Origin of the sequence: Bacillus sp. KS1, assembly GCF_020075515.1 — a bacterium.
Taxonomy (GTDB): domain Bacteria; phylum Bacillota; class Bacilli; order Bacillales; family Bacillaceae; genus Bacillus; species Bacillus velezensis.
The window spans coordinates 172,066-216,827 of the sequence record NZ_JACAWW010000022.1 but is presented as its reverse complement, the minus strand read 5'-3'; the positions used below and the strand labels follow the sequence as shown (position 1 = coordinate 216,827).

General features: G+C 43.7%; 52 protein-coding genes, 3 pseudogenes and 1 riboswitch (1 of these 56 running past the window's edge). Of the genes and pseudogenes, 18 read left to right on the top strand and 37 right to left on the bottom strand.

From position 1 onward, the window contains the following. Window positions 1-527, bottom strand: a 527-nt coding sequence (locus HWY38_RS17820) for a T7SS effector LXG polymorphic toxin (protein ID WP_263433381.1), incomplete at its 3' end; no start/stop codon positions are given. A gap of 36 nt (window positions 528-563) precedes the next feature. Continuing rightward, window positions 564-998, bottom strand: coding sequence for an SMI1/KNR4 family protein (locus HWY38_RS17815; protein ID WP_224182301.1), 435 nt, complete (start codon window positions 996-998; stop codon window positions 564-566). Between the two features lie 264 nt (window positions 999-1,262). On the opposite strand from HWY38_RS17815, the gene HWY38_RS17810 reads away from it, so the two are divergent. Next, on the top strand, window positions 1,263-2,213 hold the full coding sequence (locus tag HWY38_RS17810; RefSeq protein ID WP_224182296.1) for a thermonuclease family protein: 951 nt from the start codon (window positions 1,263-1,265) through the stop codon (window positions 2,211-2,213). Between the two features lie 133 nt (window positions 2,214-2,346). Here the strand turns inward: HWY38_RS17810 and HWY38_RS17805 are convergent, their stop codons facing one another. Both HWY38_RS17805 and HWY38_RS17800 read right to left on the bottom strand, forming a co-directional pair. Then, window positions 2,347-2,667 (bottom strand): hypothetical protein, encoded by a 321-nt coding sequence (locus tag HWY38_RS17805; protein WP_021493967.1) that lies wholly within the window; start codon window positions 2,665-2,667, stop codon window positions 2,347-2,349. Window positions 2,668-2,690: 23 nt separating this feature from the next. Then, entirely contained in the window at window positions 2,691-3,254 is a 564-nt protein-coding gene (locus tag HWY38_RS17800; protein ID WP_224182295.1) for a hypothetical protein, read from the bottom strand. 797 nt (window positions 3,255-4,051) lie between these two features. Here HWY38_RS17800 and HWY38_RS17795 point away from each other — a divergent pair. After that, window positions 4,052-5,737 (top strand): recombinase family protein, encoded by a 1,686-nt coding sequence (locus tag HWY38_RS17795; protein ID WP_224182294.1) that lies wholly within the window; start codon window positions 4,052-4,054, stop codon window positions 5,735-5,737. Next, window positions 5,713-6,333 (top strand): annotated as a pseudogene (locus tag HWY38_RS17790) (polysaccharide biosynthesis protein); the annotation flags it as partial. The gene HWY38_RS17795 and the pseudogene HWY38_RS17790, both read left to right, overlap by 25 nt. A 40-nt stretch (window positions 6,334-6,373) precedes the next feature. On the opposite strand, the gene msrB reads toward HWY38_RS17790, so the two are convergent. Both msrB and msrA read right to left on the bottom strand, forming a co-directional pair. Then, on the bottom strand, window positions 6,374-6,808 hold the full coding sequence (msrB, locus tag HWY38_RS17785; protein ID WP_224182293.1) for a peptide-methionine (R)-S-oxide reductase MsrB: 435 nt from the start codon (window positions 6,806-6,808) through the stop codon (window positions 6,374-6,376). A 1-nt stretch (window position 6,809) separates the two neighbouring features. Next, on the bottom strand, window positions 6,810-7,343 hold the full coding sequence (gene msrA, locus HWY38_RS17780) for a peptide-methionine (S)-S-oxide reductase MsrA (protein WP_003153641.1): 534 nt from the start codon (window positions 7,341-7,343) through the stop codon (window positions 6,810-6,812). A 128-nt stretch (window positions 7,344-7,471) separates the two neighbouring features. Between msrA and HWY38_RS17775 the strand changes: the two genes are divergently transcribed. Next, on the top strand, window positions 7,472-7,897 hold the full coding sequence (locus tag HWY38_RS17775; protein WP_003153639.1) for a MarR family transcriptional regulator: 426 nt from the start codon (window positions 7,472-7,474) through the stop codon (window positions 7,895-7,897). Between the two features lie 49 nt (window positions 7,898-7,946). On the opposite strand, the gene HWY38_RS17770 is transcribed toward HWY38_RS17775, so the two are convergent. The 5 genes from HWY38_RS17770 to ilvA all read right to left on the bottom strand — a co-directional run bounded on the left by HWY38_RS17770 (window position 7,947) and on the right by ilvA (window position 11,645). Beyond that, the gene (locus HWY38_RS17770) at window positions 7,947-8,510 is read right to left on the bottom strand and encodes a YpmS family protein (RefSeq protein ID WP_029326139.1); all 564 of its coding nucleotides are present in this window, start codon (window positions 8,508-8,510) and stop codon (window positions 7,947-7,949) included. 9 nt (window positions 8,511-8,519) lie between these two features. Beyond that, a complete protein-coding gene (locus tag HWY38_RS17765; protein ID WP_105937601.1) occupies window positions 8,520-9,275 on the bottom strand; it encodes an SGNH/GDSL hydrolase family protein in 756 nt (251 codons plus the stop codon). A 77-nt stretch (window positions 9,276-9,352) separates the two neighbouring features. Then, the gene (locus tag HWY38_RS17760) at window positions 9,353-9,934 is read right to left on the bottom strand and encodes an SCO family protein (RefSeq protein ID WP_029326138.1); all 582 of its coding nucleotides are present in this window, start codon (window positions 9,932-9,934) and stop codon (window positions 9,353-9,355) included. A 98-nt stretch (window positions 9,935-10,032) separates the two neighbouring features. Further along, window positions 10,033-10,284: a DUF2535 family protein gene (locus HWY38_RS17755; RefSeq protein WP_007409532.1), complete on the bottom strand. Its 252-nt coding sequence runs from the start codon at window positions 10,282-10,284 to the stop codon at window positions 10,033-10,035. A gap of 92 nt (window positions 10,285-10,376) precedes the next feature. Continuing rightward, the gene (gene ilvA, locus HWY38_RS17750; protein WP_007612085.1) at window positions 10,377-11,645 is read right to left on the bottom strand and encodes a threonine ammonia-lyase IlvA; all 1,269 of its coding nucleotides are present in this window, start codon (window positions 11,643-11,645) and stop codon (window positions 10,377-10,379) included. A gap of 184 nt (window positions 11,646-11,829) precedes the next feature. Here ilvA and HWY38_RS17745 point away from each other — a divergent pair, with 184 nt between their 5' ends. Together HWY38_RS17745 and trhA are read left to right on the top strand one after the other, a co-directional pair. Beyond that, entirely contained in the window at window positions 11,830-12,822 is a 993-nt protein-coding gene (locus tag HWY38_RS17745; protein ID WP_101669916.1) for a sigma-54-dependent transcriptional regulator, read from the top strand. A gap of 16 nt (window positions 12,823-12,838) precedes the next feature. Next, window positions 12,839-13,477, top strand: coding sequence for a PAQR family membrane homeostasis protein TrhA (trhA, locus tag HWY38_RS17740; RefSeq protein WP_007612091.1), 639 nt, complete (start codon window positions 12,839-12,841; stop codon window positions 13,475-13,477). Between the two features lie 40 nt (window positions 13,478-13,517). On the opposite strand, the gene HWY38_RS17735 is transcribed toward trhA, so the two are convergent. From HWY38_RS17735 to HWY38_RS17690, 10 genes and pseudogenes are all read right to left on the bottom strand, one after another. Continuing rightward, window positions 13,518-14,141, bottom strand: coding sequence for a lysophospholipid acyltransferase family protein (locus HWY38_RS17735; protein WP_021494209.1), 624 nt, complete (start codon window positions 14,139-14,141; stop codon window positions 13,518-13,520). A 21-nt stretch (window positions 14,142-14,162) separates the two neighbouring features. Further along, window positions 14,163-14,648: a dihydrofolate reductase gene (locus tag HWY38_RS17730; protein WP_032873320.1), complete on the bottom strand. Its 486-nt coding sequence runs from the start codon at window positions 14,646-14,648 to the stop codon at window positions 14,163-14,165. Then, window positions 14,645-15,439: a thymidylate synthase gene (locus HWY38_RS17725; protein ID WP_007612094.1), complete on the bottom strand. Its 795-nt coding sequence runs from the start codon at window positions 15,437-15,439 to the stop codon at window positions 14,645-14,647. Before HWY38_RS17725 ends, HWY38_RS17730 begins: the two co-directional genes overlap by 4 nt. Window positions 15,440-15,538: 99 nt before the next feature. Further along, window positions 15,539-16,147, bottom strand: coding sequence for a YpjP family protein (locus HWY38_RS17720; RefSeq protein ID WP_007409526.1), 609 nt, complete (start codon window positions 16,145-16,147; stop codon window positions 15,539-15,541). A 262-nt stretch (window positions 16,148-16,409) separates the two neighbouring features. After that, the gene (locus tag HWY38_RS17715) at window positions 16,410-17,180 is read right to left on the bottom strand and encodes a class I SAM-dependent methyltransferase (RefSeq protein ID WP_224182292.1); all 771 of its coding nucleotides are present in this window, start codon (window positions 17,178-17,180) and stop codon (window positions 16,410-16,412) included. Window positions 17,181-17,219: 39 nt separating this feature from the next. Next, window positions 17,220-17,654 carry a BrxA/BrxB family bacilliredoxin gene (locus HWY38_RS17710; RefSeq protein WP_003153619.1) on the bottom strand — a complete coding sequence of 145 codons (435 nt, stop codon included), beginning with the start codon at window positions 17,652-17,654 and terminating at the stop codon, window positions 17,220-17,222. A gap of 81 nt (window positions 17,655-17,735) precedes the next feature. Next, a complete protein-coding gene (ilvD, locus tag HWY38_RS17705; protein WP_224182291.1) occupies window positions 17,736-19,412 on the bottom strand; it encodes a dihydroxy-acid dehydratase in 1,677 nt (558 codons plus the stop codon). Window positions 19,413-19,665: 253 nt separating this feature from the next. Next, window positions 19,666-20,799: a conserved virulence factor C family protein gene (locus HWY38_RS17700; protein ID WP_224182290.1), complete on the bottom strand. Its 1,134-nt coding sequence runs from the start codon at window positions 20,797-20,799 to the stop codon at window positions 19,666-19,668. 68 nt (window positions 20,800-20,867) lie between these two features. Then, window positions 20,868-21,476 (bottom strand): annotated as a pseudogene (locus HWY38_RS17695) (HD domain-containing protein). A gap of 11 nt (window positions 21,477-21,487) precedes the next feature. After that, complete coding sequence (locus HWY38_RS17690) at window positions 21,488-21,970, bottom strand: glutathione peroxidase (protein ID WP_033574699.1); 483 nt, start codon at window positions 21,968-21,970, stop codon at window positions 21,488-21,490. Between the two features lie 283 nt (window positions 21,971-22,253). On the opposite strand from HWY38_RS17690, the gene metA reads away from it, so the two are divergent. From metA to cspD, 4 genes and pseudogenes are all read left to right on the top strand, one after another. Continuing rightward, the gene (gene metA / locus HWY38_RS17685; protein ID WP_003153608.1) at window positions 22,254-23,159 is read left to right on the top strand and encodes a homoserine O-acetyltransferase MetA; all 906 of its coding nucleotides are present in this window, start codon (window positions 22,254-22,256) and stop codon (window positions 23,157-23,159) included. A 224-nt stretch (window positions 23,160-23,383) separates the two neighbouring features. Further along, window positions 23,384-24,526, top strand: a complete 1,143-nt coding sequence (locus HWY38_RS17680) for a diglucosyl diacylglycerol synthase (RefSeq protein WP_032873307.1) — start codon at window positions 23,384-23,386, stop codon at window positions 24,524-24,526. 94 nt (window positions 24,527-24,620) lie between these two features. Further along, window positions 24,621-24,732, top strand: a pseudogene (locus HWY38_RS17675) (hypothetical protein); the annotation flags it as partial. 15 nt (window positions 24,733-24,747) lie between these two features. After that, window positions 24,748-24,948, top strand: coding sequence for a cold-shock protein CspD (gene cspD, locus HWY38_RS17670; protein ID WP_003230776.1), 201 nt, complete (start codon window positions 24,748-24,750; stop codon window positions 24,946-24,948). Window positions 24,949-25,001: 53 nt separating this feature from the next. Here the strand turns inward: cspD and HWY38_RS17665 are convergent, their stop codons facing one another. Next, a complete protein-coding gene (locus HWY38_RS17665; RefSeq protein ID WP_012117812.1) occupies window positions 25,002-25,184 on the bottom strand; it encodes a hypothetical protein in 183 nt (60 codons plus the stop codon). A 160-nt stretch (window positions 25,185-25,344) separates the two neighbouring features. Between HWY38_RS17665 and HWY38_RS17660 the strand changes: the two genes are divergently transcribed. Continuing rightward, window positions 25,345-25,602: a DUF2564 family protein gene (locus HWY38_RS17660; protein WP_007409519.1), complete on the top strand. Its 258-nt coding sequence runs from the start codon at window positions 25,345-25,347 to the stop codon at window positions 25,600-25,602. 26 nt (window positions 25,603-25,628) lie between these two features. Here the strand turns inward: HWY38_RS17660 and HWY38_RS17655 are convergent, their stop codons facing one another. Continuing rightward, a complete protein-coding gene (locus tag HWY38_RS17655; protein WP_040238014.1) occupies window positions 25,629-25,811 on the bottom strand; it encodes a zinc-finger domain-containing protein in 183 nt (60 codons plus the stop codon). Between the two features lie 2 nt (window positions 25,812-25,813). After that, window positions 25,814-26,485 carry a ribonuclease H family protein gene (locus HWY38_RS17650; RefSeq protein WP_014418166.1) on the bottom strand — a complete coding sequence of 224 codons (672 nt, stop codon included), beginning with the start codon at window positions 26,483-26,485 and terminating at the stop codon, window positions 25,814-25,816. Window positions 26,486-26,566: 81 nt separating this feature from the next. On the opposite strand from HWY38_RS17650, the gene HWY38_RS17645 reads away from it, so the two are divergent. The 3 genes from HWY38_RS17645 to sspL are packed head-to-tail and all read left to right on the top strand — an operon-like array spanning window position 26,567 to window position 27,826. Then, window positions 26,567-27,247 (top strand): queuosine precursor transporter, encoded by a 681-nt coding sequence (locus HWY38_RS17645; RefSeq protein WP_012117815.1) that lies wholly within the window; start codon window positions 26,567-26,569, stop codon window positions 27,245-27,247. Window positions 27,248-27,253: 6 nt separating this feature from the next. Next, the gene (locus HWY38_RS17640) at window positions 27,254-27,646 is read left to right on the top strand and encodes a reverse transcriptase-like protein (RefSeq protein ID WP_025649782.1); all 393 of its coding nucleotides are present in this window, start codon (window positions 27,254-27,256) and stop codon (window positions 27,644-27,646) included. A 51-nt stretch (window positions 27,647-27,697) separates the two neighbouring features. Continuing rightward, the gene (gene sspL, locus HWY38_RS17635) at window positions 27,698-27,826 is read left to right on the top strand and encodes a small, acid-soluble spore protein L (protein ID WP_003153575.1); all 129 of its coding nucleotides are present in this window, start codon (window positions 27,698-27,700) and stop codon (window positions 27,824-27,826) included. Window positions 27,827-27,831: 5 nt separating this feature from the next. Here the strand turns inward: sspL and HWY38_RS17630 are convergent, their stop codons facing one another. The 7 genes from HWY38_RS17630 to HWY38_RS17600 all read right to left on the bottom strand — a co-directional run bounded on the left by HWY38_RS17630 (window position 27,832) and on the right by HWY38_RS17600 (window position 34,891). After that, window positions 27,832-28,719 (bottom strand): 5'-3' exonuclease, encoded by an 888-nt coding sequence (locus HWY38_RS17630; protein WP_224182289.1) that lies wholly within the window; start codon window positions 28,717-28,719, stop codon window positions 27,832-27,834. Between the two features lie 93 nt (window positions 28,720-28,812). After that, on the bottom strand, window positions 28,813-28,959 hold the full coding sequence (locus tag HWY38_RS17625; protein ID WP_224182300.1) for a hypothetical protein: 147 nt from the start codon (window positions 28,957-28,959) through the stop codon (window positions 28,813-28,815). 73 nt (window positions 28,960-29,032) lie between these two features. Continuing rightward, complete coding sequence (locus HWY38_RS17620; protein WP_224182288.1) at window positions 29,033-29,290, bottom strand: YpbS family protein; 258 nt, start codon at window positions 29,288-29,290, stop codon at window positions 29,033-29,035. A 67-nt stretch (window positions 29,291-29,357) separates the two neighbouring features. After that, the gene (locus tag HWY38_RS17615; protein WP_224182287.1) at window positions 29,358-32,933 is read right to left on the bottom strand and encodes a dynamin family protein; all 3,576 of its coding nucleotides are present in this window, start codon (window positions 32,931-32,933) and stop codon (window positions 29,358-29,360) included. Between the two features lie 183 nt (window positions 32,934-33,116). Beyond that, window positions 33,117-33,212 (bottom strand): Fur-regulated basic protein FbpC, encoded by a 96-nt coding sequence (fbpC, locus tag HWY38_RS17610; protein WP_025284905.1) that lies wholly within the window; start codon window positions 33,210-33,212, stop codon window positions 33,117-33,119. Between the two features lie 72 nt (window positions 33,213-33,284). Next, window positions 33,285-33,791: an isoprenylcysteine carboxyl methyltransferase family protein gene (locus HWY38_RS17605; RefSeq protein WP_003153565.1), complete on the bottom strand. Its 507-nt coding sequence runs from the start codon at window positions 33,789-33,791 to the stop codon at window positions 33,285-33,287. Continuing rightward, on the bottom strand, window positions 33,791-34,891 hold the full coding sequence (locus HWY38_RS17600) for a type III polyketide synthase (RefSeq protein ID WP_224182286.1): 1,101 nt from the start codon (window positions 34,889-34,891) through the stop codon (window positions 33,791-33,793). Before HWY38_RS17600 ends, HWY38_RS17605 begins: the two co-directional genes overlap by 1 nt. A 164-nt stretch (window positions 34,892-35,055) precedes the next feature. Between HWY38_RS17600 and HWY38_RS17595 the strand changes: the two genes are divergently transcribed. Beyond that, the gene (locus HWY38_RS17595) at window positions 35,056-35,664 is read left to right on the top strand and encodes a GNAT family N-acetyltransferase (RefSeq protein WP_224182285.1); all 609 of its coding nucleotides are present in this window, start codon (window positions 35,056-35,058) and stop codon (window positions 35,662-35,664) included. A gap of 28 nt (window positions 35,665-35,692) precedes the next feature. Here the strand turns inward: HWY38_RS17595 and HWY38_RS17590 are convergent, their stop codons facing one another. Next, window positions 35,693-36,001, bottom strand: a complete 309-nt coding sequence (locus HWY38_RS17590) for an MGMT family protein (RefSeq protein ID WP_014305272.1) — start codon at window positions 35,999-36,001, stop codon at window positions 35,693-35,695. Window positions 36,002-36,232: 231 nt separating this feature from the next. Between HWY38_RS17590 and HWY38_RS17585 the strand changes: the two genes are divergently transcribed. Together HWY38_RS17585 and HWY38_RS17580 are read left to right on the top strand one after the other, a co-directional pair. Next, entirely contained in the window at window positions 36,233-36,502 is a 270-nt protein-coding gene (locus HWY38_RS17585) for a hypothetical protein (RefSeq protein ID WP_007409508.1), read from the top strand. A gap of 519 nt (window positions 36,503-37,021) precedes the next feature. Further along, the gene (locus HWY38_RS17580; RefSeq protein ID WP_082998659.1) at window positions 37,022-37,606 is read left to right on the top strand and encodes a DUF421 domain-containing protein; all 585 of its coding nucleotides are present in this window, start codon (window positions 37,022-37,024) and stop codon (window positions 37,604-37,606) included. A 229-nt stretch (window positions 37,607-37,835) separates the two neighbouring features. On the opposite strand, the gene HWY38_RS17575 is transcribed toward HWY38_RS17580, so the two are convergent. Beyond that, on the bottom strand, window positions 37,836-38,402 hold the full coding sequence (locus HWY38_RS17575; RefSeq protein WP_224182284.1) for a cysteine hydrolase family protein: 567 nt from the start codon (window positions 38,400-38,402) through the stop codon (window positions 37,836-37,838). 316 nt (window positions 38,403-38,718) lie between these two features. Between HWY38_RS17575 and HWY38_RS17570 the strand changes: the two genes are divergently transcribed. Further along, a complete protein-coding gene (locus HWY38_RS17570) occupies window positions 38,719-38,994 on the top strand; it encodes a hypothetical protein (RefSeq protein ID WP_007612144.1) in 276 nt (91 codons plus the stop codon). A 243-nt stretch (window positions 38,995-39,237) separates the two neighbouring features. On the opposite strand, the gene pbuX is transcribed toward HWY38_RS17570, so the two are convergent. From pbuX to HWY38_RS17550, 4 genes are all read right to left on the bottom strand, one after another. Beyond that, a complete protein-coding gene (gene pbuX, locus HWY38_RS17565) occupies window positions 39,238-40,542 on the bottom strand; it encodes a xanthine permease PbuX (protein ID WP_021494222.1) in 1,305 nt (434 codons plus the stop codon). After that, window positions 40,539-41,123, bottom strand: coding sequence for a xanthine phosphoribosyltransferase (gene xpt / locus HWY38_RS17560; protein WP_224182283.1), 585 nt, complete (start codon window positions 41,121-41,123; stop codon window positions 40,539-40,541). Before xpt ends, pbuX begins: the two co-directional genes overlap by 4 nt. Before the next feature lie 100 nt (window positions 41,124-41,223). Then, window positions 41,224-41,323: riboswitch (purine riboswitch) on the bottom strand. A 132-nt stretch (window positions 41,324-41,455) separates the two neighbouring features. After that, the gene (locus HWY38_RS17555) at window positions 41,456-42,958 is read right to left on the bottom strand and encodes a carboxypeptidase M32 (protein WP_224182282.1); all 1,503 of its coding nucleotides are present in this window, start codon (window positions 42,956-42,958) and stop codon (window positions 41,456-41,458) included. A 110-nt stretch (window positions 42,959-43,068) separates the two neighbouring features. Further along, on the bottom strand, window positions 43,069-44,762 hold the 3' portion of the coding sequence (locus tag HWY38_RS17550) for an ATP-dependent DNA helicase (RefSeq protein ID WP_224182281.1). Its footprint extends 226 nt past the window's final position; only the last 1,694 of its 1,920 coding nucleotides appear in the window; the start codon falls outside the window, past its right edge — the gene reads right to left on this strand; its stop codon occupies window positions 43,069-43,071.

Sequence of the window (44,762 nt, the reverse complement as noted above, 5' to 3'; positions counted from 1 at the left end):
TCGGTTTCTGCGTATTCTTTCGTTAGATCGTGATCAAGCTTTCCGAGTTTATGTATGGTCTTATCCCGTTTTTTGTCTGCTGAATCCAGCTTTTGATCGACATCTTCTGTGGAGAAAACATCAAGATGAATGATATCGCTGATTTCATCAAGGATACCTTTCATTTCATTGCGCTGCTCCTGCATGATGGCTTTTGATTTATTCTTCGCATGAATCAGCTCATGTTCTAAAAAGGACTCTTCCACAAACGAATCGGCCAATCCGGCATCAGCTACTTTTCCAGAAATACTGTTAAGAAAAGCAATTTTCATATCGATCAGATCAAGCCAGCTGTCTGTGACACCGGCGTGATCTTGAAAGAATGCTTTAATGTTGTCTGCGCCTTTGCCTGAAAACTCACTGTCGTCTAAGTCAGCCATTCCCTGAAACGCTTTTCTGAGATTGATAAATTGTTCTCTAATCTGATCGTATTGTTTTGCCCGCTTTTCTGCGGCTGAGATTAACGAGGATGCTTCAAATACCTTCATATCTGTCTCCTTTCCACTTGGTCTTATCTAAACTCTCTATTCTGAAACATATTTATAATATTCTTTAATTTTAGGCTTTACTTCCCAATATTTAGTTCCGTTTGATGACACCAACATGTCAAACCATATCTCAAAGTTAGAGTCTAAATATACCGTATCTTCAATATTATCAATTGAATCCAGATACAACATATATCCTAATCCCTTATTTGATCTGTTTACATCAATAACATACCTGCCATCATAATGGTACCCAATTAGGACATATCCCTTAGGGAAGTCTTGAACTTCATTAAATTCAATTATCCCTTCTGTACTAAGAAGCTCAATACCATTAAACATTTCCATTCCATTGTGATTGAAAAGGAACTCTTTATAATCATTGGGCAAAGTTACCCCTAACATCTTTTCTAAACTATTAATTTCTTGAGGACTGGCTGGGTCTCTGAATTGAAAAGCAGCATCTTCCATGACATGCCCTCCATGTTGGAGCATAGGAAAAGTTCCGTATTTAGAAACAGCTTCCTTTATCCCATCAAGAGTCATGCGAATTAACTTTCCTTCTTCCATTTAAATTTCCCTCCTCTAAGGTGTTTAGGTCACTAAATTTTACCACATAACTGTATTTGAGTGTCCTAAAATACCAAAACACAATTTACAATCTTTGGTTTTATATTTATAATTAGGAAGGTTTGTCCGATATAGAGACAGAACAAACAAATTGGGGGAATTACATTGAAGAAATGGTTATTAGGCATTGGCGCATTATCTCTAAGCTTTTCTTTGGCTGCGTGTGGATCTGATTCTGCTTCTACAGATAAAACAGATTCAGATAAAGCTAAAACAACGCAGCAAGAAGAAAAGGATGCAAAAGAGACAAAGGCAGACACTCAATCAAATGACAAAAATGAAAAAGCCGAAAATGCTTCAAAGAAGGATTCGTCGGATAAAAAGGCGTCTGACAAAAAGAAAAAGCTGGTCGATGTAACACTTAACAGAACAGTTGATGGGAATACGATTAAAGTTAACTATAAAGGCGAAGTCAAAACTGTTCGTTATTTACTTGTTGACACGCCTAAAACTAAGAAGCCAAACTCTTGCATACAACCATATGGTGAGGATGCTTCAGCAAGAAACAAACAGCTGGTTAACAAGGGAAAACTTCAACTGGAGTTTGATAAAGGAGATCGCACAGACAAGTATGGGAGAATGCTGGCTTACGTATATGCAGATGGCAAATCAGTACAAGAAACACTGCTTAAAGAAGGATTAGCACGAGTAGCTTATGTATATGAGCCAAACACGAAGTATTTAGACACGTATAAGAAAGATGAGCAAGCTGCGAAAGATAAAGACTTGAAGATTTGGAGTAAGAATGGATATGCGACTGATAAAGGATTTAATGGCTGCGTAACGAAACCGAAGAAATCAGTAAGTGTATCTAAGCCGGCTCAAAAGTCAGTTGCAACACATCAATCCGAGACACATAAATCGAACTCAAGCAGTTCAGCATCAAGCAGCTCTTCTAACTCTGCACAAGCCTCCCCTTCTGCTGGAGGAACAGAACACTTTGCAAACTGCACAGAGCTGAGAAAGAAATATCCGCATGGCGTACCAAGCACTCACCCGGCTTATACATCTAAGATGGATCGGGATAATGACAACTTTGCATGTGAGAAGAATTAATTATTTTGAAGTCCTCTGAGGCTTCTTTTTTATTTGGGTATATTCAATCTAAACAAAAAACCACAGAGCGTGTGAGGGGCTCTGTGGTCTATAGTGGCTGTTAAACCCCTATGATACATCAATTAGGATTTTATCAAAACTTTTCTTTTAAAGATAACATCATCTCTGTCTCAAATAGTGCCTGAAGCAGTTCATCGATATTAATTTCGTTCTGCTTGTAATTATTCTTTTCATAAGTACGAATAATTTCTTCATATTCTGATCGATTATCTCCTTTAATGGAGCTAATTCCAAGCTCTTCACCGTATCGGTTAATGAATAGTTGTTTATTCATTTCTTTCGCTTTATCATTTTCATAATTACAAAATGCACCTGACAACTGGACGAGAAAAGTTTCGTCTTCAGAATTTAGGTTATTTTCGTTACACCAGTCTACAAAACGATTTCCAGTCATGTTATCACCTTTAATTTTAGTATTTAAAGAACAAGATAATCTGCAGCAAGGATGATATATTCTACTGCCATGCCAATTGTTTCAGCAACTCCTGCGCCAACTGCACCTTTAATAGCTGGTGGAATTTGTTTTCTTGCCATAGCAGCAACCTCTTTAGGAGCTCCGGTTATATCTTCGAGAACCTTACAAATTTTGTTTGTGTTTTTAATAATCTTGTTTACCGTGGACTTTCCAAACATTGTACCTAAAATGTCTTTTGCCCAAGCATTATTCGCTAGTCCTCTAATAACCTTAATCGCTTCTTTAGCTGCGGCGCTTTTAGCTCCCATAGTACTCATTTGATCTTGTGAGTTACCATTTTCGAGACCTTTTAATTCTTCAGCAGCATCTAAAATGCCTTTTTCTTTTACTGGTGCGGCTGAGTATTCTTTAGCTAGTTTTTGAAGCTCGGTAGGATTATAAGTAAATTGCACGTCCTGTTTAGAAACACTCGCTTTTTGCACTTCTGAGGCCGAAGCTCCAACAGTAGGGATGGCTATAACGGCTGCAAGCAACATCAAAAGAATTTTAGCAAATAGACTTTTCAATTTGAACTCTCCTTTATCCCTAATTTTATTGTTCAACACATTGACCACAATACCATAAAATACTAATATTTTTTCCTGTTTTTATTATATTCGTTTAAAAAAGGTAAGGCAGTCCTACATTTGAAACTGTTCAGAAATCACTACGGTGATCAAATATTCATTCACAATTTAAGATATTTTCACTACACAAAAAAGACTGTTCTCAAAAACAGTCTTAGATGTTTTTAGAATTAACGTATCCGTTAATTTCTTTAATTCTTATTCTGATTTTTAAACGCCAAGTGCTCAATTCTTTGATCCTTAAAAACTTGACGGATATAGGGAGGCGAATAATTATATTTCCGGCCAATTTCTTTAGCTCATTTTTTTGTTGAAATCAGATCGTATAGCAGATCAAAGTCTTTTGCTCTCCTTCTCTTTGACAATTCAGAGTAAGAAAGCTTGTCCACTTTTTTTGCCAAATAGATTCAGAATACCCCAGTCTGGGATATTAAGTTCCTTTGGTATTTCCCCCACCGTTTTAAGTTCTTTGTTTATGGGTAAAACCATTATTTTATTTAGTGTTCAAGTTATATTTGCTCATAAGCGCTGCCATATGAGGATTAAATGAACAAAATAAAAACCCTGTTAATTACAGTCGGCGTTTAATTAAAAAATGAATCCGATTAGAATAGATCAATATTCAAACAATACAATCCTTACAATATTACGTTATTTTCGTATTCAATGTCAGACAGAATATTGTACGAATACTTCTGTTTTTACAGTAAATACAATAAAGAGGAGGTGCTGATTTTTTGGAGTTAAAAAACATCGTTCATTCTTACAACATTACAAATATTTTAGGTTATCTCAGACGCTCTCGTCAGGATATGGAGCGAGAAAAAAGAACAGGCGAAGATACGCTAACAGAACAAAATGAACTCATGAATAAAATACTGAAGTCGATTGAAATCCCCTATGAATTAAAAATGGAAATCGGGTCAGGAGAAAGCATTGAGGGCCGCCCTGTTTTTAAAGAATGTCTTAAAGACCTCGAGGAAGGCAAGTACCAGGCAATTGCTGTTAAAGAAATAACAAGACTCAGCCGCGGGAGCTACAGTGATGCGGGACAAATTGTTAACCTTCTTCAAAGCAAGCGATTGATTATCATTACACCATATAAAGTTTATGACCCTCGAAATCCTGCAGACATGCGTCAGATTCGTTTTGAATTGTTTATGGCCAGAGAAGAATTTGAAATGACCAGAGAGCGTATGACAGGCGCTAAATACACATATGCGGCACAAGGGAAATGGATTTCCGGACTAGCGCCTTATGGATACCGGTTAAACAAAAAAACATCCAAACTAGTCCCAGTCGAAGAAAAAGCAAAAGTCGTTCAATTCATCTTTAACCTCTTTTTAAATGGGTTGAATGGAAAAGATTATAGTTATACAGCGATTGCTTCTCACTTAACAAAATTACAAATACCGACTCCATCAGGAAAAAAGCGCTGGAATCAATACACAATTAAAGCAATTCTGCAAAACGAAGCGTATATCGGAACTGTTAAATATAAGGTTAGAGAAAAAACAAAAGACGGTAAACGAACAATTAGACCTGAAAAGGAACAAATTGTAGTATCGGATGCACATGCCCCTATAATAGATCAAGAACAATTTCAACAATCACAAGAGAAAATTGCAAACAAAGTCCCCCTACTGCCTAATAAAAACGCATTGGAATTAAGTGAATTGGCAGGCGTATGCACTTGTTCTAAGTGTGGTGAACCATTATCTAAATACGAAACTAGGCGAACGCGAGAAAACAAAAACGGCACGGAAAGTGTATATCACGTTAAATCACTCACTTGCAAAAAGAATAAATGCACTTATGTGAGATATAACGATGTTGAAAATGCCATTCTGGATTACCTCTCTTCTTTAAGCAACTTAGATAATAAGACTTTAACAAAACATATCATTTCAATGATTTCTAAATACGAAGACGTAAATAGTAATGTGAAAACAAAAAAGCAAATGTCTGAACATCTCTCACAAAAAGAACAAGAGTTAAAAAACAAAGAGAATTTTATCTTCGAAAAATATGAGAGCGGCATTTACACTGATGAACTTTTTTTGAAAAGAAAAGCTGTTTTAGATGAAGAATTTAAAGAACTCCAGATTGCCAAGCATGAGCTCAATGGAACCCAAGAAGCGCAATCAGAAATAGACAGTAATACAGTCAGAAACAACATAAATAAGATAATTGATCAATATCACATTGAATCAAACACAGAGAAAAAGAACGCGCTATTAAGAATGGTCTTCAAAGAAGTTATCGTTACGATGACACAAAAAAGAAAAGGGCCAATTCCGGCTCAGTTTGAAATCACCCCTATCCTGAGGTTTAATTTTTCCGTTTTCGACTTCACCGTCACTGATAGTCCCTCAAAATGCAGTAAATATCTTAAAAAACCGATAAAGCCGTTTCCCCGGTAAACACAATGGGAGCTACGAAGCTGTTGTCCGAGAAGCTGTTTCATCAGGCGAATCATCATGTTCAAAACCGCGGTACGGTATTTTGTTCGGTCCGCTTCGGCAATGTGCTAGGTTCACGCGGTTCCGTTATTCCTATTTTATTTGAGCAGTTGATGGCAGGCGGTCCGCTCACCATTACGGATAAAAACATGACGAGGTTTTTTATGTCGATTGATGATGCCGCAACGCTCACCCTGCAATCTGCGGCGATTACAAAGGGCGGAGAAACGTTTATTTTTAAAATGGAGTCCCTGAGGCTTGAAGAACTGCTTCACGGGTTTGAAGAATATGCGTTCCGGCATGGACTGCCGCGGCCAGCCGCTGTTGAAGTGGGAAAACGCCCCGGTGAGAAGCTTCATGAAGAACTGACCTCTCCTCATGAGACGGAATCTTTATATGAATGGGGCAATCTTTACGCGATATTGCCGGATCCCGCCAAACATCCGGAATTTCGGAAGGTCAATCTCCCCAGATATCAATCCGATCAGGCGCCGCTCATCACAAAAGACACAATCGTAAAGATTATTGAACGATTACATGAAGAAAAAAAAACATAGAAAAAAGGCCTGTCTGATAGGCAGGCCTCATTGCTGAGCTCTATTTTTCAAATAAATGCAGGCAGGCTTCATAGCCCTCTTCCTTCAGCTTGTCTTTCGGAATAAACCGGAGTGCCGCAGAGTTAATGCAATAACGGAGACCGCTTGGCCCCGGGCCGTCATTAAATACGTGGCCTAAGTGGGAATCCGCTGTTTTGCTTCTCACTTCCGTCCGGATCATCCCGTGGCTTGTATCCAGTTTTTCGTCAACCTCTTTTTCCTCAATCGGTTTTGTAAAACTGGGCCAGCCGCAATGAGAATCGAATTTATCCAGAGAAGTAAACAAGGGCTTTCCCGATACGATATCAACATACAGCCCCTCTTCTTTGTGATCCCAGAATTCATTTTGAAACGGCGGCTCCGTTCCGTTATTTTGTGTGACTTCATATTGCATACGGTTTAATGATTTGATTTTTTCTTCTTTATTAAAAGCCATCTTATCTGTCCCTCCAATGCTCATCCAGAAAGCCTTGACGTCCGGAACCTACACGGTAGCGCCCGTAGTGATCAGGATTTTTCTTATAAAAGTGCTGATGATAGCCTTCCGCTTCATAAAAAGGCTCAGCCTTTAAAATGTCTGTCACAATCGGCTTTTTAAATATGCCGCTTTCTTCAAGCTGTTTTTTTGAGGCTTCAGCGATTTGTTTTTGTTCATCATTATGGTAATATATCGCCGCCCGATATGAACTTCCGCGGTCTGCAAACTGGCCGCCTGCATCAGTCGGGTCGATCTGCTGCCAAAACAGCTCGACAAGCTTTTCATACGGATAAATGTCAGGTTGAAATGTGATTTGAACGGCTTCTCTGTGTCCGGTCGTTTCACTGCACACTTCTTCGTAAGTGGGATTCTCAGTATGACCTCCTGTATAGCCGGACACCACCTTTTCAATTCCGGGCTGTTCGTCAAACGGCTTCACCATGCACCAAAAACAGCCGCCTGCAAATGTGGCGATTTCTTTTTTTTCTGACATACGGGTGCCCTCCTTTGTTCATACGTGGTATTATTATATTATAGCATGTATAAACAGAATAAAAATAATTCTGCTTTCAGGGGAAGCTAAACGAATGCCACGCTGACTACATATTGGAGGTTCATGATTTGAAAGTAAGGACACAAATGATGTATGATATGGAAGCTTTGCTTCGAAAAGTGTTTAAACAAATCAGAAATGAAGTTAATGAAATTCTAGATAAAGAGCTGTCCAGGAACGAATTCACCATTTTGCGGATTCTCAGTGAACAAGGGCCTAAAAAAGTAACGGAATTCGCCCCCATTCTTGAGGTTTCCGCAAGCCACATTACCGCAGTGACCGACGCTTTAGTAGAAAAGGAATGGATCACCCGCATCCGTTCTAAAGAGGACAGGCGAATTATCAGAATCCATATTACGGAAGCCGGGGAGAAAATTGTCGATCATTTCAACCAGAAAAAAACAGAATACTTTTTTAAACGGTTTGACTGCTACTCTGATGAAGAGCTTGCAACGTTAATCAAACTGTTCAGCAAGCTAGACAAAAAACGCTGACACGAAAAAACACAAATCCCTGAAAGGATCTGTGTTTTTTTATGAAGACTTATTGTTTCGGATGATAATAGGAAAATTCAATTTCATCCGTGTCGAGATTGATTTTATCCGCTTTTACATACATGCCGTTGTCTAAAGGCATTTCTGACAGACGGATCTCGATGCTTTTATCCCCGGAATGAACGTGCACAAATGACGGGAGTTCATAAAAGCTGTCCATATAATTCAGCACAAAGCTGATCGGCAGGCTTAATTCGCCTAATGAAAACTTCGTCACTTTCAAAACCACATCTCCGTTCTCCTGTACGGACGGTTCAAATGTGACGACCGCATTAATGGAGGTTGAGAATGCTTTGATTTTACCAGCCACGTGCACATCGTTATTGATGTCCACTTTGTAGTCAAGCTGATTCGATGCCTTCTCTTTTAAGTACGCATTCACAAACCTGGCAAGAGATTCTTTAGAGCTTGTGATATGAAAGCCGTACTCACTTTTTGTCTGATCTTGTATTTTCGCCTGCTCTCCCGGCATAACCAATAATGTCACAATTACCGCGGCGGCAATCACATTGAGTGCGAGAAGAACAAAAAACAGCGATTTCCACTTTTTCATCATTTCACCCTATTCTGCTGGTAACCCTTGTTTTTCAATAATGCCGTACAATCGATCGGCGATGAGTGCATATCCTTTTGCGTTCGGATGAAAATCATCATCCTTTGAAATCCGTCTGCTGCCGCTTTTTTGACTGAACAAGTCTTCAACATTCACCGCGGCGGCGTGAGGATCTTTTTCCAGCTCTTTTGCGGCGATCTTGTTCCAATCCGTTACAACCCCGTTAATTTCTTTTAATTCAGGCAGCGTAAACGTGAATGGATTATACATGCTGACATACACCAGCTCTGCGTTTCCATTATATTTGCGGATTTTTGAAACGATCGCCTTGAACCGTTTTTCAAAAGGTTTCTCTTCCTTTTGGAACGGCTGAACCGTCAGCTGCATCATATTCTGGCGGAGCACCTTCATTAAGTCATTGCCGCCGATGGTAAAAAAGATATAGTCGGCGCTCTTTAATGATTTCTGAACTTTTTTATTATCAAGCTTTTCCAGCAGGTCCGACGTTTTGTCGCCCTGCACCGCATAATTTTTAATATCTACCGTTTTCACATGTCCCTTTTTCTTAAGGGATTCCGCTGCCCTGCCGACGTATCCTGAACCGTCAGGATCTCCTACTCCTTCAGTCAATGAATCACCGACCGCAGCTATGACAATATGATCTTTCGTTTTCGGTTCTTCAGCGTCAGAACCGGTGCGCTGGACAGAACATGCTGATAAAAGCAAAGCCAGTCCGGCGATCAATGAGAACATTCGCAGCTTCAATCTGGTTGCTCCTTCCCCGTCTACTAGTGGAAAGTGTAACATGTTTTTTCAGATTTGAAAATGTCTAATCTGCCAGTTTACTTGAGCTCCTCAGCCGCTTTGACATCTGAGAGGATATCATCATACGGAACCTTCTGCACACCGTCATAATCTTTAAGCACCTTGCCGTCAGGTCCGACTAAATAAAAAGAAGTTTGATGTATGACCTGGTCCTCTCCCTCCGGCTTTTTGACGATTGCTTTAAAGCTGTTCAGCGCAAAATCTTCAATGTCCTTTTGGCTGTAACCGGTCAGAAAATCCCAGTTGCGAAGCGAAAGCGGATATTTGGAAGCAAATGCTTTCAGCTGTTTCGGCTTATCATTTTCAGGATCTACACTGAACGACACAATCCGCACGTCCAGGTTCTCAGCCTTCAGTTTTTTTTGCAGTTCGGTCATGTGGGCCGTCATCGGCGGACAGACTGTATTACAATTTGTAAACATAAAGTCGGCAATCCAGACATGCCCCTTCAGGCTTTTCAGTGACACTGTTTTTCCGTCTTGGTTTTGATATGAAAACGGCTCAATCTGATAGTTCAGCGGGTCTTTTATCGTTTTCCCCCCGCAGGCGCACAAGAGCAGCAAACAAAAGACGGCAGCGAAGATTTTCATTTTTTTCATTTCCATTCCCCCCATGGATAAAACGCTTACAGGATTCATCACAAAAAAATTCCCGCACCCTCCCCTATCAAAAGGAAGGCGCTAAGGAATATGCACCGTTATGCGTTATGTTTTAAAATCTCTTGGTTGAAAACGGCCTCGTAATCTTTCCACTTCATACGGCGCTTGACATATTGTCGGAATGAATACACTGTTCTCACACTTTGTGAAGCAAAAACCTCTCTCAAATAAAGCTCAAGGTGCTGATGAATTTGAAAAAAATAATGTTCACCTTCCGTGACAACCGGTATTTCTGTCACTTTTACCTGAATCCCGTCCTGTCGTTTGAACTCTAGGCTTTTGAGTAACAAGATATCAATCCTTCTTTTTCGATTGTTTTCTTTTTATTATATACAATCTGAGAAAGCGTGTCTGTCATTTTGCGCGGCCCTTCTAAAAAAAGTCAGATTAACAGGTGGAACAGATCCTGATCTTTATTCACCTCTACGTAATGAAATCCTTTTTGATTCATCCGGGCAATGAGTGCGCCGTAATCTTCCCGATGCTTGAGCTCAATGCCGACCAATGCGGGGCCGCTGCTTTTGTTATTTTTTTTCGTGTATTCAAACCGGGTGATGTCATCATCAGGCCCGAGCACTTCATCAAGGTATTCGCGAAGCGCTCCCGCCCTTTGCGGGAAATTAACGATAAAATAATGCTGCAGCCCCTCGTAAATCATGGAGCGTTCCTTCATCTCCTGCATTCTGCCGATGTCATTATTCCCTCCGCTGACCATGCAGATGACGTTTTTCCCTTTAATCTCTTCCTTGTACAGATCAAGTGCTGACACGGACAATGCACCCGCCGGCTCCGCTACGATGGCGCATTGATTATATAATTCAAGAATCGTGCTGCACACTTTTCCTTCCGGGACAAGCACAACGTCATCGACGACGGTTTCGAGCGTTTGAAAGGTTTCGGCGCCGATTTTTTTTACGGCCGCCCCATCGACAAATTTATCAATTTTCTCAAGTTCAACCACTTGTCCGGCTTTTTTCGATTCAAAATAGGAGGCTGCGCCCTTCGGCTCTACCGCTATGATTTTTGTATCCGGCGAGATGTTTTTCATGTACGTGCCGAGCCCGGACAGGAGTCCTCCTCCCCCTACGCTTGCAAAAAGAAAATGCGGTTCAACGTCAATGTCATTTAAAATTTCGATGGCAGCCGTTCCCTGTCCGGCCATGACATCGGGATCGTCAAACGGATGAATAAACGTGCGGTTTTCTTTTTCACAGCATTCCGCAGAACTCTTATACGCATCATCGAAAGTGTCACCCGTCAATATGATTTCAACAAATTCTTTTCCGAACAGTTCCACTTGAGATACTTTCTGTCTCGGTGTGGTTGACGGCATAAAAATCTTGCCGTGAATGCCGAGGTGTTTGCATGAAAACGCAACCCCCTGCGCATGGTTTCCCGCACTTGCGCATACAATTCCGTTTTCAGTCTGCTCTTTTGAGAGCTGCCTCATTTTATTATAAGCCCCTCTGAGCTTAAATGATCTGACCACCTGCAGGTCTTCTCTTTTCAAATAGATATTGCAGCCATACCTCTCAGAAAGTCTGTCATTCCTCTGCAAAGGCGTATGTATCACAACGTCCTTTACATTTTGGTGCGCTTTTAAAATGTCTTTTACCTGGATGAGAGAGTCTTCTTTAAGCAACGGTTTCATTTACAGAGTCCTTTCTTATTTAAATCCCTATTTAATATGCCATTATAACATGAATATTCAAACAATAAGATAATTATTTTAATTTTGTAAATAAAAATAAATGAACCGATACAAGAGAAAAAGATATTTTCGATCGCACAAACGTGTTATACTTAAACCAATTAGAACCAAAAGGAGCCAATTTATGAGTGTAATTGAACAAACTGATCCTTTTTATCAGCTGGCCGGCGAACATCAAACCTTTTTAGAAGCGAAACGATTGGCCTCGCAATTTGCCTTATCTGATTTGCCGGTCTTCATAACAGGTGAAGTCGGAACCGGAAAAAAACAAATGGCCAGAGCGATCCATCATAAATCCCGCAGAAACAGCGAACTATTTATTACCGTTCACTGCAGCCAAAACGAAGATCGGCTCGAATATGAACTGTTCAGCGCTGAAGGTGCATTAAACAGGGCCCGCCGCGGAACATTATTCTTATATGAAATCGGAGACATGCCGCTCTCGGTACAGACCCGCCTTCTTTCCGAGCTGGACGCCGGGATTTCCGCCCGCATCATTGCAAGCAGCACGGCGGATCTTGGCGATACCGGCGCAGAAAATACGTTCAGCCAAGATTTATTTTACAGGCTTCACGTGTTATGCCTTCCGCTCCCTGCTTTATCTGAACGAAAAAGCGATATACCGCTTCTTCTGCAACATATGCTGACAGCCACCGGGCAGCATGTTCATATCGATCCGTCCGTTTATCCGCTGTTTGAGCGGCACACCTTTAACGGCAACATCAGAGAACTTCAAAATGCGGCGTACTATATGGCCGCGGCAGCATCCGGCAGCACGATTTATCCCGATGATGTCCCGCTGTATATCAAAAACAGCCAGAAAGCGAAAACAGCTAAGAAAAAAGAAAAACGGCTGACATTGATGGAGAAAGAAGAGTTTTTGTTTATTTTGGAATCAATTAAAGACTTAAATACAAAGGGCGAACCCGCCAGCAGACGGAGCATATCCGAATTAAGCGAAAACAGCACAATGACATTATCGCCCCAGCAGGTCAGAAACAGGCTTGATTACTTAGAAAAGATGAACTATGTGACAAAAGGCCGAGGACGCGCAGGAACAAAAATTACATTAGAAGGGTTGAGCTTTTTGCAGTCACTGCAAAAACAAATCCTTTAAAAAGGAGGACATTTGATTGTTCACAATAAAAGAAGAAATCGCAAATGCCGTCACACACGGAATCGGTGTATTGCTGTCGATTCCGGCGCTTATTTTTCTCATTATCTTCGCGGTGAAATACGGCTCGCCGACAGACATCGTCAGCTTTTCAATCTTTGGCGCTTCAATGCTGCTGCTGTATCTCAGCTCGACTCTTTTGCACAGCATTCAGCATAAAAAAACGAAAGACATTCTTGAAATTGTGGATCATTCCGCGATATACGTATTAATAGCCGGAACATATACGCCATTTTTATTAGGACCCCTTAAAGGGGCGCTCGGTCTGACCCTTTTAATTATTGTTTGGTCGCTTGCCATCGGAGGCATCGTGTTTAAAATCTTTTTCGTGAAGCGGTTTATCATTTTTTCAACGCTTGTCTATTTATTGATGGGCTGGCTGATCATCGTCGCCATTAAACCGCTGTACGCTTCGCTGTCAGGCCCCGGTTTCGGCCTTCTTCTTTTCGGCGGCTTATTGTATTCCGCCGGCACAATATTTTATATTTGGAGAAAGGTTCCGTATCATCACGCCATTTGGCACAGTTTTGTTTTAGGCGGCAGCGCCTCGATGTTTTTCTGTATTTTGTTTTATTGCGTCAAAGTTCCCTTTATCTGAAATAAAAAAGCACAGCCTCTCTATAGAGACTGTGCTTTTTTTATGCACGGAGCCGTTTCTGACCGGCCGGATAATAAGCGGGCTTTATATGTAATTCAATGTCAGCCGGCTTCAGCCGTTTCAGTAATCTGCCCCGCAGCAGCCGGTCTGTTCCCGAAGTGCTGACGGGCACAATCGGGAGATCGAAACGAAGAGCCAGTTCCTCCGGATTGATTTTGCCGTCTTCGGACAGAATCAGGCTTTGCCCTTTTTGCAGACGGACTTCCGCCTCCTGAAACACGGCGTCCCGGCTGTCTCCGTCACAAATGACACCCATCAGCCGCAGCCAATTTCCGAGAAACGGCATCCGGAAAGCTTTCTCGCCAGCGATAAAACCAGCCGGCTCTTCAAGATGTCCCGCAAGCAGCAGAAGATCAGCCGGGCGCAATCTGGGATGCACATACAATACGGGGCCGTCCGGTATCGGCTGATCATGATGAATGCCGATTGCCGATCCCGATACGTCAATGCAGCCTCTCATAAAGGCTTTCGGCCTCTCATACACCAGCCTCATCTGTTTTTGAAAAGAAAGCCGCGGGTCAAGCTCTTTTTGATTGATATATTCCTGAATATTTTTCATGAACATAAATACAACGTACATCACAAGGCAGCCGTAACGAATCAATTCTTGTCCCCCTGCTTAAACTCAATTCTTTTTCTCGTATACAAGGTACTCATAATCGTAAGGGTTTTTGTCATCTTTTACTCCCTGTTTGCGGGATGTCAATTCCCATTCAGCTTCATTAAATTCCGGAAAAAAACGGTCTCCTTCAAAGACATGGTGAATTTTTGTCATGTAGAGTCTGTCCGCATAAGGAAAGAGCGCACTGTACAGCTGGGCGCCGCCGATCACAAAGCATTCTTCATCCGCCGGGATCAGCTTGAGCACTTCCTCAGCCGAGTCGGCAGTAATACAGCCCGGGAATAAAGATTCGTCCCGTGAGGTTACAACGATGTTACGCCGGTTCGGAAGCGGGCGTCCGATTGATTCAAACGTTTTCCGCCCCATTACAATGGTGTGACCCGTCGTCACTTTTTTGAAATATGCGAGATCATCGGGAAGGTGCCAAGGCAGATCGTTATCTTTTCCGATCAGCCGGTTTTCATCCATCGCAAAAATAAACGAAATCATACGCTGACAGCTCCTTTTATGTGCGGATGCGGGTCATAATCCTCAATGATAAAGTCTTCAAACGCAAAATCAAAAATAGAATCAACATTTCGCGCAAACCGCAGTTTCGGCAGCGGACGGACATCCCTTGTCAGCTGCAAATTCACCTGCTCCACATGGTTTTGGTAAATGTGGACGTCTCCGAATGTATGAACAAACTCACCCGGTTCAAGCCCCGTCACATGCGCGATCATCATTGTTAAAAGCGCATAAGACGCAATATTAAACGGCACGCCGAGAAAGACATCCGCTGAGCGCTGATAAAGCTGGCACGACAGTTTTCCGTCCGCGACATAAAACTGAAACAGGCAGTGGCAAGGCGGAAGCGCCATATGATCAATTTCGCCGACATTCCAGGCGCTGACGATTAAACGTCTGGAATTCGGGTTTGTCTTGATGTCGTGAATCAGCCGGGAGATTTGATCAATGGTCTCGCCGTCCGCTCCGCGCCATGAACGCCATTGAGAACCGTAAACCGGTCCGAGTTCTCCGTTTTCATCCGCCCATTCGTTCCAGATGCGGACTCCGTTTTCCTGAAGGTAGCGGACATTCGTATCTCCTTTTAAAAACCAAAGCAGCTCATGCGCGATGGACTTAAAATGGAGCTTTTTCGTCGTAAGCATCGGGAAACCTTCCTGAAGGTTAAACCGCATTTGGTAGCCGAACGTGCTGATCGTACCCGTTCCCGTACGGTCTCCTTTTTTTTCTCCGTTTTCTAACACATGACGGCACAAATCTTTATATTGTTTCATTTTTTTCATCCTTTTAAAGTAGTCTTTTAGTAGTGTAACACAATAAAAAATCATTTCTGCAAAATTTCTCAGAAATGATTTTTTTATTTCTTCTCGCTATTACACGCTCATCCAGTCAGGCGGCGTATTGCGGTCCCAGTAAATGCTGCCGAGCTCATGATGTGATTGAAAGCCGTCTTCAGCGGTATGGTAATGAAAATTAAACCAGTAGCCGTCTTGCGGAGGATGATCCCGGCGGACGTGGAACCTTAAAAGATCTTCACCCGTCAGCCTGTTATACACATGAAAAATTTTTTCAGTTTTTCCGGCTGACGGTTTGCTGGAAATAACCACATCCTGATACGCTTCATCATCTTGAAACTTGGCCAAATGTCCTGTGATCACATCTTCGATTTTCGGCAGAATTTCACTTCTGTAATCATCTTCAATGACCGGAGAGATTTTGCTGCCGAATTTTAAAAATGATTGATTTTCAGCATCACCGAGAAGCTGCTGCTGATACGATTGAAACAGTAATTCAGGCTCCCGCCCTGCCTTCTCTTCTCCCGGCAGGGCGTGTTCATCATAAAAAGCGGTGTAATCATTCTGCTCAAGACTGCTCGACTGTCCTGAAGGCTTGTCTGTCATCAAAGCAGCCGGAGGAGACACGAGTCCGAACGTTACAATGGTAAACAGAACCACAAGGGTCTTTTTCATCCACAATTTCATGACAGATTGTTCCCCTCTGTTTTATTGTCCTCTTTTCCTTTATTTTAGCATAGATGAAAGCGCGGCGTCATGTCCGGCAGCGTATTATCATGCAATATGGGAAATTGGTAACTGTGACCGAGCGGATAAACCGCTTACAATAAGAAGGAGAAAAAGGAGGGGATGAGATGATTAACGCTTTATTTGCGACTGTATCACTTCTCACGCTGCTTTATTTTGTCGTTATGGAAATCACTGATTAACGAAAAAGAAGCCCATGATATCATGAGCTCACATGGATGACACCAAAGTGGAAAAGCGCCGTCTTTCTTTTCAGCACCTTGAAGCCGTATCGTTCAAACCGCGGGCTTTTCCAATGGTCTTTAAGCACTACGCATTTTTTCGCCGCCCGGACGGCTTGCGTGATGCACTCTTCGTTAAAACCCTCTTCTGCCAGCGCGCGGAGCGGTGCAATCCCGTCTGACGTTTCAACAGGTTCGTGAAACATCGGGTCAAAATAAATGACATCTACCGATGAGTCAGGAAGCTCCCGCAAATAATCGGCGCAGTCGGCATGTTTGACCTGAATGCGTTTCATGGCGGTTTGGAGCTGCTCCATTCCGGTTTCCCACGTTTGAAGTCCTGTTTCTACAAGCAATGAGACAAGCTTGTTTTTCTCCAGGCCGATGACTTGTCCGCTTTTTCCGACTGCCAGGCTTGCCAAAATCGCATCGGTTGCCAGGCCGAGCGTACAATCTAAAAAGGAATCCCCTTCGCGTAATCCGGCTGCTTTTAACAACGGCTCGGCTTCACCTCTCAAAAACCGCTTTGCGCGGAACATCGCTGTATTCGGGTGAAAAAAGAACTTCTCCCCTTGCTTCGTGTAAAGTTCGAACCGTTCCTTTCCGATGACTAAAAGATCGCCAGCCGCTCGTTCCAGCATTTTTTCAATGGGCTGTTTATTGCGGCTGCAGTAAGTGTCACCCAGCTTGACACTGAGTGACTGCGCTGTGTGTCTCGTATATTCGCTTGGTCTGTAACTCGTTGTGATCATTTTTTTCTCCAAAAAGAAAATGCCCGGAATTCGGGCATTTCAGCAGTGCGCATCGAAGGCATCCGTCAGATTTTTCATAATTTCCTCCATGTCATGCCCTTCGATTTCGTGGCGGGGAATAAAATGAACGACCTCTTTCCCTTTTAACAGCGCCATTGAAGGCGAGGAAGGTTCCTGCCCCGTAAAATATTCACGCATTTTTGCAGTTGCGTCTTTATCTTGACCGGCAAATACGGTAACCGTATGATCAGGCGCTTTTTCATGCTGTAAAACAGCCTGAGTCGCAGCCGGACGGGCAAGACCGGCAGCACAGCCGCACACGGAGTTGACAACGACCAATGTCGTGCCCTCTGCCTGTTCCATAAAGCTTTCTACTTCTTCAGCAGTCGTTAATTCCTGAAAACCCGCACCCGTCAGCTCACGGCGCATCGGCACGACCAGCTGGCGCATATATTCTTCATAAGCCATTGACATAAAAAAGCCCCCTCTAAAATCCTTATATGAAGTCAAGGATACTATAGAGGGGGCCGGAATTCAATTGTTCAGGCCTCTGTTTTATATTTTCATGATTCCGCCTGTATTGGCGCTTGTTACGAGTTTGGAATACCGGGCTAGATATCCTGTTTTTACTTTCGGCTCGAAGCCTTTCCATTCGGCCTTGCGTTTTCCCCATTCTTCTTCAGCCACTTGTACGTCCAAAATCCGTTTTTCTATGTCAACGATGACATGGTCGCCGTTTTCTACGAATGCGAGCGGGCCGCCTTCAGCCGCTTCAGGCGATACGTGCCCGATTGAAAGGCCCCGGGACGCTCCTGAAAAACGCCCGTCTGTAATAAGCGCCACTTTCGGGCCAAGCCCCATTCCGACAATTTGAGACGTCGGAGCGAGCATCTCCGGCATGCCCGGGCCGCCCTTTGGCCCTTCATAACGGATAATGACAACATCTCCTTCTTTTACTTTGCGGTTTATAATACCTTCAAGCGCGGCTTCCTGGGAATCAAAGACGACAGCGGGCCCTTCATGTCTTGTAATCCCGTCCTGTACGCCGCCTGTTTTGATAATGGCGCCGTCCGGAGCCAGATTCCCAAATAGAACGGCCAAACCGCCTTTTTCGGTAAACGGATTGTCAAGCGGATGAATCACGTCATAATCCTTTACTTCATGACCCGCAATTGTTTCTCCGAGTGTGCGGCCTGTTACAGTCAGCGCGTCAAGATGAAGCGCTCCTTCTTTTTTCGCCAATTCATTAAGGGCCGCCGAGACTCCGCCCGCTTCGTGCAGATCTTCAATGTAGACGTCCGAGGCCGGCGCCAATTTCGATAAGTGAGGCACTCGTTCAGCCACTTCGTTAATCCGTTCTAAAGAGTACTCAACCCCAGCTTCATTGGCAAGCGCAAGCGTATGAAGCACTGTGTTGGTTGAGCCGCCGAGAGCCATGTCTAACGCAAATGCGTTGTCAATCGCTTTTTCGGTGACGATATCGCGCGGCTTAATGTCTTTTTTGATGGTCTCCATCAATTGAGCCGCTGATTTTCTCACAAACTCTCTTCTCTCCGGTGAAGTTGCAAGAATTGTTCCGTTGCCCGGAAGCGCCAGACCGAGCGCTTCAGACAGACAGTTCATGGAGTTTGCCGTAAACATGCCCGAACAAGATCCGCACGTCGGGCAGCCGAACTGTTCCAGCTCCTGCAGGTCGCTTTCACCGATTTTCCCGGCTTGATATGCGCCGACGCCTTCAAATACTGAAGAAAGCGAAATTTTGCGGCCGTCGCTTGTGCGGCCGGCTGCCATCGGCCCCCCGCTGACAAAAATGGTCGGAATATTAATCCGCATAGCCGCCATCAGCATTCCCGGCGTAATTTTGTCGCAGTTCGGAATGCAGACCATTCCGTCAAACCAGTGCGCCGAGACGACCGTTTCAACTGAATCGGCAATGATTTCGCGGCTCGGCAGCGAATATCTCATGCCGATATGCCCCATCGCGATTCCGTCATCTACTCCGATCGTGTTAAATTCAAAAGGCACACCGCCCGCTTCCCTGATTGCTTCTTTTACGATTTTTCCAAATTCCTGCAGGTGAACATGCCCGGGAACGATATCGATGTATGAATTACAGACCGCGATAAACGGCTTGCCGAAGTCTTCTTCTTTTACGCCGGCAGCGCGAAGAAGGCTGCGGTGCGGCGCTCTGTCAATTCCCTGTGTGATCATGTTGCTGCGTAATTCTGCCATGGTGATCCCCCTACTGTTTTTAGACTGTGCATTATTTTTAAAATTTTCAGTTTATTCTAGGGCGTGTTCTGCAAATTTTACAGTGTCTTTGCCCTGTCTCGCTTTTCTATTCTTTCTGTATTTCGATAAAAACCCTCCAACAATTAATATTGTACTTACTATATAGAGTTTTGAATCATTTTTCAACAATATTCTAAATAATTTTTATAAAAAGTGAATTCAAATAAAAAAAGGTGCATGGCGCACCTTTTTGTTATAACTGTTCTTTTTTTCTGCTTTCAGTCATCTGTTTCCAGACTGAACCTTTCGCCTCTTCTCCGTGCTCAATCCGTTCAATCGCCATTTTGACTTGCAGGCTGACTTCGAATTCCGGATCGTCTTCCGCCGCTTTTAATGCTTCCAGCGCGCTTTCATCGCCGACTTCATATAAAAACATGGCCGCGCGCCAGCGCACAAGCTTACTTGAGTCACTGAGCGATTTCATCATGGCCGGGATGGCGCTCGTATCGCCGAGATCCGACAGACAGTCACCCGCCGTCCTTCTGACCGTCACCGTTTTGTCTTCAAGCGCTTTGTATAACAGCGGAAGCACAGACGGTTTTTCGATCATTCCCAAATAAACGACGGCTTGTCTTCTGATCGAAGTCTTCGGATCATGCAGCGCCTTTTCCAATACTGGTAAATCGTCTTCATCCGGATCCATTTGCTCAAGATGGGCATAGCGCTGTTTCCAGTCTTCATCATCAAGCATCTCCAATGTCACTTTATAAGCTTTCCGCTGCACTGCGGGTTTGGCCTCACCCTTTTGCTGTGCGGCTGCTTCTGTCAGACGTTTGAGCCGCTCATCACTGTAGGCGGCCTGAAGCTCTTCTGTGACATCGTGTCCGATTTCGGTAAAATCCCCGAAGCGCACGCCTTGTTCTTTCCAGGCCCGCTCAAATACGACATTTGAAGCTTCGGAACGCAGCTTTAAAATGGCTTCTTGGAAACGTTCCGGAAGGCCGAAGCGCTCTTCACGTTCGCCGTCCGTCAATTTGACCTGCATCGGGATTCCGCTGAACATTTGTACGAAAACCTTCACTTCACCGAACGATTCCTGTTCAGAACGGCTCTCAGACTGCTCCGTATGTTCCATTCCGAAGGCGGAACGGACCTGAGGCAGAATTTCCTTCCAGTCAAAACGGGCGTTTCTCTCCACAGCCAGGAAATCGGCAACGTGATAAACGCCCTTTACTCCTTCAATGTTTAAAATATCACGTACGACAGCCGGAGCATCATCTGCCTGATCGGGCTTGTAATTGTTGCTTTTCCCTGCCGGAAGCTCTTCAGTCAAAATTACTTTCATCGTGTTCGGACTCGGCGTCGGTTCTATTGATTTAATCTTCATATTGGTCCTCCTATGCGCAATCTGACACTTATTCTAACATAGTCGGCACAAGCGTTCTATTGCGCCGCTCAGCTTTTGCAAATGCCGGCCTCTTTTTGGATACGGGCGGCGAACTGCAAAAGAAATTGATGCCGCTCCTCTGCTAAACCGGCCCCCGCTTTTGTATTCATTAAGCCTTTAAGCTTGATTAATTTATCCTCTATATGGGCCAGCACACTTGTTTGAGTTCCGTACATCGGGTGACCCTTCGCGCCGGCAAACATAAAAGCCCTGCCGATGCCCGCTGCGCCGATCGCATCAAGCATGTCTGCATCCTGAACAACTTTCCCCTCCAATGAAAGCGGCCGCTTTTTCAGCAGTTCCCTGTGTCTGAATGACATTCTCGTGATAATATCCGCGATCTCCTGAATGGAGCCAGCCGCGATGTTGAAAGCAGCCAGCCGTTCTGTCACTTCGCCTGCCGTCAGCCTTTCGCTTTTTTCGAGCTTGGCGTCAATCAGATCATGAACCAGCGCGGCCGTCTCAGTGATAAATAAGTCGGCGCCTTATTCTTTTGCCATATAAACAGAAAGTGTTGCGACCCGGGAAATATGAAGCCAGTCATGGCCCGTACGTTCATTAATAAGCTTTTCTCTGACCCAATTCCTGACGCTTTCCAGCTGCTCTTTTTCGTTCACCGTATCACCTCTTATCGGGCCAAAAGCCTCTGCACCGTATCTTCAAGCTCTTTTGGGTTGACGTTCGGTGAAAAACGCCCGGTGACTTCACCGTTTCGGTCCACGATAAACTTAGTGAAATTCCATTTGACCGCTTTTGTGCCGAGCATCCCCTTCGCCTTTTCCGTCAGATATGTGAAGAGAGGATGAGCGTCTGCTCCATTGACATCGACTTTCGCAAACATCGGGAATGTGACTCCGTAGTTTTTCACACAGAACTCTTGAATTTCCGCTTCGTTTCCAGGTTCTTGGTTCATGAATTGGTTGCAGGGAAATCCCAATATTTCAAGACCTTCCTCCCGATATGTATCATAGAGCTCCTGAAGCTGCTTGAGCTGGGATGTGAACCCGCATTTGCTTGCTGTATTCACAATGATCATCACCTTGCCTCTGTAAGCCGATAGCGTCATGTCTTCGCCTGTTATGGTCCGTACGTTTATATCGTAAATTGTCATCTGCGGCCCTCCTATTTACATTCTTCATTTATTTTACCTGTTTTACACTGCAAAACAAACGGTAACCGCTTTTTCCTTCCACTTAACGGAAAACGTTTTTTTCGAGGAACCAAACGGCTGTTTACCCGTCATAATAAAGAGCCGCTCCGAATTTATGCCCATTTGCCGCTTTTATCCTTGTCATTATGCGTTAAATGCGGTTTATTACGCCGGGATGGATTGAAAAATGGCTTAAAAATTTCTATAATGAAGAAAATTAACGGGGAATAACGGAGGTGGCATGTTGCCTATTAATATACCAAATCACCTGCCCGCTAAGCAGGTGCTTGAAAGTGAACACATCTTTGTAATGGATGAAAGCCGGGCTTTTCATCAGGATATCCGGCCGCAGAAGATCGTGATTTTAAATCTGATGCCGAAAAAAATCCAAACGGAAACCCAGCTCCTCAGGATGCTTGGGAATTCACCTTTACAAGTTCACTTTACGTTCTTAATTCCGAGCACACATACTCCAAAAAATACGGCAAGGCAGCATCTGGATGAATTTTATACGGATTTTTCCAGTATCCGCCACAAACGGTTTGACGGAATGATTATTACCGGAGCTCCGATTGAGCACCTGCCGTTTGAAGATGTTTCTTACTGGGAAGAATTGAAGGAAATCATGGAATGGAGCAAAACGAATGTCACTTCAACCCTCCATATCTGCTGGGGCGCTCAAGCCGGTTTATACTATCATTACGGCATTGAGAAAGTGGAGCTGCCGAAAAAAATCTTCGGTGTGTTTGAGCATACCGTTCTTAAAAAACATGAGAGATTGGTAAGAGGATTTGACGAGCTATACTATGTGCCCCACTCACGGCATACAGATATTAATACGGAGCAGCTGCAATCGGCTTCGGATCTGGATGTGCTCAGCGTTTCAGAGGAAGCGGGGGTCTGTTTAATCGTTTCAAAAGACGAAAAACAGATTTTCTTAACGGGTCATCCGGAATATGATACCGATACGCTACTTCAGGAGTATGAGAGAGACATAGAGAGAAATCTTTCAAACGTAGAAGCTCCTAAGCACTATTTTGCGCCCGGCGGGAAAGAACCTGTTAACCGCTGGAAAGCTCATGCAACGTTATTGTTTATGAATTGGCTGAATTATTACGTATATCAGGAAACCCCGTATGAATGGGATTAATTTTTGTTTTGAGTGATACGGTGACAAAAATATGATAAAATACTCTTGATTCAGTATGCGTATAACAAAACTTTAAAATAATGGAACATATCAATTAAATTTAGTTTAAATATGTTGCCGCGCTTATTATATAATGATGCACTTGTGTTATGTTTATCTATAGACAATAACTCCTTACGATGCATGAAGCTTGCTTGTTGTTGATTACATTGAGGTGAATTTACTTGAATACCAATAAAAAAGTATTAATTTTGACTGCAAATTACGGAAACGGGCATGTTCAAGTGGCCAAAACGCTCTACGAACAGTGTCTGCGTCTCGGCTTAGATGTGACGGTTTCCAATTTGTATCAAGAGTCAAATCCGATTGTTTCAGAGGTTACTCAATACCTTTATTTAAAAAGCTTCTCAATCGGGAAACAGTTTTATCGTTTGTTTTATTACGGAGTTGACAAAATCTATAATAAACGCAAATTCAATATTTATTTTAAAATGGGAAATAAACGTTTAGGCCAGCTCGTCGAAGAGCATAAGCCGGACATTATTATCAATACATTTCCGATGATTGTCGTACCGGAATACAGACGGAGAACCGGAAAAGTGATCCCGACGTTCAACGTTATGACCGATTTCTGCCTTCACAAAATCTGGGTTCATGAAAATGTTGATAAATATTATGTCGCCACAGATTACGTGAAGGAAAAACTGATTGAAATCGGCACTCACCCGAACAACGTAAAGATCACGGGCATTCCCATCAGGCCTCAATTCGAGGAATCGATGCCGAAAGAGCCGATTTATAAAAAATACAATCTCTCTCCCGACAAAAAAGTTCTTCTTATTATGGCGGGAGCGCATGGTGTGCTGAAAAACGTAAAAGAACTGTGCGAAAATCTCGTTCATGACGATCAGGTGCAGGTTGTGGTGGTATGCGGCAAAAACAGCTCGCTGAAAGAATCCCTCAGCAGCTTGGAAGGTGACAATGCCGACCGGCTGAAAGTGCTGGGCTATGTAGAAAGAATTGACGAGCTGTTCCGTATTACGGACTGCATGATCACGAAACCGGGCGGCATCACACTGACGGAAGCGACGGCGATCGGCGTACCCGTTATTTTGTACAAACCGGTTCCCGGACAGGAAAAGGAAAACGCCATTTTCTTTGAAGATCGCGGTGCGGCTGTCGTGGTCAACCGCCACGAAGAAATTTTAGAGTCTGTCACCTCCCTTCTTGCGGATGAGGAGAAGCTGAACCGGATGAAGGACAATATTAAAAGCCTTCACCTCCCTAACTCCTCTGAAGTCATTTTGCAGGACATTATAAAAGAATCTGAACTGATGGCCGAAAAGGCGGATATGGCATTATCGTAAGAGAAAAGCACACGGACGATTCGTGTGCTTTTTGTTTTTTTCCGGATAAGCTTTGGCACTGGAAAAATAAAGATAAAAAATAGAGAGCGGCCGCTTGACGCCCGCTCCCATATGGTGTATAGTTGAACCATCATTTAACAACGTAAACATACGTACGGTTGAATGATGACAAAATTTTTTTTAGCACGAAGGTGCTACAGTACTAGGAGGAATTAAGCAATATGCAAAACGGTAAAGTAAAATGGTTCAATAACGAAAAAGGATTCGGCTTCATCGAAGTTGAAGGCGGAGACGACGTATTTGTTCACTTCACTGCTATCGAAGGAGACGGATACAAATCATTAGAAGAAGGACAAGAAGTTTCTTTTGAAATTGTCGAAGGTAATCGTGGACCTCAAGCTTCTAATGTTGTAAAACTCTAAACTCAATACATGTTGATCAGATGACACAAATAGAGGAGAGGCGTATGCCTCTCCTATTTGATTGCCGTCTGAATCTCAATTGCGACAAGATTCTGCTTGCAGCGCTGCTCGATTTCTTCAATTTGTTTCTCCATTGACGGCATTCCTTTTTTCGCCATTTCCGCTAAACTTCCCAAATCACCGTATATTTCTTTAAATGTCTGCTGAAGGATTGTTTTTAAATCTTTATCATTCACGGCTGGTTTTTCCCTTCTCTCCCAAGATACCCTGAATAATAGTAAATAAGCCCTAATTAATCAGGTTCAATAGTTATATCGGCTTATTTTATATATTTTTTCTATTTTCCGTACATATTTCTAAAAAAAATCTCCAAACTATTTGCGGAGGTGTTTTTTAATGGACTCTGAATTTTTTCCAAACGGACTGACGGATAAACGCCAGCTTGAATTAGCGGTAGAAACGGCCCAGAAAACAACGGGAGCGGCTACCCGGGGCCAAAATTCAACTTTGGTGGAATCTGCTTACCAGGCGATTCAGGATGCCAGAACGATGTCACAATCCAGTGAACTGCAAGCTCTCGACCAGGATTTTCTGCAAAAGCAGCGAATGCTTCTCGACGATTGTCAGCATCAGCTCGATGAATTCGAAAAATAAAACCGCAGAAACTGCGGTTTTATTTTTTATTGATTTGCCAGCACCTTGCCGTAGGCTTTCAGCTTCTCCCCCACCGTGCATTGGTTGATGCAGAAAGAATGAGCGTGCGTTTTTCCAAACTCTTTGCGAAAATGCTTTTTTACGAAACAGTCTTTGCAATATTCATCCTGAAGCTCAGTCAATTCTTTATAAATGCTTTTTTTATCCAATATCAGTCATCTCCGTTACCTTCTAATGTTATGCGGCTTTCAATCTGCCGGTCCGAGAGAATTTTTCTGGCAAGGTCATCCGCTTCTTGATTTTCCTTTCGGTTTACGGCTTCATATGTCGGTGTCAGCTTTAAGGATTCGAGCAGCGCTTCAATTTTATCCAGCCATTCGTTTTGCGTTTCATCATAACACGGCCAGCTGCCGTCAAGCTGATGTAAAACGACGAGGGAATCCCCTCTTATCGTGATTGAATTTCTGCTTGCGCCAAGTTCCTGCACTTCCTTAAGCGCTTCGTACAAAGCGGCATATTCCGCCTCATTATTCGTCTGAAGCGTTAAGCTTTTGTTTTTCCGTATGCGGTGCCGCTTGCCGCCGAGAGAATAATACACGACAATTCCGAGTCCGGCGCGTCCGCTTGTTTTGTCAAAGCCGCCGTCGAAATACACTGTAATGTCGTCAGGTTCGTGCGCAAGCTCTTCAGTAAGCTTTTCTAATTCTTTAAGCGTCCAGCTCGCGCCTTTTTCATCCTCAAAATAAATGTCTTTTATATAAGGAAAGCGGCTGACTTCTCTTGCAAGCATGCGCGCTTTCGGAACGGTCAGCCAATCTTCGGAAAAAAACGCGACAGGGCCTGTTCCTTTTGCTTCTATTTCGATATACGGCTTAAGATTCATTGAAATCACCTTACCATTCATTAGTTGACGGGCGTGTGCTATAATCAAACCATTCTCAAATTGAAAGGAAGTCAGCAGGTTTTGTTTAACGATGTGTTATGGATCTTATTTGCGGTCATTCATTTTATCATTGTTCTTCTGTTTTATAAAGGATTTGGCAAAACGGGCCTATTCGTATGGATCGGTTTCGCCACGGTGTGCGCCAACTTGCAGGTTGTCAAAACAGTCGAGCTGTTCGGGCTTACGGCGACACTGGGAAATATCATGTACGGCACCGTTTTCTTCGCAACGGATGTGCTGAATGAAAAATACGGTCCCAGGGAAGCGCGCAAAGCCGTCTGGCTCGGGTTTTCCACTCTGCTCGCTTTGACATGCGCCATGCAGGGGGCTCTTTTATATAAACCGGCTGCGTCAGATATCGCACAGCCGGCCCTTGAGACGATTTTCGGTTTTCTGCCGCGTGTTGCGCTCGGAAGCCTCTTGGCTTTTATTTTCAGCCAAACGATAGATGTTTATGTATATTCAGCCATTCGGAGAATCTTTCCTTCAGATAGGCTTCTCTGGCTCAGAAACAGCGGAAGCACGGCGCTCAGCCAGCTGCTGGATACATTTATCTTCACTGCCGTGGCCTTTATCGGCGTTTATTCCGCGGGAGTATGGTTCAGCATCTTCATTTCAACTTACCTGATTAAATTTGCGGTATCACTCATTTCTGTCCCTTATGCGTATGCGGCAAAACGAATGACACCGAATGGAGAGTGACGGATGATGCCCGCTGAAATTTATGTAGACGGTGCAAGCGCCGGAAACCCGGGCCCGTCCGGTATCGGTATTTTTATTAAACATGACGGGAAAACAGAATCTTTCTCCATTCCGATCGGTGACCATTCAAATCAGGAAGCTGAATTTCTCGCTTTAATTGAAGGAATGAAGCTGTGTGCCGCCCGCGGATTTGAGTCCGTGTCATTCCGGACGGATTCGGATATTGTGGAGCGGGCCGCAGATCTTGAAGCGGTTAAAAACAAGGCTTTCCAGCCGTTTGTGGACGAAATCATCCGCTTAAAGGCCGGATTTCCATTGTTTTTCATTAAGTGGATTCCCGGCAGACAAAACCAAACAGCCGATCAGCTCGCAAAAAAAGCGATTCGGCTGAATAAATAACCGGAATGAAATTGCGTCTCACTGTTCATCCTACAAATGAGGTGAACAGCTATGAGAAAAGAAAATAAAGGCCGGCTGACCGGGGGCGTGAATCCTCAGGGAAATATGGAAGGAAATGCGCACAAAGACCCGAAATCAGCCCTAGAAAACAACGCAAAAAAAAGCAATACAAAACGCTAGAGGGATCAGCTGATCTCTCTGGCGTTCAGCTTTTCGAGCATCCTTTCAATTCCTTTTATCTGATGGCGTCTGAGCATTAATGCCGCCTCTTCCATCTTTAATGAGAAAAGCGCTTCTTCAAGCGTACAGACTAACGGCACCTCGCAATGTATTTCAGCAAGCTGCCTTGACAGCTCCAATTCTTTCAAGCTTTGCTGAATTTTCGTTTGCTGGCCCTTCGGCAAGAGAGCGAGGCTTTCTAATAAGCGGTCTATGTTTTGATATTCACGGATCAGCTTGTACGCCGTTTTTTCCCCGATCCCTTTAACGCCGGGATAGTTATCGCTCGTGTCTCCCATCAGCGCCTTAATGTCAATCAGCGCTTTTGGCGGAACTCCCGTTTCTTCTCTGAATATCTCATCTGTATATACCTTATAATTGCCGATACCCTTTTGCAGCAGAGCCACCTGAACTTGTTCATTCAGCAATTGAAGCAGATCTTTATCACCCGTTACAATCGTAATTTCCGCTTCCCCGGAAAATAGGGCAGACAGCGTACCGATACAGTCATCCGCCTCATAGCCTTTTATGCCGATGTTTAAAACCCCGAGCTCCCGCGCTGCTTCTTTCGCTAAATCAAATTGTGGAATCAGCTCAAGCGGCGGTTCGCTTCTGTTGGCCTTATAATCTTGAAACAAGTCATTGCGGTACGTTTTGCTTCCCATATCCCAGCAGCAGACGACATGTGTGGGCTGAAACGTATCAACCGCTGTAATAAGATGCTTTAAAAAACCGTTGACTCCGTTTGTGGGAATTCCGTTTTCATTTATCATAAAATTGCGATGAACGGCCGTCGCGAAAAATGAGCGGAACAAAAGCGCCATACCGTCAACGAGCAGTAATTTATTATTCATATATCGAAACTCCTTTTTATTCAATGTTCCTATTTTACCAAAGAAGGCGGTAAAAAAACAGCATCCCCCCATTTGGAAGATGCTGCCGTCACGTTATTCACCGTGTCTTTTATTGCTTGCCATCAGCTTTTCAGCTTCACGGCCGGCATAAGAATCAAATTTCTGTCCGAAGCCGTTTTTCTTTTTGGCGTTGTTATTCTGCTGAGCATTTCTGTTTCCCAGTTTTGTTCTGCCCATGATCATATCCCCCTTTAGAGAAGATACGGATAGTATGTACAGCAAGCGCTGATGACACACGCGGCAGGTTCATCCATTACTGTCTGCTGACGAATTCTTTCACCATCTCTTCACTTACGAATCGTCTTTGCGGCACGATGCCCTTTTTCGCCAGCTGGTTCATTTTTGCGGTAATGCCATTGATGGCATCTGTCGTGAACGGTTCATTCTGTCTGCATTTTACAACGGCTTCTTCAATGGCCTGTTCACGCTGGTAGTCAAGCTGTACAAATGTTTTGACATGCTGATGCTGTTTTGCGGAATGTGCTGAAATTGCTTTATGGACTTCTGACATAAAAGGTTTCATCTCGCTTTTTTCATTTTAGTCTACCACGACTGTTATCTGCCCGCCAACCGGATTTTTAAATTTTCAGCATTTCATCTTTCTTTTTCCATGCTTTTTCGGCTTCGTAAAGGTGTTCAATTTCCCTTGCACTCGTATTTTCCGCAAGACCTTGTAAATAAGTGTCCCGCTGCTCGCGGATCTGGGACAGGCTTTTATCCGCCATGTCTTCTTGCAGACGGCGCACCTGCTCAGTATATCGCTCTGAAAGGCTTTCTTTCTCCTGCTCAAGCCACTTTTCTGTCACTTTTTGCAGGCTGAGCCTGAGCCCTTCTACAAACGCTGCTTTTCCGTTCTGTTCAAAAAATTGCTTCGGTGATTTAACTTCCTTTATGTGATGTGAGAATACCGAGACGTCAATGACCGGAGCGACCTCTTTCAGCTGAACGGCAAATTCGTTTTCACCGCTCACATAAATGGAGAAATCTCCGTCTTCCATAAGCTTCTTCTGACAGTTTTCCATCCATTCCTCAGTCATATGGCGCTCAATAAAACCGGTCATCCGGATATCGAGCGTTTTCAGCTCTTGAATATATTCAAAACGGAATTCCTTGAGCGCTTCATTCAGCGCCGCTGATATATTTTGTTTCCAATCACCGTTTTGAAGGCCCGGATGGAAGGCGGTTTTCAGCATATCATTCGCATAAAACGTCAGGCGATGTTTTATGTGATAGAGCTGTTCTTCCGTATCTTTCATCACTTTTCGAATGATGACCTCAGACGTACGGCGCTTTGAAATGTCAGCGAGAGTTTTTTCATAGGAAGACTCCAGACGCTGTTTCTTTTTCTCTTTTTCTTCTGCCGACTGGTGAAGAGATTCGTGAAGCTGTTCCACCATATCGCACAATTTGTCCGCCTCTGTTTTCAGCTGGGCGCAGCTGGCCCTCATTACATCTTCCTCAATAAAGTGCTCAAGCCCGGTTCTTACATCAGAGAATCTGTTATAAAAAGCTGCTTTTTTACCCGCAAGCTCTTCTTTACTTGAGACATGATATAATTTCGGCCGGTTAATCCCCTCTTTTGAGAGTTCTGAGCGGACATAGTCTTTGACGGTTTCCAGCTCGCTTTCGGTTTTAGCCAGATCGGCGGCGTTAATGACAAAAAACATTTTATCCATGCCGAATGATTCTTTGACGAGGCCGAGTTTCTTCAGAAAAGACCTGTCTCCTTTTGAAAAAGAATGCTGATAGTACGTCATATAAAAGAACGCGTCAGCATCTTTTATATATTGAAAGGCAAGCTCCGTATGGCGCTTGTTTATACTGCTTGCTCCCGGCGTATCAACAATGGTGATGCCTTTTTGCGTGAGAGGAGAATCATAATACACGGTGACTTCTTTTACGCAGCAGGCCGTTTTTTCTTCGGCTGCGTACGGTTTTAAATCTTCAATCGGCACCGTCAGTGTCAGCCTTTGACGGATCTGTTCTTCATACGTATCAAACGCCTGCAGCATCGTCTGAATCACCGGGATGAGTTCATCCGGAACTTTTCCCTTTTTAATGGCATAGTTCCATCTCTCTTTCAGTGAACGCCCTTTTACATCAGCATCTTTCAGCTCAGTCAGCTGAAGCATTTCAGCGTCCAGCTCCTCCTCCGTTTTAAAAACGATCTCCGCAGATTTATGCGGTTTGCCGTCTTGCGGTTTCGTTATTTTGTTGATCGTAGCAGTTGTGGGCGTCGGTGATGACGGAAGCACGTATTCACCGACAAGCGCATTTGCAAATGATGATTTACCGGAACTGAATCCGCCGAATAACGCCAAGGTAAACTGGCGGTTTTCAAGCCGCTCAATCCTGCTTCGAAAGGCTTCTGCCTGTTTTCCTAATATGCTCGAGGATTCAAGAATCCCGGCAAGCTCATAGAACCGATCAGTCTGCTCTTTTATAGGAAGTTCCTTCATCGCATTTTTTTCGGGCTTGCTTACTTCATGCTGTACAGCCTCTTTTGGTTTCTTTTGGACGGGCGCTTTTGCAAGGCGTTTTTTTCGCGTATACCAGTCGCCGCTTCCCGTATCACAGGTCAATTCTTCTTCCCACAAAGCGCGGACTCGGGCTGCTTTTTCCAAGGCATTGCGTTCTTCTTTTGCCGATTGCGCGAGCTCATCCCTTATTTTCTTTTCTTTTTCGAGCCGGTTTTTCAAGTTCTCAATGAGCGGTCCGTTTTTTGTCTGAACATAAGCGGTCAGCTCCTCAATGAGTTCCGCTGTCTGTCTTTTGGCTTCCCTTCTGATCATTTCAGCAAGGTCTTTCGTATAAGTTAATACGTATTCAGATGAAAAGGCCGCTCCCTGCTTAAGGGCCTGAGCGATGATATCATCAGAAAGCGGTGTGCGGTACGCCTGGATTTTCTTGATCAGTTCGTCCGAATCCGCTTCATACCGCTTGGCCGCTTTCGTAAATGTGTCGATAATATGCCAATCCGCTTCCCCTTCCGTTCTTTTTTTAATATCGGCAAAAAATTCAGCATGCCTTCTTTCTTTCTCCTGAGCCGTTTTCGCTTTTGAAAAGAATAATCCGGTTTTAAATGAGGGCTGCTGTGATTCAATATAAGCAGATGCAAGCTCCCTCATCTCAAAGGGTGTCAGATTAGCGTTTTGCAATATGTTCTGCACGTCTTTTCTGATGTCTTTCTCTGCTGTTTCAGCCTGTTGAACGGCTTTTTTAAGCTCATTTTCAACAGAACGGACAAGTGCTTCTTGTTTGTCAAACTGCTCTCCGCTGCCGTTTTTATCATCTTTTACGAGCATCTCTATATGCTCTTTGACTAAGTGTGCAACTTTTCTCTCCGTTAAGGACCATAAATTTGTTTTTGCCTGCTGTTTCAGCTTCTGCAGATGTTGTTTCAGCTGATCCATGCCGTTTAAAGGATGGTCAGGCTCAGTGACAGACGTAAAGAAAAGCGATTCTTTCGGTATTCCCGCGCCTTCAAGCATATCTTCCACCTGCCTGCGGTACTCTTCAAACTTCGTTTCAGTTTCATCATGTCTGTCAATTTGGTTGACGATCAGAAACAAATTCGGAATACGGTCTTTGATGGAGCTGAGAAACAGCATATTTTCTTCTGAATGAACGTGATTATAATGAACGACGTAAAATAAAGCGTCAGCCTGATGGAGAACCGAAGCCGCAGATAAAAAATGCGCTTCGTCCGTCGAATCAATTCCCGGTGTGTCGATGTAGGCCGCATGAGGCTCTGACTCCTTAAAGCCGGCATAGACTTCCACCGTCTCAATTTGCTCACCGTCTCTACAGAATTGCTGCACTTGTTCTTTATCGTAACTTCCTTTGATCTCTGCATAAGCCCCGTCCGTCGTATGAAGCACGACTTTATCTTCACCGTGCCGGATGACAACGAGGTTGGCGCTTGTAGGAATCGGGCTTGTCGGCAGTATGTCTTCACCGAGCAATGTGTTTAATAAAGAGGACTTTCCGGCCGAATAATGCCCGGTGAACGCGATATAAACCTCTTCATCAGCCGCTTTTTTCATAATGGCCGCGAGCTGATCGGCCCGTTTTTTATCCTGATGATCCAAAAATTGTGCGTATAAGGCACCCGTTCTGCTGAAAATCTCCCTGTTATGGCGTTCTTCTGTCATGTGTCTTTACCCCTTTGTGTCTGTCGCATCAAATGACGTTTTTCATTTTTAGAAAGCTCTGAAAAAAACCTCTCCCCCATTTTACACAAGAATGGCTCACTTTTCTTCAGGAAACGCAAAAAAGCCGCCGATATCGGCAGCTGATAAAGAAAAAACACCCGCGGCAGGAAAAACCGCAGATGTTTAAGAAGACATCGATTTATTCGAAACTTTTTTCAATACGAAACCAATTAAAACACTGTATGTACAAACGGCTGCAAATAAAAATAACATTGTCATTTTCGGCACCACCTTGAATGAGAATCATTTTCATATTTACATCTTATCATGAGTGAGAATGATTTTCAATCTCTATTTTGCGGTGTTTTCTTCTAGCGCTTTCTCTTCGGCGCGAATCCTCACAGTGAGCATGCAGGCATTGAGAATCGAAAAGAGAAACAGTGTCCAATACGCTCCGTATAACAGCGGCAGAAAAATAAATTCTAAGATGACGACCGCGTAGTTCGGGTGTTTCATCCACCTGTACGGCCCCTTTCTGACAAGCTCCGCATCCGGCACGACAAGGATTTTCGTATTCCAATACCGCCCTAATGATAATAGCGCCCAATACCTGATCCCCTGTACAAATAAAATAATACATATAATGGCGGCCCATCTTGGAGAAAGCGTTTTTTGAAACGCCGCCACCTCAGCTGTAAGAGAGACAAAAAAGAGCACGTGCATCAGGACGAGAAAGGGATAATGTCCTTCTCCGTATTCGACTGCGCCTTGCTTTTTCACCTTTTGCTCATTGCGCCGGGCCACGATCATCTCCGCAATCCGCTGGGCCGCAAGCAGCATGATAAACAGCCAAAACATTAAGAAGCCCCCTTTTCCCAGCTGAACAGCAAAAGCTCAGACGAAAATCCCGGCCCGAGAGCGCCGATCAGCCCTTTTTCGTTTTCTTTCTGCCGCCCGTGGAGCAACTGTTCTTCTATCACATGAAAAATAGTTGCGGAAGACATGTTCCCGTGTTTTTGCAGCACCTTCCGAGATGCCGCAAGCTGACCGGTGTCCATTGAAAGACTCGTTAAATAGGCGTCAATGACCTTTTTCCCGCCGGGATGGGCAAGAAAGGTTTTAATGTCGTGAGGACTGACTCCATATTCAAATAAAAATTCATCAACATTGTCCTTCAGCCACTGTGAAACCAGGGTGGGAATGTCTCTTGAAAAAATGACTTGAAAACCGCTGTCGGTGAATTCCCAGCCCATCACATCTTCCGCATCCGGCATCATCACCGATTGAGTGGCGAATATCCGCGGAAGAAGCGGCTGTTTGACGTCGTTTCGGTTCGCCTTTTCTCCTCCGATTAGTACTGCGGCAATTCCGTCCGCAAACAGGGAAGTTCCGATTAAGTTGCTTTTTGACTTGTCGTTCGGCTGAAACGTTAAGCTGCAGAGTTCAGCCGCGATGACAAGCACGTATGCTTCAGGATACGCGCGGCAGTATTCGTAAGCCCTGGACAGGCCGGCCGCTCCGCCCGCGCATCCTAAGCCCCAGATCGGTATCCGTTTTGTTTTCGCAGAAAACGGAAGCTGATTCATCACTTTCGCTTCAATGCTGGGTGTTGAAAGCCCGGTGCTGGAAATAAAAAAGATCGCATTCACTTTTTCATATGGAAAGGGTTTTGTTAAACAATCCGGGTTTGTTAAACAATCAAGTGCCGCATGCGCACTATGCTTGACGGTTTCTTCCGTATACAGCCGGTTTTTTTCTGAAAAACCCCGTGCCGTTTTATACCATTCAATCGGCCGGACAAACTGCCTTGATTCAATTTCACCGTTTTGAAAGGCTTTTAACAGCCGGTCAATATCCTTAAATGAATCGGCAAACATCCCTCTCGCAAAATCCGCCGCCGTTTCTTGCGAGACATGATACTTCGGAATGCTCGTTCCGACCGATAACACATATGCCATGCCCATCACCTCTTCATATAAGGTTTCCGCTTTTTTCCTGAATGTATGCATAAGTGTGAATCGAGGATTTCACTGACATGCCATTTTAATAGGAAATTGGCCCTTTTGAATAAGAAACCGTTCGACTATACTTGATCCATTCATAAAAAAAGGTTGTGATAAGAATGCTGAAGCCTGTCATTCTTAAAGGGTCACTCGTTCAGTTAGAGCCGCTGGCGATTGATCACACTCAGGCACTCTGTGACGCTGCTTCTGAAAATAGGACGACTTACGCTTACACCCATGTTCCTGACGGAATCGAAGAAACAAAGCGTTATATTGAGCGCGCGCTTTCCGATTATGAAAAAAGACTTGCATTGCCTTTTGCAGTACGGAGTCTTGAAACAGACCGAATCGTCGGAAGCACGAGGTTTATGGATGTGGAAGTGTTTACGCGGCCGGCGGATGCAGCTCCGGAAGTGTGTGAGATCGGCAGCACATGGTATGCCTCTGCCGTGCAGCGGACCGGTGTCAATACGGAATGTAAACTTCTGATGCTGACTCATGCGTTTGACGTGTGGCAAGCTGTCAGGGTGACGCTGAAAACCGACGTTCGCAACCAGCGCTCACGGACTGCAATTTTGCGGATCGGAGCCCAATTTGAAGGAATCCGCCGCGTACACATTCCGGCTGTTGACGGCGGCCTCAGAGATACCGCCTACTACTCCATCCTTCGAGAGGAATGGCCTTATATCCGGCAAAACCTTTCTGGCCGGCTCGCAGCATATAACTGAAAAACCTGCCGATATACGGCAGGTTTTTTTACATATTCGGATCATGGACGTATAAATTGAGATCGATCCGTCCGTCTGACGTGACCGCTACCCCCTCAGCTTCAAGAGACAGCTTCTGTACAGAAAACATCTCTTCGTCTCTCAATCCGATTTCGCCCTTTGCATTGATGACCCTGTGCCAAGGAAGACGATGCTTTTTACTCATGGAGTGAAGAATCCTCACAACCTGCCTCGCTCCCCGCGGACTTCCCGCAAGACCGGCAATTTGACCATACGTCATCACTTTTCCTTCAGGTATCTGTTTGATAATGGCTACCGCCCGTTCCGTAAATGTCATGCAACTCCTCATTTCGACTAAAAATGATTTCCCTAGTATCATACAACAGTTTTGACGTCATATGATGATGCCTTACTCTGGAGGCTTAAAATAAGATGGTACGAGTTAATAAAACTCATGGGGGAAAATACTTTCTTATATTCACAAAAAGTTAACATAAGTTTATATGGACAAATTTTACATACAGTTATATAATACAGTTGTATCAAATAAAAAAAGGGAGTGTTTTAAATGAAATTTAAAAAAGTTTTAACCGGTTCAGCTCTATCACTTGCTTTACTTGTTTCTGCTGCTCCTGCTTTTGCAGCAAGCCCGACTGCAGATGGCGGGAGTCATAAAACTGCAGCTCCTCAGGCAGTGTTAAAAACTATATACATCAATGCTAATACACGTGGAGAACTTCTTAATGTAACAGTATTTGCTGGAGTTAAATACTATTTAAAAGATGCCAAGCAGAACAGTGATGGCACATGGACTGGTGAATACCAAGGTTGGTTTTAAGATTATCTAAGGGATAAGAGATTTTTCTCTCATCCCTTTTTTCATAGTTGTTTTCCCTACTAACCTCCTAAATACCATGATCAACGAAGAGCGTTGTGCGGCGATTTCAAGCAACCGTATTTCAAGCTCTGTCTCAGCAGCAGACCGTTGTTCCTCAATGCATTTTAGCAGAGTGTCTCAGTATGCATCCTTTTTTGTTCCCAACCATGCCGCTTTTCCTATGACTTAATTGTATTAATTGACAACTCACTCGTATTTCTGGGCAAGGTTCTTCTATTTCATGCCTTACGCACTCCTTATACTCCTTGGTGTGCTTTTCAGCCACCAATATTCACCGCCGCCTCTTGTATTGGAGATTCTGAAATGAATTCACCCTCGCAGAATAGTTTCTCCAGTTAGGAAAACACCTAAAATGAATAAAATTAAATGTAAGGGCAATAATTCTTCGTGAGCAAGTACCCCATAAAACCTCTTACTTGCTCTTTTATTTTTGATAAAAACACAATCCAGGGTGATAACATGAGATTTGCTTGGGAAGAATTAATTATAATTGCATTCGGAATGATTTTACTGAGAATTTCAGGGAGAAAATCCATTGCACAAATGACCATTGCACAGACAATGGTGATGATTTCAATAGGTACGATTATCGTTCACCCCATTTTAGAAACCAGTTTATTGAAAACATTAATCGCTGCGTCTATCCTTTTTAGCGCTTTGATTTTAATGGAGTGGTTTCAAGTAAAAGTAAACTGGATTGAATCTTTTTTAACCGGAAAATCTAAATTCGTTATAGAAGACGGCCAACTCAATATCGAAAACTTAAAGAAGCTGAGACTGACAGCAGATCAACTCGAAATGCGTTTAAGGCTTCTTGGCATTTCAAATATAAATACAATTAAATATGCCACTTTAGAAGCTAACGGACAATTAGGCTACGAATTAAAAGATGACTGTAAGCCTTTAACCATCAAAGACCTTAAAAAAGTGATCGATCCAAAATGTCTTAACAAAGAGCCTCAGCCTCAAAAAGATGATCAAGCCAATATATTCGAGGAAATCAAAAGTCACCAGACCCAGCACAAACCAAAAAATCTTGAATAATTCGCTGATTAGTAAAGCCTTTTGTTATTCGCCGAATCAGACCGTTAACCGCCGATCAAAACCGGTTTACAAGAAACAAAAAAAGCATCTGAAGCAGATGCCTTTTTCAATCGATATTGCGACGATGAAAAGAGTCGGTAATCCCCGTATTTTTCGAGAGGTCCTTGTATGCGCCTGAATATGCTTTTCAGCCGCCTATATCCACCGCCGCCCTTAGCCATAATGTTAGTCAGTTTGTTTTTATAAAATCATTGATTAATTGATCAGTCGTTAATATTGTGGCAAATTCATCATGCAACGTGGCCAGAGATATATTGTGAATAGTCTCTGCATCATAATATGTATCATTTTGATCTCTCATTCCGAAGGCTGCTGTTGCATCTGAAATCAGGTATGTATCAAATCCTAAATTACCGCTCATCCTTGTGGTTGTTGAAACACAGTGCGGCGTAGTCAAGCCAGTGATTACGACAGTTGTTATATCATTTGCTTTTAAAAGCTCTTCTAGATTAGTCCCAATAAAGCTGCTGTTTACTTTCTTGGTTATAATGACTTCTTTATCCATAGGTTTAACGATTTCCTTTATAGCAACCCCCTCATTTTTTGGATAAAATAAAGAACCAGGTTTATCAGAAGTATGTTGTATGTATATGACTGTCCATCCTTTTTCTCTCCATAATTTCAGTATTTTGCTGATATTTTCCTCCGCCTTTACGTTATTTCGTTCTCCCCACTTTTTATCACCAAAGGCTTTTTGTACATCCACAATGATTAAAGCTTTTTTCTTTTCTGCCATCAGATAACCTCCTATATTGAAAATTCGTATTTATAACATTTTAAATAAAGTTTTTACTTTTGTACAATTGATTAAGTTACTATCACATCTTCCTCGTTAGAAAAGCATTGAAATATCTAAAGTTCACCAGAGGCCAGCAATATTCAACTCTTTTTCTCTATATACTTATCAATATCCTGACATAAGCCGCAACAGTGAATGAAAGGATTGCCCCTAACTAAATTCACGCTTACAAAATATTAACAAAAAAACCCTTGGTTATTTTTGTATTGTATGTAATAATACAAGTGTATTAAAAAATGAAGGAGTGTTAAAAATGAAATTAAAAAAAGTTTTAACTGGTTCTGCCTTGTCTCTCGCTTTACTCGTTTCCGCTGCCCCTGCTTTTGCATCCAGCCCTGGTAATACAAATATCGACTCAACTCAAACAAAAATTTCGACACAAGCGACCAAAGATTCTTTTACAATGGATTACCTTCATAGATGGGATATTCCAAATACAACTGTTAAGAATGGTGTTACATATTACCTTAAGAAAGTAGAGATAATCGAAGGGTTCTATCGCGCAACTTTTGAAGGATGGATTAATTAAAAGAAGGGGCTTTCCCTTCTTTTACTCTCTTTTGTAAGAATTCGTGCACAAGATACTCGTTCACGGTACATATAGTCCGGGACGGTTTTTCGGCGAAATAAGCGGATGCCGCATCACTCAATTTGTTTCTTTTCAAACAATGAAACTAATAAAAAAAGAGGATGCCTCGCAAAAAGTTCAGCAAACTTTCGGAAGCATCCTCGATCTGGATAAATAAGATGTTATTTTAAAGAAAACAGATAACTAACCCTCTTGAACCCTTGTCACATCAAGGGTTTTTTTCGTTTTAGGAATCATATTATAAATAATATTCAAAAGGACGGCGGTAAAGCTTCCGGCGACGATTCCGTTTGTGGTCAGCAGATTTAAGTAAGACGGCAGGTGCTTAAACATATCGGGAACGACGGTTACACCGAGTCCCAATCCGACCGAACACGCGACGATCAGAAGGTTTTCCTGCTTTTTAAAGTCAATTTGACTGAGCATTTTAATGCCGTAGGAAATGACCATGCCGAACATGGCCACCATCGCGCCTCCCAGTACCGAAGACGGGATGATGGTCGTGAAGGCTGCGATTTTCGGAAAAAGGCCGAAGAGCATTAAAAGTGCGCCCGTGACACCGATAACCGCGTTTTTCTTAATTCCTGTCAGCTGCACGAGGCCGACGTTTTGGGAATAAGCCGTGTACGGAAAAGCATTAAAAATGCCGCTGATGAATACCGCCAGGCCTTCCGCGCGGTAGCCTTTTGCTAAATCACGTTCAGACAGGCGCCGGTTTGTCAGGTCACCGAGAGCGAAATAGACGCCTGTTGACTCAACAAGGCTGACAATGGCAACGATGGACATCGTAATAATCGGTGCCGCATGAAATGTCGGCGTCCCGAAGTAAAACGGTTTAATCATTTGAATGGCATCAGCATTCGCCACATTGTCAAATTGCACTTTTCCCATAAAATATGCGATGGCCGTCCCGATGACAATGCCGATTAAAATCGAAATGGATTTCAAAAATCCTTTTGTAAACCGATAAAGCAGCACGATGATGACGAGCACCGTAAATCCGAGGGCAAGGTTAGCCGGATCACCGAAATCCTTGCTGCCTTCCCCGCCGGCAATATGATTCATCGCGACCGGCATTAAGGTCATCCCGATAATCGTCACGACAGATCCGGTTACGACAGGCGGGAAAAACGATACGAGCTTACCAAAGAAAAACGACAGCAGAATGACAAGCAGACCCGATGCCAAAATGCTTCCGTAAATGGCTGAAATCCCGTATTCCTTACCGATCGAAATAATCGGCGCTACCGCGGTGAACGTACAGCCGAGCACAACAGGCAAGCCGATGCCGAAAAATTTATTCCTCCATACTTGAAGCAGCGTAGCCGCCCCGCACATAAAAATGTCAATTGATACGAGATATGTCAGCTGTTCTGCGTTCAGTCCCAATGCCGCTCCTACAATTAAGGGAACGACGACGGCGCCGGCATACATGGCAAGCACGTGCTGGATACCGAGGGAAAGTGTTTTGGCATAGCCGTTTTTCATGAACGGACCTCCTGTACAAATGTCACTTTTCCATCTTCAAGCGATTGAATTCTCGCCAGTGATTCGACCCGGCATCCTTTTTTCACCAGCTCATCTCTTCCCGGCTGAAATGACTTTTCAATGACGATTCCGATCCCGCAAACCGCTGCGCCTGCTTGTTTTACGATGGATAAAAGTCCTTCTGCCGCCTGTCCGTTCGCTAAAAAGTCGTCAATGATTAACACGCGGTCACCTTTCGACAGATGATTTCCGGAGACGGCAATCTGACTTTCTGTTTTTTTCGTGAAAGAATAGACGGATGCCGTCAGCAGATCATCCGTTAATGTGAGAGACTTCCTTTTTCTCGCAAAGATGACAGGAACGCCGAGTTCAAGACCGGCCATCACCGCAGGGGCGATACCCGAAGATTCAATTGTGACGATTTTGGTTATCTCGTCTTTTTCAAAACGGCGCGCAAATTCCCGGCCGATCTGCTGCATGAGAACCGGATCAATTTGATGGTTTAAAAAAGAATCCACTTTCAGCACTTGATCAGAAAGAACAATTCCGTCTTCTGCTATTTTTCGTTTTAATGCTTCCACAATGATTACCCCCGCTTATAAAAAATAAAAAAAGCATTGCCCGCTCTCCAAAAAAAAGAGCAAGCAATGCCGAATGATCTACACGTAACGGCCGAATAAAGCCGTTCCATTGCTCACTCATAGTCGGACATTTACGGTGACCGGTAGAAACTTGCGTGCCATATCCACGCGATTATATGAGTGTTCGTATGATATTAATCAAATTATAACAAGATACACTTCTTTTGCATAGTGAAATTTGAATATTTCCGAACTTTTACAAAGAATCAGTTTCGATTATTCGTGTTTTTGGAATTTTTAGAAAAACGCCCGGTGTATGCCGGGCGTTTCGTTTATAAATATAAATTTGAATATTTGCCGACGAGATACTCAATGAGATATTGAACGTTCAGCTCTTCTCCCGTTGCATCTTTTATGATGTCAAGCGGCATTTTGCGTCTTCCGTGCTGATGAACCTTTTCTGTCAGCCATTGTTTGATCGGCTCAAAATCGCCCCGTTCTATTAATTGGTCAAATTCAGGCAGATCGTCAAGCATGGTATGCTTCAGCTGTGCCGCATACATATATCCGAGCGCATAGGAAGGGAAATAGCCGAAATCGCCGCCCGCCCAATGCACGTCCTGCAAAATGCCTTTTGCGTCAGATGGCGGCGTAATGCCTAAATAATCTTGATATTTTTGATTCCACAATGCAGGCAGTTCTTCCACTGTCACTTCATTGCTGAAAATCGCTTTTTCAATTTCATAACGGATAATAATGTGAAGCGGATACGTCAGCTCATCGGCTTCAATTCGGATAAAGGTCGGTTTCGCCTCGTTGACAGCGCGTACAAAATCTTCTCTTTTCACATCTTGAAATTGATCAGGCGAAGCCTCAACCATTTTTTCATAATAGGCGGTCCAGAAATGTTGATTTCTGGCGATAAAGTTTTCATAAAATAACGATTGGGATTCATGAATTCCCATGGATGCACCGTCAGATAAGTTCGTTCCGCTCAGCGCTTCGTCAATATTCTGCTCGTAGATCGCATGCCCGCATTCATGAATCGTTCCGAAAATTGCCGTGCGGAAATCGTTTTCGTCATATCTGGTCGTCACCCGCACATCGCCCCGGTTGATTGTCGTCGCAAACGGATGCACCGTCTCGTCCAGGCGGCCGCCGTCAAAATCATACCCGAACTCTTTTAAGAAATACAAGGAGAGGTCTCTTTGCTGTTCTTTCGGAAATGTTTTTGTGATAAAGGCTGTGTCCGGTTTATTGCCGGATGCCGTCACTTTTTTGATAAGCGGAATGATCGCTTCCTTCAATTCAGAAAACAGCTGATCCAGCACCTTTACCGTAACACCCGGTTCGAAAATATCGAGCAATGCATTGTATGGATGATCTTCATAGCCCCAATACGAAATAAACCGCTTATTAAAATTAATCAGCTTCTCAAGGTACGGAGCAAACATAGAGAAATCAGAGGCCGCCTTTGCATCCTCCCAAGCCGTTTCAGCTTTCGATGTTAAAATGACATATTCTTTATACTCATCTTCAGGAATTTTTTTATTATGATCATAATCTTTTTTCGCAAGTTCCGCCGCTTTCACTGTATCTTCAGGCAGCTCTTCGGCATGCGCGAGAAGGATGTCGATCAGTTCTTTCATCCGGTCGGATGTCTGGATTTGAAAAACGTCAGCCGACAGCTGTCCGATGCTTTCCGCCCGGTCATCAGAGCCTTTTTTCGGGGCTCCCGTTCTTAAGTCCCAGTGCATAAGCGCAATGGCTTCTTCATAGTGGGACACTCTTTTTAACAGATCAAAAAACTCTTTTTCATATGTATGTAAATCCATATCCATTCCCCTCCCTTTTCACTATCAATTACAGGCTAATGGAACGCCGTGACAAAGTCAACTTCCCCGATTTAAAAAAGCCGCAGGAGAGAATCCTGCAGCTTTTGTTTTTATACGATTTTCGGTGTAACAGGCAAGATCTTTTTGACTTCGTCCAATACCCGTTCACTTTCTCCGCCCGCATAAATGGATATAGTTCCGCTGTCCTGATTAGAACGGATGAGGCGGCCGATTCCCTGCCGGACTCTCAAGAGCATGTACGGTAGATCAACTTCCTCAAACGGATTTTTTTTCGCTCCGTTCCGCTTTGCGGTAAACACGGGATCATGAGGCGGATACGGCAATGCCCAAATGGTTACATTCCGGAGCGAGTCACCGGGAATGTCAAGACCTTCCCATAAGTGGACGGAACAAAGCACGGATTCTTCATCCCGCTGGAATTTTTCGACCAGACTGCTGATCTCTTCGTCACCTTCGTAGTATATCGGATACGGCAGCTCCCACGCGGCAGCCTGTTCTTTAAATTCCTTCATGTCTTCAAAGGAAGGGAAAAGAACGAGGGTGCGTCCTTTATTCTTCTTAATGGTTTCAATCGTTTCGGCTGTTTTCTGCTCAGATGTCATGTCACCGTGAAGCGCAACAGACATTTGCTCCTCGTAATCGTACGGAGATTCAACGGTGAATGATAAAGGATCACGGATTCCGAGGCTGTCAGCGATATAATCAAATGAACCGCCCTCAGAAAGAGTGGCCGATGAGAAAATATAAGGGATCTTTTTAGAAAAGACCTTTTCTCCCAAAACTTCGGCTACTGTTCTCGGCATAACGACAAACGTTGAGTCTGTATCCCGCGTTTCAAGCCAGCTGATAGCATCCTTTTGATACAGCGACAGCGAATATGCCATTTGTTCGACGTATTCTTCTACGACTGACAGCTCGTACTTATCGATCGTATACATTTCCGATTCAAATACGAGCGCCTCGCCGATTTTATCGAGCAGACGGCATAGTTCGTCAGCCGCACGCTTAACACGCTGATCGTTTTGGATGTCCAATCGGTGAGAGCCGGCGATTTCCTTCGATTCCTCTGACAGCACATAGAAAAACTCATCGTTTGCGGCAAGGGCATCTTCAATCAGTTCGGCGAATTCCTCTCTGATGTCATTTTGAAGCAGACGCTCTAAAAACAGCTCAAGCGTCGACTGCTTCACGCGATAGGTTAACGCTTTTTGCGCGGCGAATTCTAGCAGATGTCCTTCATCAAACACGACGGCGCTGTGATCCGGCAAAAGCGGCAGCTGTCCTTCCCTTTTGCGTGATTCTTCCGTCCATACATGTTCCATGTAGAAATCATGGGAGCAAACAATCAGATCCGTTGATTTTCTGTAATGATCTCTTGAAAGTGTTAAACCGCATCTATGTCTCATATCACATGTTAAACAATCTTGGAAGGAATCATAGCTGACGCCTGCCCACTCTTCATTCGTCAAATCAGCGTACTGTTTGCGGTCGCCGTACGGATAAAAGCGCTGCATCGCTTGTGATTCGTGTACGAATGAAGGCAGCGACTCATAAAGATCCAGCCACTTTTCATCATCAGAACGCTGCATCGTTTTCTCAAGCTTTTTCAGACACAGATACTGCTCATGGGATTTGGACAGCCGTGTATCAATCTGCAGATCCAAATGTTCTGTCAGCTTGGAAATGTCGCCTTCTTTTTTGACAAGCTGTTCAATTAACGTTTCATCGGCGCATGCGATAATGGCCGGTTTACCCGTATATCTGGCATAGCTGATGGCAAACA

Bases quoted from the DNA above. Each gene is read 5' to 3' on its own strand.
- HWY38_RS17815 (WP_224182301.1), bottom strand. From the start codon at position 998: ATGGAAGATGCTGCTTTTCAATTCAGAGACCCAGCCAGTCCTCAAGAA.
- HWY38_RS17805 (WP_021493967.1), bottom strand. From the start codon at position 2,667: ATGACTGGAAATCGTTTTGTAGACTGGTGTAACGAAAATAACCTAAAT.
- msrB (WP_224182293.1), bottom strand. From the start codon at position 6,808: ATGGCTTTTAATAAAGAAGAAAAAATCAAATCATTAAACCGTATGCAA.
- msrA (WP_003153641.1), bottom strand. From the start codon at position 7,343: ATGTCAGAAAAAAAAGAAATCGCCACATTTGCAGGCGGCTGTTTTTGG.
- HWY38_RS17770 (WP_029326139.1), bottom strand. From the start codon at position 8,510: ATGAAAAAGTGGAAATCGCTGTTTTTTGTTCTTCTCGCACTCAATGTG.
- HWY38_RS17760 (WP_029326138.1), bottom strand. From the start codon at position 9,934: ATGAAAAAAATGAAAATCTTCGCTGCCGTCTTTTGTTTGCTGCTCTTG.
- ilvA (WP_007612085.1), bottom strand. From the start codon at position 11,645: ATGAAACCGTTGCTTAAAGAAGACTCTCTCATCCAGGTAAAAGACATT.
- HWY38_RS17745 (WP_101669916.1), top strand. From the start codon at position 11,830: ATGAGTGTAATTGAACAAACTGATCCTTTTTATCAGCTGGCCGGCGAA.
- HWY38_RS17730 (WP_032873320.1), bottom strand. From the start codon at position 14,648: ATGATTTCGTTTATTTTTGCGATGGATGAAAACCGGCTGATCGGAAAA.
- HWY38_RS17725 (WP_007612094.1), bottom strand. From the start codon at position 15,439: ATGAAACAATATAAAGATTTGTGCCGTCATGTGTTAGAAAACGGAGAA.
- HWY38_RS17720 (WP_007409526.1), bottom strand. From the start codon at position 16,147: ATGAAATTGTGGATGAAAAAGACCCTTGTGGTTCTGTTTACCATTGTA.
- HWY38_RS17715 (WP_224182292.1), bottom strand. From the start codon at position 17,180: ATGATCACAACGAGTTACAGACCAAGCGAATATACGAGACACACAGCG.
- HWY38_RS17710 (WP_003153619.1), bottom strand. From the start codon at position 17,654: ATGTCAATGGCTTATGAAGAATATATGCGCCAGCTGGTCGTGCCGATG.
- ilvD (WP_224182291.1), bottom strand. From the start codon at position 19,412: ATGGCAGAATTACGCAGCAACATGATCACACAGGGAATTGACAGAGCG.
- HWY38_RS17700 (WP_224182290.1), bottom strand. From the start codon at position 20,799: ATGAAGATTAAATCAATAGAACCGACGCCGAGTCCGAACACGATGAAA.
- HWY38_RS17690 (WP_033574699.1), bottom strand. From the start codon at position 21,970: ATGACAATTTACGATATAAACGTACGGACCATAACAGGCGAAGACATG.
- cspD (WP_003230776.1), top strand. From the start codon at position 24,748: ATGCAAAACGGTAAAGTAAAATGGTTCAATAACGAAAAAGGATTCGGC.
- HWY38_RS17660 (WP_007409519.1), top strand. From the start codon at position 25,345: ATGGACTCTGAATTTTTTCCAAACGGACTGACGGATAAACGCCAGCTT.
- HWY38_RS17650 (WP_014418166.1), bottom strand. From the start codon at position 26,485: ATGAATCTTAAGCCGTATATCGAAATAGAAGCAAAAGGAACAGGCCCT.
- HWY38_RS17640 (WP_025649782.1), top strand. From the start codon at position 27,254: ATGCCCGCTGAAATTTATGTAGACGGTGCAAGCGCCGGAAACCCGGGC.
- sspL (WP_003153575.1), top strand. From the start codon at position 27,698: ATGAGAAAAGAAAATAAAGGCCGGCTGACCGGGGGCGTGAATCCTCAG.
- HWY38_RS17630 (WP_224182289.1), bottom strand. From the start codon at position 28,719: ATGAATAATAAATTACTGCTCGTTGACGGTATGGCGCTTTTGTTCCGC.
- HWY38_RS17620 (WP_224182288.1), bottom strand. From the start codon at position 29,290: ATGTCAGAAGTCCATAAAGCAATTTCAGCACATTCCGCAAAACAGCAT.
- HWY38_RS17615 (WP_224182287.1), bottom strand. From the start codon at position 32,933: ATGACAGAAGAACGCCATAACAGGGAGATTTTCAGCAGAACGGGTGCC.
- fbpC (WP_025284905.1), bottom strand. From the start codon at position 33,212: ATGACAATGTTATTTTTATTTGCAGCCGTTTGTACATACAGTGTTTTA.
- HWY38_RS17605 (WP_003153565.1), bottom strand. From the start codon at position 33,791: ATGTTTTGGCTGTTTATCATGCTGCTTGCGGCCCAGCGGATTGCGGAG.
- HWY38_RS17600 (WP_224182286.1), bottom strand. From the start codon at position 34,891: ATGGCATATGTGTTATCGGTCGGAACGAGCATTCCGAAGTATCATGTC.
- HWY38_RS17595 (WP_224182285.1), top strand. From the start codon at position 35,056: ATGCTGAAGCCTGTCATTCTTAAAGGGTCACTCGTTCAGTTAGAGCCG.
- HWY38_RS17590 (WP_014305272.1), bottom strand. From the start codon at position 36,001: ATGACATTTACGGAACGGGCGGTAGCCATTATCAAACAGATACCTGAA.
- HWY38_RS17585 (WP_007409508.1), top strand. From the start codon at position 36,233: ATGAAATTTAAAAAAGTTTTAACCGGTTCAGCTCTATCACTTGCTTTA.
- HWY38_RS17580 (WP_082998659.1), top strand. From the start codon at position 37,022: ATGAGATTTGCTTGGGAAGAATTAATTATAATTGCATTCGGAATGATT.
- HWY38_RS17575 (WP_224182284.1), bottom strand. From the start codon at position 38,402: ATGGCAGAAAAGAAAAAAGCTTTAATCATTGTGGATGTACAAAAAGCC.
- HWY38_RS17570 (WP_007612144.1), top strand. From the start codon at position 38,719: ATGAAATTAAAAAAAGTTTTAACTGGTTCTGCCTTGTCTCTCGCTTTA.
- pbuX (WP_021494222.1), bottom strand. From the start codon at position 40,542: ATGAAAAACGGCTATGCCAAAACACTTTCCCTCGGTATCCAGCACGTG.
- HWY38_RS17555 (WP_224182282.1), bottom strand. From the start codon at position 42,958: ATGGATTTACATACATATGAAAAAGAGTTTTTTGATCTGTTAAAAAGA.